This window comes from Citrobacter sp. NCU1, assembly GCF_010231475.1.
Taxonomy (GTDB): Bacteria; Pseudomonadota; Gammaproteobacteria; order Enterobacterales; family Enterobacteriaceae; genus Citrobacter_D.
The window spans coordinates 1-57671 of record NZ_NRDO01000016.1; the positions used below are offsets into that span (position 1 = coordinate 1).

Below are 57671 nucleotides of genomic sequence, written 5' to 3' on the forward strand. Positions count from 1 at the left end.
GCGCGTAATCTGGAAGCGGATGCGCTGGAACAACTGGGCTATCAGGCCGAGTCCGGCCCGTGGCGTAATTTCTATCTGACCGGCGCACAGGAGCTGCGTGATGGCGTGGTGAAAGGCCCGACCCCGAACACCGCCAGCCCGGATACCGTACGCGCCATGAGTCCGGAAATGTTCTTTGATTATCTTGGTGTACATCTCAACGGTGAAAAAGCGGCGAATGCAAAAGCGGTTTTCAATGTTGATCTGGGTAACGACGGCGGCACCTACAAACTCGAACTTGAGAATGGTGTGTTGAACCATACTGCCAATGAGCAGTCCAGCCATGCCGATGCAACCATTACCCTCAATCGCGCCACGCTGAATAAAATTATCCTGAAAGAGGAAACGCTGAAACAGGCGCAGGATAACGGTAGCGTGACGATTACCGGTAATGCAGTGAAGTTTGACGAAATGCTGAGTTTTATGGATACGTTCGACTTCTGGTTTAATATCGTGACTCCCTGACTGATGCGCCCAAAACTGCTTTTGGCTGTTTTGGGCATCATCGTTTTTTGAAATCAGGACTATTCTAAGAATGGGATAAATACGCTTTTCTTCGATCTCTTTTCCCATCGTGCTTTTTCTGGCGAATAAAAACAGATAATGATAATAATTTCAGCGGGTAATCAATGAAAAAAATAACTCTGGTGTGTACCGGTTTACTCTTTTCTTCACTTTCCCATGCCAGTGCGTTGTATTTTTACGAAATTGGGACTGAAGATACGGCGCTGGCAGGGGCAGGACAGGCGGCCAGGGCACAAGATGCCTCGACCATTGTCACCAATCCGGCGGGCATGACCCGTTTACCTGATCATATGTTTACCGGGGGATTGCAGGTCATGGATGGTGATATTCCTTATCACCTCGATGATACCCGCAAAGAAAGTCCGGGTAATGTGATGAATATTTTTCCGGGGGCCAGTTCATTTTATTCTCAAAAAATTAACGACAGGCTCTACGCCGGAATTGGATTATACGGAAACTATGGGCTGGGAATTGATTTTGGCGATTGGGCGGGCGATCGTTTGATCAAAAAGAGCACCATGGTGGCAATGACGTTGAGTCCTTCCCTGGCCTATAAATTAAATGACAGACTGTCGATTGGCGCGTCTGCCAATGTGAACTATGGCTATTTGTCATTAACCCGTAATGTTAATGGTGATGATGAAAAAGAGAATGATCATGACTGGGCGATGAGCTATCGCCTCGGGTTATTGATGGATCTGACAGACAGTACGCGGGCGGGCATCACCTGGACCAGTAAAACCGATTATGACTTTAATATTGACGGTAAAGCCCGCTTCCCGAATTTGCCCAACGTTGAATACGATCTGCCTATTTCGGCACAGGTTCGGGCGCCGCAACAGATTATGTTGAGTCTGGTGCATGACATCAATAAGCAGTGGTCAGTGATGGGGGATCTTGGCTGGCAGGACTGGAGCCAGTTCGGTAGCCCGCAAGTGACGATTGCCGGGCGGGAGAGCAACCAGCAGAATCGCCTGAAAGACTCTTGGCATACGGCGTTAGGCGTGCAGTACCGCCCCACCGAACAGTGGCGGTTGAATGCCGGCGTTGCCTTTGATAGCACGGTCTATCACTCACAAAGCGATGTGGCGCTGTCATTACCGACCGGTGATGAATGGCGATTTGCCACTGGCGCGCAGTATCAAATTACCCCTGCGAGCAATGTAGGATTTGCGGTGTCGTACCTGCATATGCAGTCGTCAAAAGTGAAGTCACCAGAGGCGTTTTCCGGGAGTTATGACGATCCCTACCTCTGGTTTGCGAGTCTCAACTATAGCTATCAGTTCTGAGTGGCGAGAGGCGTAAGGCATTAGCGATGCGTTACGCCTTCATAAATGAGCCTCAGGGCGAAAACGCCAATAATGGCGCCGATAACGCGACTGGCGACGCGATTGACCCGCGCATAACCGCGACGAACCGCTGGCAGGGAAAAGGCCTGACTGAGGAAAATTCGCCAGATAACGGAAGAGAGCACAATGCCTGCCCAGGCCATCAGTCTGGCCCATGTCGGTGTCTCTGCGCTCAGCGTTACGGAGAAAATACTGATAAAAAACAGTACAGTTTGTGGGTTTGAGAGATCGGTAATCAGCCCACGGCGAAAAAACACATACCACGGAGCGGAAATCGGTTGCGAGAGCGTGGACATTTGCGGCGTCGGCTGGTGGCGCATACTGTTCCAGGCAAACCACAGCAGATAGGCCCCGCCGACGATTTTGATAATCGAAAATATCTCCTCGCATTGGGTAATCAACGTTGCCATGCCGAACAGCCCGAGACCGGAGTAAAACGCATCTCCCAATGCCACGCCCAGACCGGTCAATACGCCGGCCCGCCGACCGGATGCCAGACTGGTTTGCACTACCACAAATAGGTTCGCGCCGGGGTTAAAAAACGTTAACACGAACAGACTAACGGTGAGCACAACGGCGTGGAGGGGTTCCATAGACAACGCTTCCATATTATGGGTGATTTGATTTCATCTTATTGATAGCAAAAGTGTATGAATGAGAGAGGGATCACAACAAGTGAGCTCAATGGTGAGACGGTGGAACTGCGGCACAGCTCACAAGGTGCAAAAAAGTCAACACATCTGTTCGGTTTCAATAATAATAAATAAGACGCAAAAAAATGGCGTTGTTCAATGCGTAGATAAATAGATAATGATGGCTAATTAATGCTTATATTGATTGTGTTTTAAATTCAATGTGATAGATGCGGGCCCTCTTTGGTATCGTTCAGAAGAACTTATTGATGACAGCGGTTAAACAGGGATGCGGTTATTCTTTTTTTCTCTTTAATAATAGCGTGAACGTCTATGATTAATACCGTGGGTGAGTTTTATTGACTTTGTATTGGTAATCATTAAAGCACAAATTTAAGATGGTTTATCTGAACTTTAAAAGAATTGAAAATAGCGTGCGGTGGTGAGTTTATTCTGAATAGAGATGTAGTTTGATGACCTTCTTCGATGAAGCACAAGACGACATTTGTTTCAACATGTTATGAACATTTCTGATTCTGGCATTTTATCAGGCGAGCGGGCATCGCGGTGCATCCAGACTGGTGTCGGGGCAGATGACGTTGCTATTGTTAGCACGCAAAATCATTTTATTCTGCCTTCCACTATGGATTTTTTCTGCAACATGAACTACTTATTAACCATCCTTAAAGGGTGTTGTAACATGTATTTGTGATGATAGCGTAATAACAAAAATGGGAGTTTTATATGAAGACTGGATATAAAGTATTGATTGGTGCGTTGGCTTTAGTGGTTTCAAATGCGTATGCAGCAGAGTTAATGATGAAAGTTGATTTTGATAAAGTGGAATCACAGTACACCAAAATTGGCACTATTTCGACAAGCAACGAAATGTCTACTTCTGATGCGAAGGCAGATCTGCTGAAGAAAGCAGATGAAAAAGGTGCCGATGTTGTCGTACTCACCTCTGGCCAGACGGATAATAAAATCCATGGCACCGCTAATATTTATAAAAAGAAATAACGCGTCTCTCTGAACGATAAAACCCGTCAGTCTAACTGGCGGGTTATTCTTTTAATCGCCGCCAGAATGTTGTTCTGCTAATACCCAAATACCGCGCGGCTGCGGTTTTATCCCCGTTAAATTGTGCAAGAACCTGCTGAGCTGTGAGTGATGCAGGAGGAGAAACCTCTTCGCCTGCGGCGGTCAGTTCCGGCAACAGTTGCTGTAGAAAATGTGCATTGAGTGCCGGTTGTGGCTCAACGCTTAAAAAAAGCGCCAGGCGTTCCATCATGTTGCGTAATTCGCGAATATTTCCTGGCCAGCCATAACGCAGCAGAATCGCCTGGCTTTGCTGTAAACCTTCGCGTACCGATTCGCTAAACGGCGCCTCTAATGCCGCCAGCGACTGTTTTAAAAATCCTTCCGCCAGCGGCACTATGTCGGGTTGCCGCTCGCGAAGCGCGGGCAGCGTCAGGCGTAAAATGCTGAGACGATAAAACAGATCGGTACGAAATTGTCCCTGTTTGATCTGCTGTTCCAGATTGCAGTGAGTGGCGCTAATCACCCGTACATCCACCGGAATAGGCTGGTGCCCGCCAACGCGCGTCACCTCTTTTTCTTCCAGCACGCGCAAGAGTCGGGTCTGTAGCGGCAGGGGCATCTCGCCAATCTCATCCAGAAACAGCGTCCCGCCGTGGGCTATCTCAAACAGTCCGGCACGTCCACCGCGCCGTGAACCGGTAAATGCCCCCTCTTCGTAACCAAACAACTCCGCTTCGAGTAAGGATTCGGCAATCGCTCCGCAGTTGACGGCGACAAAAGGCGGGGAGCGCTTGCCGCTGCGACCGCCCTGACGGGTAAAATATTCGCGATGAATGGCCTGGGCTGCCAGCTCTTTTCCGGTCCCCGTTTCTCCCTGAATCAGAATAGGCGCACGGGAACGGGCATAGAGCATAATCGTGTGTCGAACCTGCTCCATTTGCAGTGAATGACCGCGCATATCGCCCAGCTCATAACGGGTGCGTAGCCCGTTTTCAGAGGCGTACGGACGGTGTTGTCGACGTGTCAGGCGGGTCATATCCAGCGCATCACTAAAAGCCTGACGCACGGTGGCGGCCGAATAAATAAAGATACCCGTCATGCCTGCTTCTTCTGCCAGATCGGTGATCAGCCCCGCGCCGACCACGGCTTCAGTGCCGTTTGCCTTCAGTTCATTAATTTGCCCGCGCGCGTCTTCTTCGGTGATATAGCTGCGTTGCTCCAGACGCAGCTTAAAGGTTTTTTGGAACGCCATCAGGGCAGGCAGCGTCTCCTGATAGGTCACCACGCCGATGGAAGAGGTCAGCTTGCCTGCTTTCGCCAGCGCCTGTAAGACGTCAAAACCGCTGGGTTTAATCAGGATCACGGGAATGGACAGGCGACTTTTCAAATACGCGCCGTTCGATCCCGCCGCGATAATCGCATCGCATCGCTCGCTGGCCAGCTTTTTGCGGATATAGGTCACGGCTTTCTCAAAGCCGAGCTGGATGGGGGTGATGGTCGCCTGGTGATCGAACTCGAGACTGATATCGCGAAATAGCTCGAATAGCCGTGTCACCGAAACCGTCCAGATCACCGGCTTGTCGTCATTGACCCGCGGTGGAAGGTGCGTATCCGTCATAGTCGCCCGAAAAAAATAATGGAACAGAGTATTGGGTGTAGTCTTGTTTCATAAATGTTGCAATGAAACAGCGGCATGCGTTTCATGAAACGTTAACTGGCACGCACTTTTTCACTTTGTATATCGAATAAATAGCTAATTTATTGATTTTAAACGAATGAAAATAAAGTGATTGTCCTCGTGCCAGCGTTGGCATAGCCCTTGCTTTATGAAAATCAACTAAGGCAACAAGTTGATAACAAAAGGACGGGATATGTCTCTACATTCTCCGGGGCAGGCGTTTCGCGCCGCGCTCACCAAAGAAAATCCATTGCAGATTGTTGGCACCATCAACGCGAATCACGCTCTTCTGGCCCAGCGCGCCGGGTATCAGGCGATTTATCTCTCTGGCGGCGGTGTGGCGGCCGGTTCACTGGGATTACCGGATCTGGGGATCTCCACGCTGGATGATGTACTGACCGACATTCGCCGTATCACCGACGTTTGCCCGTTGCCGCTGCTGGTGGATGCCGATATTGGTTTTGGTTCTTCGGCTTTCAGCGTTGCGCGTACGGTGAAATCGATTTCCAAAGCCGGTGCGGCTGCGCTGCATATTGAAGATCAGGTAGGTGCCAAGCGCTGCGGCCATCGCCCCAATAAAGCCATTGTCTCTAAAGAGGAGATGGTGGACAGGATTCGGGCGGCGGTCGATGCCCGCACCGATCCCAATTTTGTGATCATGGCGCGTACCGATGCGCTGGCGGTAGAAGGTCTGGAAGCGGCTATCGATCGTGCCCGTGCGTACGTTGAAGCCGGGGCTGACATGTTGTTCCCGGAAGCAATCACTGAGCTTTCAATGTATCGCCAGTTTGCCGACGCGGTACAGGTACCCATCCTCGCGAACATCACCGAGTTTGGCGCAACCCCGCTGTTCACCACCGATGAACTGCGCAGCGCCAACGTCGCTATGGCGCTCTATCCATTGTCAGCCTTTCGCGCAATGAACCGCGCCGCTGAGCGTGTTTATAACGTGCTGCGCCAGGAAGGAACGCAAAAGAACGTTATCGACATCATGCAGACGCGTAACGAACTGTACGAGAGCATCAACTATTACCAGTACGAAGAGAAACTCGACGCGCTGTTCGCCAAAAATAATTCGCAGGCCTGATAAAGCGCAGCCGCCATCTGGCACTGCCGGATGGCACTGCGTTATCCGGCCTACAAGATGAATTTGTACCTTACACATTAATAAAATGACGAGGACACTATGAGCGACACGACGATCCTGCAAAATAATACCCATGTCATTAAACCGAAAAAATCTGTCGCCCTTTCCGGGGTCGCGGCGGGAAATACCGCACTGTGCACCGTTGGCAAAAGTGGTAACGATTTGCACTATCGCGGCTACGATATTCTCGATCTGGCCCAGCATTGCGAATTTGAAGAAGTGGCGCATTTGCTTATTCACGGCAAGTTGCCGAACCGCGATGAACTTCAGGCGTATAAAATTAAATTAAAAGCGCTGCGCGGATTGCCTGCCAATGTGCGTACCGTGCTGGAAGCGCTGCCAGCGGCGTCTCACCCGATGGACGTGATGCGCACGGGCGTTTCCGCGTTGGGGTGTACGCTGCCGGAAAAAGAGGGGCACACCGTCTCCGGCGCTCGCGACATCGCAGACAAGCTACTGGCCTCGCTCAGTTCCATTCTTCTCTACTGGTATCACTACAGTCACAACGGCGAGCGTATCCAGCCGGAAACGGATGATGACTCTGTCGGCGGACACTTTCTGCATCTGCTGCACGGTGAAAAACCGTCGAAAAGCTGGGAAAAGGCAATGCACATCTCGCTGGTGCTGTATGCCGAACATGAATTTAACGCTTCCACCTTTACCAGTCGTGTGATTGCAGGGACGGGCTCCGACGTCTATTCGGCGATTATCGGCGCGATTGGCGCGCTGCGCGGCCCGAAACACGGCGGCGCGAATGAAGTGTCGCTGGAAATTCAACAGCGCTATGAAACGCCGGACGAAGCCGAGGCCGACATCCGTCAACGCGTGGAAAACAAAGAGGTAGTAATTGGTTTCGGGCATCCGGTCTATACCATCGCCGATCCGCGTCATCAGGTGATCAAGAAAGTGGCGAAGCAGCTTTCTCAGGAGGGCGGGTCGCTGAAGATGTACAACATCGCCGACCGTCTGGAAGAGGTAATGTGGGAAACGAAAAAGATGTTCCCGAATCTCGACTGGTTCTCGGCGGTCTCCTACAACATGATGGGCGTCCCGACGGAAATGTTTACACCGTTGTTTGTGATTGCCCGCGTCACCGGCTGGGCGGCGCACATCATCGAACAACGCCAGGATAATAAAATTATCCGTCCTTCCGCCAATTACACCGGCCCGGAAGATCGCCTCTTTGTTCCACTGGATGAACGCCAGTAATACACAACCTAATACCTTAGATAACAAGAAGCAGGAAACGTACCCTATGTCCGCACAAATCATGAATGTTCGCCCGGAATTTGACCGTGAAATCGTTGATATCGTTGATTACGTGATGAATTACGAGATCACGTCGACAGTGGCGTATGACACCGCGCATTACTGTCTGCTCGACACATTAGGCTGTGGTCTGGAAGCGCTGGAATATCCGGCTTGTAAAAAACTGCTGGGGCCGGTTGTGCCAGGCACAGTGGTGCCAAACGGTGTACGCGTGCCGGGCACTCAGTTTCAGCTTGATCCAGTACAGGCCGCTTTTAACATCGGCGCGATGATCCGCTGGCTCGACTTTAACGATACCTGGCTGGCGGCGGAGTGGGGTCATCCTTCCGATAACCTCGGCGGTATTCTGGCAACGGCAGACTGGCTTTCGCGTAACGCGGTCGCTGCTGGAAAAGCGCCGTTGACCATGAAGCAAGTGCTGACCGGTATGATCAAAGCCCATGAAATTCAGGGGTGTATTGCGCTGGAGAACTCCTTCAACCGCGTCGGGCTGGATCACGTGCTGTTGGTGAAAGTGGCTTCTACCGCAGTGGTTGCTGAGATGCTGGGACTGACCCGCGACGAGATCCTCAATGCGGTGTCATTGGCGTGGGTTGACGGTCAATCGCTGCGCACCTATCGTCATGCGCCGAACACCGGCACGCGTAAATCGTGGGCGGCAGGGGATGCGACTTCTCGCGCGGTACGTCTGGCGCTGATGGCGAAAACCGGCGAGATGGGGTATCCGTCCGCACTGACGGCAAAAACCTGGGGTTTTTATGATGTCTCCTTCAATGGCGAGTCATTCCGCTTCCAGCGTCCGTACGGCTCTTATGTGATGGAGAACGTGCTGTTTAAGATCTCCTTCCCGGCGGAATTCCACTCGCAGACCGCAGTTGAGGCAGCAATGACCCTCTATGCGCAAATGCAGGCGGCAGGTAAAACCGCGGCGGATATCGAGAAGGTGACCATCCGCACACATGAAGCCTGTATTCGTATTATCGACAAAAAAGGGCCGTTGAATAACCCGGCTGACCGTGATCACTGTATACAGTACATGGTCGCTATCCCGCTGCTGTTCGGACGCTTAACGGCGGCAGATTATGAAGACAGCGTGGCGCAGGACAAACGCATCGACGCCCTGCGCGAGAAGATCAACTGCTTTGAAGATCCGGCCTTTACTACCGACTATCACGATCCGCAAAAACGCGCTATCGCCAACGCCATCACCCTTGAATTTACCGACGGCTCGCGCTTTGAAGAGGTGGTGGTGGAGTACCCAATCGGCCATGCGCGTCGTCGTAAAGACGGTATTCCGAAACTGGTCGATAAATTCAAAATCAACCTGGCGCGTCAGTTCCCGGCCCGTCAGCAGCAGCGCATTCTGGAGGTCTCCCTGGACAGAACTCGCCTGGAGCAGATGCCCGTTAATGAGTATGTCGATCTGTACGTGATCTAACACGCGCGGTAAGGCGTAAGTTCAACAGGAGAGCATTATGTCTTTTAGCGAGTTTTATCAACGTTCTATCGAGCAACCTGAAACATTCTGGGCCGAACAGGCCCAGCGTATTGACTGGCAGCAGCCTTTTACGCAGGTGCTGGATCACAGCAACCCACCGTTTGCCCGCTGGTTTTGCGGTGGTACGACGAACCTGTGCCACAACGCCATTGATCGTTGGGTGGGGAAGCAACCCAACGCGCTGGCGCTGATTGCGATTTCATCAGAAACCGAAGAAGAGCGTACATACACCTTCAGCCAGCTGTATGACGAAGTGAATGTGGTGGCGTCAATGCTACAGTCGCTTGGTGTACAGCGCGGCGATCGGGTGCTGGTCTATATGCCGATGATTGCCGAAGCGCACATTACGTTGCTGGCCTGCGCGCGTATTGGCGCGATTCACTCCGTAGTCTTCGGCGGCTTTGCTTCGCACAGCGTGGCGGCGCGAATCGATGATGCCAAACCGGCGCTGATTGTCTCGGCGGATGCCGGGGCGCGGGGCGGTAAAATCCTGCCGTATAAAAAGCTGCTGGATGAGGCTATCGCGCAGGCGCAGCATCAGCCGCGCCATGTGCTGTTGGTGGATCGCGGGCTGGCGAAAATGGCGCGTGTTGCGGGGCGCGATCTTGATTTTGCGACACTTCGTCAGCAGCATCTCGGCGCGAAGGTGCCTGTCGCCTGGCTGGAATCCAACGAAACCTCCTGCATTCTGTATACCTCGGGAACCACCGGAAAACCGAAAGGCGTGCAGCGTGACGTTGGGGGATATGCGGTGGCGCTGGCGACCACGATGGACACCATTTTTGGCGGTAAAGCGGGCGGCGTCTTCTTTTGCGCGTCGGATATCGGCTGGGTCGTCGGGCACTCCTACATTGTCTATGCGCCATTGCTGGCGGGGATGGCGACCATTGTTTACGAGGGGTTGCCAACGTATCCGGACTGCGGCGTGTGGTGGAAAATTGTCGAGAAATATCAGGTCAGCCGGATGTTCTCTGCACCGACCGCCATTCGTGTGCTGAAGAAATTCCCGACCGCGCAAATTCGTCATCACGATCTCTCCTCGCTGGAAGTGCTCTATCTGGCGGGCGAACCTCTGGACGAACCTACCGCCAGTTGGGTGACCGAAACGCTGGGTGTGCCGGTTGTCGACAATTACTGGCAGACCGAGTCGGGCTGGCCGATTATGGCGCTTGCCCGTGGACTGGATGACAGACCATCGCGGCTCGGCAGTCCTGGTGTACCGATGTATGGCTACAACGTACAACTGCTCAACGAGATGACCGGCGAACCCTGTCAGGCGAATGAAAAGGGAATGCTGGTCATTGAGGGACCGCTGCCGCCGGGATGTATTCAGACCATCTGGGGTGACGACAAACGTTTTGTGGACACCTACTGGTCGCTGTTCTCCCGCCCGGTATATGCCACCTTTGACTGGGGTATCCGCGATGCCGACGGTTATTACTTTATCCTCGGGCGAACAGATGATGTGATTAATGTCGCCGGACACCGTCTGGGAACCCGCGAAATCGAGGAGAGTATCTCCAGTTACCCGAACGTGGCGGAAGTGGCGGTGGTGGGGGTGAAAGATGCGCTGAAAGGGCAAGTGGCGGTGGCGTTTGTGATCCCGAAACTGAGCGACAGTCTGGAAGACCGCGATGTGGCGCACAGCGAAGAGAAAGCGATCATGGCGCTGGTGGACAGTCAGATCGGCAATTTTGGTCGCCCGGCGCACGTCTGGTTTGTGTCTCAGTTGCCGAAGACGCGATCCGGGAAGATGCTCAGACGTACGATCCAGGCCATTTGCGAAGGGCGCGATCCGGGCGATCTGACCACCATCGACGATCCTGCGTCGTTAGAACAGATCCGCCAGGCCATTGAGGAGTAGCTCTGGTGCCCGGTGGCGCTTCGCTTACCGGGCCTACAGACCCTCCGGCAATACGTTAACCCCAGCTCACCCGGTAATGATAACGCCCGGCGCTGAGCTGGAATTCCGGCGAGACGGAAGGACTCCAGGAGTCATCGCCGCCGACGCCCATATGAAAGCCGTCAATATTGAGCCAGGTGCCCGCCTCCGGTTGCAGTAGATGGCGGTGGCTGGTCTCCATCAGTTGCTGCTGGCTGTAGCGGCTGATATTGAAATGGAAGTCGCCACGCCAGATATGCGCACCGTACTTCAGTTCACGTGTAGCGCAACGCAGACCGTTCTCACTGGGGAACACATACGGCGTATACATCTCATCAAGCGACAGATCCCAGCGATCGAAACAGGCGGAGGAAAGGCGATCCGGGTAGTTCTCATGGGGGCCGAGACCTAACCAGTTCACCCGTTCTGCCACCTGCGCCAGCTGGCAGCTCAGGCCGATTCGCGCCGGATGCGGCGTACCGCTGGCGACCTCAACATCCACGGTTATCTGCATTTCACCATTGCCGTCTATGCGATACGTTTTACGGCTGATAAACAGCGTTTCGCCCTGGAACTGCCAGGCATGGGCAGTGGCGATCAGTACCGTGTCGGCAAGTTTGTCGGCATCGCATTGCAGCAGTACCGCCTGCATCTGATAATGTCCGGCGGCTTTCCAGCGCTCGACCCAGGCATTGGGATCAATACGGGTCGCCTCGCTGACGCCAATATCGTTATCCAGCGGCGCGCGAGTGAACTGGTCGATAAGCGGGGTCAGCAACTGGGCTTCATCGCCAATCCAGTACTGTGTCAGTACGCCCTGCTGGCGGCAGAATTCCCAGCGTTTATCGTTCACCGTAATGCTGAAGGCTGTTTCGCTGGCAGTGAGTTGCGAAGCGTTGTTGGCGCGCGGAGGCCGTTGCGTGCAGAGTTTCTCGTTAAGTTTCCACTGCTGCCAGGCGCTGATATGTCCGGCCGGCGACCAGGCAGTTGCCTGCGGTTGTTCGACATGTACTGTTAACCACAGTTGACCTGCCGTTTTGGGTGCCGGAATCTCTGGCAGAGCGATGACCTGGCGACCCTGTGGGGCGATATCCAGCACCACCTCTCCGGCAGCCAGCGGGTTGCCGTCCTGGGCAATCGACCAGTGCAGAATCTCGTTATCGCTGCGGCGGAACAGATATTCGCTGGTCACTTCTATCTTGCATTCTGCGCCTGGTAGTCGCGAAAACTGAAAAAACTGCTGTGCGTGTTTCGCTTCATACAGGGCAGGATGCGGCGTGCGATCGGCAAAGACCAGGCCATTCATACAGAACTGGCGATCGTTGGGCGTGTCGCCAAAGTCGCCGCCGTAGGCTGACCATGCCTTGCCGCTCTCATCATATTTAATCAGCGACTGATCCACCCAGTCCCAGACAAACCCACCCTGCAGGCGCGGATATTGACGGAACGCTTGCCAGTATTTGGCGAAGCCGCCAAAACTGTTGCCCATGGCGTGGGCGTATTCGCAGAGGATCAGCGGACGCTGCTCGCCGGGCATCGACAGCCACTTTTTAATCGACCATTTCGGCACTGCCGGAAACGGCTGATCCTGATCGACGCGGGCATACATCGGGCAGACGATGTCGGTTGCGGCGGTATCCGCGCCGCCGCCTTCGTACTGCACCGGGCGGGACGGATCCTCGGATTTCAGCCAACGGTACAGCGCGTCATGGTTAGCGCCGTGACCGGATTCATTGCCCAGCGACCAGATGATAATGCTCGGATGGTTGCGATCGCGTTGCACCATGCGCGTGACGCGCTGGCTCATGGCAGGCAGCCATATGGGATCGTCGGTGAGGCGATTCATCGGCACCATGCCGTGGGTTTCAATGTTGGCTTCGTCGACCACATACAAGCCGTAGCGATCGCACAGGGTGTACCACAACGGATGATTCGGGTAATGGGAGCAGCGTACAGCGTTAAAGTTGTTCTGCTTCATCAGCAGAATATCCTGCACCATCGTCGCTTCGTCCATCACCTGACCGTTGACCGGATGGTGCTCATGACGGTTGGTGCCGCGAATCAACAGCGGTTTGCCGTTCAGCAACAACAGACCATTCTCAATACAGACCTGACGGAAGCCGACGTCACAGGCTTCGGCTTCAATCAGCGTGCCGTCAGCGGTATGCAGTTGCACGACGGCGCGGTACAGATTTGGCGTTTCTGCGCTCCACAGCGCCGGGCGCTCGACGTGGATGCAAAGCGTCGTACGGTCTGCATATGCGCCGCGCTCATCAATGATATCGCTGCCAAGCGGGGCGGTTGTTTCTCCGACGCAGACGTCCTTATTCCACAACTGCACCGTCACGCGTAAAGGGTCATGCAGTTCACCGGCGACCCGGACTTCCGTCTCCAGCACAGCACGGCTGAAATCATCGTTAAAACGGGTGTTGATACGCAGGTCGCGGATTTGCGTGTCCGGTTTGTGCAGCAACGAGACATCGCGGAAGATACCGCTCATCCGCCACATATCCTGATCTTCCAGATAGCTGCCGTCGCTCCAGCGCAGCACCATCACTGCCAGGCGGTTCTCACCGGTGACCAGAAAATCGCTGAGGTCAAATTCGGACGGCAGACGGCTGTCCTGGCCGTAGCCCACCCAGCGACCGTTGCACCACAGATAGAAAGCGGAATTCACGCCATCAAAGAGGATTCGCGTCTGCCCATCGCGCAATTCAGCATCGCTAACAGTGAATGTGAGCGAATAACACCCTGTAGCATTTTCATGAGGAACATACGGCGGATTCACCGGGATCGGATACGTCACGTTGGTATAAATGGGCGCATCATAGCCGTCCATCTGCCAGTTTGAAGGCACGGCTATCGTATCGGCATTGTTGAGATCGCTCAGTCGCCAGCTTTCCGGCACCGCTTCCGGTGACGCGAACCAGTTAAATTTCCACGCGCCGTTCAGGCTGCGAATGCGCGATGAAGGGCGATTATCGCGTGCATCCGTGGCGTCGTGCCAACTGGCAAAAGGAGGATGCGCCTCCAGACGGTTACGCTGTGTAACGCCGGGGTTTTCCCAGTCGCGTCTGGCCAGTACGGCGGCGAGTGAATCTGTGTTCAGGTTCATAACGGTATCCTGCTTGAATTTGTTATTCGCTCACAATTTCAATCAAAATAAGAAGAATGAATTCCCACTGTAAAGGATAGTTCACTCAATGAGTGAACTGACTCACACAATTGTTATGCGTTCACATTTTGGGGGGGAGTTGAGAAATTTGCCGCGCCAGTTGGATCAGCGAGTCGGCCAGCGCCTGAGGGGAGGCGTGTTGTGTTGTGGGGGGCTGAACGGTTTTGCGTTCCACTAGCGTGACTGGCAGCAGTTGATTCCCGTAGGTTGATTCGTCGTGAGAAAGTTGCAGTAGGCGATCGACGCTGGTCTGTCCAAGCATTGCAAAATCTTGCCTGATGGTCGTGAGTGGCGGAATATAACAGGCGCTGTCCTCGGTATCGTCATAGCCAATCACCGAGATATCAACCGCCACACGCAGACCAAACTCGCTGATTGCCCGCATGGCGCCCAGCGCCATCTGATCGTTAGCGACCAGCATGGCGGTGGGGAGATGACCGGCATTAAGCATATGCAGCGTTTGCTGAAATCCAGACATCGCGCTCCAGTCGCCTTCCATCTCCGCAGCGGGTTGCAGCTGGTAGTGCGCCAGATATTTATGCCAGCCCGCATGCCGTAGCCTTGCCGAAACCGAAGTGCGCGGCCCGCTCAGCAGGGCGATACGCTGATGCCTGTGCTGCACCAGATGTTCAACACCGAGACGTGCGCCGTCGTCATGGGAGAAAATCACGCTGTTAATTGGCGTCTGGTCAGAAACGTCGAGGAATAAAACAGGCACCGTGCCGCAGGTGGCTGCGACGGCAATGGCATCTTCTTCATCAAGGGGGTAGTTGATGATAAGTCCGGTCACACGCTGTGACAGCAGGTTATGAACGGCGGCTTTACACGCTTCTACGCCGCTACGCTCAACCATAGCGATCACCACGCTGGCACCGGAGCGGTCGGCGCGGGATTTTATCGCGGCAACGATTTGTGAAGGCGCGTGCAGGGCAAGGTTCGCCGTTGCCACGCCAATCAGCGGTGTCTGCTTCCCTGCTAACTGCTGCGCGACACGGTTGGGAATGTAATTGAGCTCCGCCATGGCAGCTTCCACTTTCTGGCGAGTCTTCGCGGAAACGTGGCTGGCCTGATTCACGACGCGGGAGACGGTCTGATAAGAGACGCTTGCATGCTCTGCCACATCGTATAGCGTTACCGGTTTCACGTTAATCACCCCTGTCATGACGTTATCTGCGCGCTATGATGCCACAGTGAGAAGGTTATGGGGTATTTGCGCATGGGTTCTGCGAGGCGCATTCCAGGGTTGCGGAGCGTGTGCGGGAGGATTTATCGTCATTATGCTTAACAGAACAAAAATGTGAGGACATCGTGAGCGACTCTGCGGCGAAGAACATTCTGTCTATCTACCGACGTCACGCTGATGCCTATGCCCGCCAGCGCTCGCGCACCCTTTTTGAAAAACGCTGGCTGGATAAATTCATCACCGTAATCGGTAGGAAGGGAAGCATTCTCGATATCGGTTGTGGGAATGGTCAGCCGATTGCTGACTATTTTATCCGGCAAGGCTTTCAACTGACCGGTGTTGACGGCTCTGCGGCGATGCTGGCGCGCGCCCGGGAATCCTTTCCCTGCCAGCGCTGGCTGGAGCAGGATATGCGCGAATTAACGTTCAATGAAACCTTTGACGGTCTGATAGCGTGGGACAGCTTTTTCCATTTAACCCAGCAAGACCAGCAAACGATGTTCCCGATTTTTGCGCAGCTCAGCCATCCAGGTAGTGCATTAATGTTTACCAGCGGCCCCGGAAACGGGGTAGCCATGGGGCAGTTTGAGGGCGAGCCGTTGTTCCATGCCAGTCTTGCCCCCCAGGAGTACCGCGCCCTCCTGTCGGCAAACGGCTTTGAGGTTGTGGAGATGATGATGGAGGACCCTCAGTGCACCGGGCATACCATTTGGCTGGCGAAAAAACGAGGTTAGGTGTGCACTTACGCCACACCGTGGAAAGTTTTGTGCCATTAAAATGTGAGCATTTCACCATCGTGCGGCACATTCACGAAGCCGGCAATTTGGTTATCCCTGGCATACTGCCTGAGCGCGTCACGGGTGAGCAGGCAGTGGTTTATCGCCTCCATATGGCTGGCTACAATCTGGGCCTGCGGCAGCACGAAGTGGGTTTTTAGCACATCTTCCGCGCCCATAATGATCGGGCCAAAACCGAGGACGTGCGCAAATCCTGCATTTACGATCACCACGTCGGGCTGGAATGACGACATCGCGGCTTCCACTTCGTCTCGCCAGATCGTATCGCCGACCAGATACAGCGTCTTCTCCTCAGGATGTTGGAAAATGACCCCACAAGCCTCCCCTAAACGTTCCGCCATTTGTGGAATGGCGTAAGCGCGATCCGACCCGTGCTGACCGCCGGTTTTACGCAGGGTGATATCACCCAAAACTGTGTTTTCCGACAAAACAGTAACTTGGGTGAAACCTTGATCCCACAACGTTTGCGCATCTTGGGCATTTTGCACGTAGACAGGTTTGTCCTTTGGTATCAAACGAGCCGCAGCCTCATCCCAGTGATCTTCATGCAGATGGGTGACGATCAGGACATCGGCTTTCAACAGCGTGTCAATACTGCACGGTAATTCCACCGTCGGATTACGGATCTCCGCGCGCGCCGTTCCGGCAAATCCTGGGTATGCACCTTGCGGGGCAAGCATGGGGTCTACCAGAAACGTTTTGTGGCCAAAGGTGATGAGCTGTGTGGCATTACGAATTTGGGTGATGTTCATGATGTTTCTCCACGTGGTGAGTCAGTGGTGCCATCGTAGAGTGTTGTCCAGAAGATGGATGTGGGCAAATGGGCAAGTCACGATGGGATTGGGCCAATTGATCTGTCGGGTTCAGCACAATTGCTCATCACCCTCCTGAAACCCACAAACACGGCTGCTTACGCCACACGAAGAGCGGTGATCCGGGACGGTGACCCGATACAGCCTCAAAAAATGCAGGTATAATCCCAGTAAATATTCAACCGGTTTAGATACGAAAATGACGAAACTCACCTTACAAGAGCAGATGCTTAAAGCGGGCTTAGTAACCAGCAAAAAAATGGCCAAAGTCCAGAGAACGGCTAAAAAATCACGCGTTCAGGCTCGTGAGGCGAGAGAGGCCGTGGAAGAGAATAAAAAAGCACAAATTGAGCGTGATAAACAGCTTAGCGAACAACAAAAACAGGCTGTGTTATCGAAAGAGTATAAAGCACAGGTGAAGCAACTTATTGAAATGAACCGAATCACCATTCCAGGAGGCGATATTGGATTTAACTTCACCGACAGTAATTTAATCAAAAAAATCATGGTCGATAAGCTGACCCAGACTCAACTGATCAACGGTCGTCTTGCGATTGCGCGTCTGGCTGTTGATAACAGTAGCGAGAGTGAATACGCGATTATCCCGGCGAGCGTAGCCGATAAAATCGCCCAGCGAGATGCGAACAGCATTGTGTTACACAGCGCGCTGAGTGCAGAAGAGCAGGATGAAGACGATCCGTATGCTGACTTTAAAGTACCCGATGATTTGATGTGGTAAATCACGGTAGTCCAGACTTAGCCAAAGGCATAGTCTGTGCAGGCGTTGTGCTTTACACTGCGCGCTGCAAATCTGAGTAGATAAACGATTAATCAGGCGGTAATGGCGATGAACGGAACAATCACAACATGGTTTAAAGATAAAGGCTTTGGATTTATCAAAGATGAAAATGGTGATAACCGCTATTTTCATGTGATTAAGGTCGCCAATCCGGAGCTTATTAAGAAAGATGCGGCGGTGACCTTCGAACCGACTACCAACAACAAGGGCTTGTCAGCCTATGCGGTGAAAGTCGTCCCGGAAAGCAAATACATCTATATCGCGGGCGAGCGCCTTAAGCTTACCTCGATCAAGTCTTTCCTGGTGTACAGCGAAGAAGTCCCTGTCGATACCGGCATTGATAAAGAAAACGCAGTGCTGTCGGTGGGGATCCTGATGAGCAATATCAGACCCAAAACAGACGTGAAGCCTGGCGAAATGCGCTCGGTGAAAAAACTGGCGATCACCACGTTTCAGGGCACGACGTTAATCTTCTCGGAAGATGAGATAGACATCGAGGCCACGGTTAAAATGCTCAAGATCTGACGTCATTCAGACTGACTCCAGCCGAAATTCTGCTTATCTAAGCCGCAGAATTTCGGCAACGCTTACGCCTCCCACAAAATAAAACTGACCGGCACCGTTTTGGTCAGCCAGACGCCATTATCAGCCTGATAAAATGCGATCCCCTGTGAGTGCATTAGGCGCGCATCAATCTTCAAGACCACCGGTTTTCCGTGTCGCTTTCCAACCGCTGTTGCGGTTGTTTCATCGGCGGATAAATGGACATACTGTCTGGAACCAGCCCGTAATCCCTGTTGACGAATAGCATCGACAAATCGCGTGGCGGTGCCATGAAATAAAAATTCAGGCGGCATTTTTTCGACAAACCGGATGTCGACATGTTGGGATGAATGCCCCTGAACCGCGCGTATCCGTTTGCCATCCGCAGAGAGGGCAAACCGTTTTTTATCGCTGGTTCCGACAATGCTCAGAATCAGTTGCCGATCGAGAGGATGATTCCCCTGGGCCGCGCAGCGAATCAGGGCATCGATATCGGCCCATCCTTCGCTGTCGACTTCCAGACCCATCGCTTCAGGATGATGCCGTAAGACATAGCTTAAAAATTTGCTGACGTCGGTGAATGAATTTCTCATGTGCCTTAATTCCGCTGTCCGTACTCCAGCCAATGCGGGATGCGCTGAAAATACCTTACTCTACCACTGAGCATCTTCGCCCGACGATAACCGTGACGGGGTTTCGGGTGTGCGGCTCTTTTTGTTTCTAACCGTTACGCCTTTCCTTGTGATAAGCGCCAGCGCTGGGGAACTGCGGTGGTTACCGGTTTGAACGGGCGTTAAAAATGGGCGATGGTACAGTTTATCGTTTGCGTCGTTGTGATAGGGTGATTTTCTGTTTATTGACATCGTAAATTCCAACAGGAGCCACAACATGTCGCAGTATAATCCGTTGAACGCCATCCTCGAAACGCAAGATTTTCTGTTGCTGGATGGGGCGCTGGCAACGGAACTGGAAGCGCGTGGTTGTTCGTTAGCGGACAAACTCTGGTCCGCCAACGTGTTGGTGGAAAACCCGGAATTGATCCGCGAGGTTCACCTGGACTACTACCGTGCGGGCGCGCAGTGTGCCATAACCGCCAGCTATCAGGCTACACCAGCGGGTTTAGCGGCGCGCGGCTTCGACGAGGCGCAATCAAAAGCGCTCATCGGCAAGAGCGTTGAACTGGCGCGTAAAGCACGGGAAGCGCATCTGGCGGAAAACCCACAGGCGGGCACACTGCTGGTGGCGGGCTCTGTGGGACCTTACGGCGCGTTTCTTGCCGACGGTTCTGAATACCGTGGCGATTATCAGCGCTGCCGCGAAGAATTTCAGGCGTTCCACCGTCCGCGCGTGGAAGCGTTGCTGGATGCGGGCGCCGACCTGTTGGCCTGCGAAACCATGCCAAATTTTGCCGAGATCAAAGCCCTGGCGGAACTGCTGAATGACTGGCCGCGCGCCCGTGCGTGGTTCACTTTCACCCTGCGTGACAGCGAGCATCTGAGCGACGGTACGCCGCTGCGTGAGGTGGTCGCCTTCCTCAGTCACTTCCCTCAGATGGTGGCGATTGGCGTCAACTGTATTGCACTGGAAAATACCACCGCCGCGTTACAGCATTTGCAGGGACTGACGTCACTGCCGCTGGTGGTTTACCCGAACTCGGGTGAGCATTACGACGCGGTGAGTAAACGCTGGCATCAGCACGGCGAAAGCGCCGCGCGTCTGGCGGATTACCTGCCGCAGTGGCTGGCTGCAGGCGCGCGGGTGATTGGCGGGTGTTGTCGCACCACGCCTGCGGATATTGCCGCGTTAAAAGCGCGAAGCTGACGGTTGGCCTGATAAGGCGTTAGTTGCCATCGGGCATGGATTGCCTGATGGCGCTGCGCTTATCAGGCCTACACATTTATCAGGCCTACACATTTATCAGGTCTGCGAAAACGGGCCTGCGACAAGAAATATCGGCCGGGTAAGCGCAACGTCACCCGGCACAACATCACGCCGCATCCGCCAGCACAAACATCCCGTACGGGTGGATTTCGAGATAATAGTGCTCGCCGACGTCCGGTTGCAGGCGAGTCGCGTTAACCTGCAATAAGATCTCCTGCCCGTGCCACTCTACCGTTACCTCATACTGTGGTCCCATATAGGCCACGTGCTGAATCACGCAGCGCTGACTCTCTTCACCGCGATCGCTCAAGGTAATGGCTTCCGGACGGACGCCGACCGTGCCTTCTCCGTGGCTTGCAAAATGCAGCGGCCTGGGCAGGCGATAACCGTAAATATCAACAAACTCCTGACTGAAGGTCGCCGGGAACAGGTTGGCGTCGCCCATAAAGCTCGCCATAAAGCGCGACGCAGGCTGGCGATAGAGATCCTGTGGGGAACCTATCTGCATGATATGTCCCTTGTTCATCACCAGCACGGTGTCTGAAACCGCGAAAGCCTCGCTCTGATCGTGGGTCACATACAGCGAGGTGATATCAAACTGCTTTTGCAGCTCGCGGATCTTATCGCGCATGCTGCGCCTCAGGTTGGCGTCGAGGTTACTCAGCGGTTCATCAAACAACAGCACTTTAGGCTTGAGGATCAACGCGCGCGCCAGCGCCACACGTTGCTGCTGGCCACCGGAGATCTGATCGACATAGCGATCCTCGAAGCCGTCGAGATCCACCATCGCCAGCGCCTCTTTGACGCGTGCTTTCACTTCGCTGCGTGATACGCCGAGCATCTTCAGACCATAGCCGACGTTTTCCCCCAGCGACATATGCGGGAACAGGGCATAAGACTGAAACACCATGCAGATATCGCGCTGCTGAATAGAGCGATGGGTGACGTCTTCGCCATCAATAAAAATCTGTCCTTCGCTCGGTTTTTCCAGCCCGGCGACCAGACGCAGAATAGTGGTCTTCCCGCAGCCGGAAGGGCCGAGCAGCGTCACCATTTGCCCTTGTGGGATGGTGAGATTGATATTGTCGATAACCGTGTTACTGCCGAATCGCTTAGTGACGTTGCGCAGTTCAACAAATTTTTTCTGACTCATAGTGCGCTCCATTACGCCTGGTTTTTGGCTTTTGAACGGGAGATACGCGCTTCCCCAATCAGCCAGTCAAAGAGGAAAATGATCGCCAGCATGACCACGATCAGAATGGAACCGTAGGCGATCGCCACCCCGTATTCGCCGTCTTCCACGCGGTTCAGAATGTAGGCCGTTGCCACGCGGGTGTCCGGCGTAACAAGAAAGACAATGGCGCTGACGGTCGTGATGGCGCGCACGAAGCTGTAGATCAGCGCCGAGAGGATCGCCGGACGCAGCAGCGGCAACAGGATGTGTGTAATGGTGCGTAAGCTTCCGGCGCGCAGGCTGAGCGAGGCTTCATCGAGCGATTTATCGATCTGACCGAGGCCCGCGATCCCGGCACGGATGCCGACCGGCACGTTACGCATCACCATCGAGATAATCACAATCGCCGCCGTTCCGGTGAGGTACACCGGGGCGCTGTTAAAGGCGAGAATATACGAGACGCCCGCCACGGTGCCCGGTACGGCAAAGCACAGCATGGTGGTGAACTCGATGGTCTTTTTACCTTTGAACTGCTGGCGTACCACAATCCACGCAATCAGCAGGCCGAACGCGGCGGTGATCGGCGCGGCAATTCCGGCGTAGAGCAGGGTATCAAGCAATGAAGGCCATGCGCCGTCACTCATCCCCTGGCCGAACAGCTTGATAAAGTTATCCAGCGTCAGGGTGTAGTCCACGCCCCAGTTGACGGTGAAACTGCCGTAGAAAATGCTGCCGTAGAGCAAGGCGTTAAAGGCTATCCACACGGCCAGAATGGCTACCACACTCCACACCAGCGTGACCGGCAGCGGCTGCACGTCGCCACGGTAGGATTTACCGGAAACGGTGACGTAAGAACGTTTACCGATCCACATGTACTGGATGCAGAACACCAGCAGCGAGAACAGCAGCAGGAACGCGCCCAGCGTACTGGCGGCCTGATAATCCAGTTGCGAACCGGTGATGTAGAAGTAGATTTGCGTCGCCAGTACGTCGAAGTTACCGCCGAGCACCAGCGGGTTACTGAAGTCAGCCAGCGACTGCACAATAACAATTAAGAACGCGTTTGCCAGCGCGGGTTTCAGCAGGGGAACAAACACGCCGTTAAAGGTCTGCCAACGGCTGGCGCGCAGAGTATAGGAGGCCTCTTCCAGTGACGGATGAATGGTTTTGATGGCGCCGTCGAGGATCATAAACGCCATCGGGGTGAACGCCAGCACCTGCGCCAGCCAGATGCCGGTAAAACCGTACAGCCAGTTAGTGTTGGTTAACCCGAACCACTCCACCATCAATTCGGTGATGTAGCCGGAGCGCCCCATCATGAGCGTCACGCCTAAACCGACGACAAACGGCGGGGTGACGATCGGTAAAATCGAGAAAATACGGCCAATAATCGCGCTGCGTTTGGCAATGCGGGTGGTGTAGATCGCCAGCACCAGACCGAAGAAGGTGCACCCTGCGCCCACCGCAATCGACAGGGCGATGGAATTGAGGATCACCTGAATAATATGTGCCTGCGACAGCACATTCATAAACGCCAGCGGGGCGAATTCACCCGCGTCGTTGGTGAACATGGGGATAAAAATGGCGATACTTGGCCAGACAATAAAGACGCCAATCAATGCCACGATGGTGACCAGTGAGCCGATCACAAAACGGTCGCCGCCCAGCCATTCGAGGCGGGTTAGCGCCAGCGTCATGATCGCGCCCAATGCGACAAACAGCACGATGGTCGCATAACCTAAACCGCGACCTTCAACGGTTGCGCTAATGACAATAAACGCCATGCACAACAGCGCCCAGCTTGCGTCAAGGTAATGGCGGCTGCGCTGTTCGCGTTTCGCCTCATGGAACGGACGTACCAGCAACAGGCTAGGTAGCAGATACCATAACCAGCTGATATTGAACTGAGACCAGCCATAGGCCTCAAGAATTTCATCGCCCGTGGATTCCAGCAGACCGTAATCGAGGCTCCAGCTTGGCAGCAGGGCGAACGCCAGCCAGCCCAGCAAAACCCAAAGGAATATCGCATCCCGTTTTTTCACGGGATGGAGTGTAAGTGTGTGTGACATACGTTTTCCGGTGCTCAATCCTGACCCAGGCCGGATAAGCGTAAGCGCTATCCGGCATTCAGGGTGACGATAATTGCCGGATAGCGGCGTTGCCTAATCCGGCCTGGGTAACCTTACCTGGAGAAAGTCATCGTGATGCTTATTTACCCATCTTCACGTCGCTGACCCATTTGTTGATCAATGCTTTACGCACGTCCGTTGAGCCGTATTTATCCATGTCGTAGTTGATAAGCTTCAGGTCGTCGAGTTTCAGCGAGTTCGGCGAGGTTTCGGCAGTGGTATTGGTCAGGATCTGATAGGACTTGCCTTTCTTCCACGCCAGCTCCTGGGCCTCTTTCGACAGCACCCAGTCAACAAACAGTTGGGCGTTGTCGAGGTTACGTGCGCCTTTCAGGATACTGACGCCGCCAATTTCATAGCCGGTGCCTTCACAGGGAGCGATGAGCTCCAGTGGCGCACCCTGTTCTTTTTCCAGCGAGTAGTCGTGCAGGAAGCCGATGCCGATGGCCGTTTCACCGCGCGCTGCGTTGCGTGCCGGGGCAATCCCGGATTTGGTGTACTGGGAGACGTTAGCATTCAGTTGTTTGAGGTAATCAAAGGCCTGATCTTCACCCCACAACTGGGCGAAGGTGGCCAGCGCGGTGTAGGCGGTGCCAGAGCTTTGTGGGTCGGCAATCTGAATTTCGCCTTTGTATTCCGGTTTGGTCAGATCTTTCCAGCATTTCGGCACGGGCAGATTTTTCTCTTTCAGGCGCTGAGTGTTGACGCCAAAGCCCAAAATTCCGACGTAAACTGCCGAGGAGAGATTGCCTTTCACTTTCGCCGGATCACGGAATTGCGCCATCACCTGTTCCAGGTTCGGCGATTTATACGGCTGTAACAGCCCCATTTCACCGGCCTGAGACTGCGGATCCAGCGTGCCGCCATACCAGACGTCGGCCTGCGGGTTTTTCTTCTCGGCATCAACTTTCGCCAGCGTACTGCCGGAGCCATTACGGATGAACGACGTTTTCACATCGTACTTGTCGCCGAAGGCTTTGGTTTCGGCTTCACACATTTCGTTGGTGGCGCTGCAGTAGACCACCAGGCGACCTTTGGCCTGTGCCGCGCCGCTTAAGGTTGCCAGCGCAATGCCGGAAGCAATCAGGGTAGTGACCAGCGTTTTTCTCATTGTTTTATCCTTTGACCGGGAGAGGTTGTAATACCCGCCATCAATAGCGGCATCAGCAATAAACCCATAAATACGGCGGCGACCGAGAGCAAACTGAACATCCCCGACCAGCCATAGTGTTCAATCACCTGCGACAGAGGCCAGCCTGCCAATGCGGCGCCAAGATAGGCGAACAGACCGAGAAAACCGGTGATGGAGCCCGCTGCCGCTTTGTGTCCGCATTCGACAGCTGCGAGGCCAATCAACATTTGCGGGCCAAAGACAAAGAAGCCCACCGTAAAAAAGCAGACCGCCAGCAGCGCGTAGTGATGCACTGGCGCCAGCCACAGCGCGGCGACGGAAACCATTAGCCCCAACGTGAACAGCAAAATCATCGGCGCACGCTGGCCGCTGAACAGCAAATCTGAGCCCCATCCGGCGAACAGTGCGCCAAGCAACCCGCCGACTTCAAACAGCATCACCGTTGCATTGGCGCTGAGCAGATTGACGCCGTGGCTTTCCGTCAGCCAGATGTTGCCCCAGTCGTTGAGCGCAATACGAATCAGATAGACCAGCACGTAAGAGACGCCCAGCAGCCAGATCATCGGGTTCTTCAACATCGTCGTGCGTAACATTTGCCATAACCCCATCGGCGGGCTTTGCTGCTCCTGGCGTAGCTCTAGCGGGTCATGTCGCCATTCACCCACCGTCGGCAATCCCTCTTCCTGGGGCGTACCTTTCAGTTGCAGCGTCAACCAAATGCCTAATGCCATGCTGATGATCCCCGGTGTCAGCATCGCTGCCTGCCAGCCCCATGAATAGGCGGCGAAGGCGCTGATCAGCGGGATTACGGCCCCACCGATGTTGATCGACATATTCCAGCAACCCCACCAGAAGCCGCGTTCGTTGCGCGAATACCAGTGGGTCAGCAGACGGGCGCAGGGTGGCCATCCCCAGCCCTGAAAAAATCCGTTTAGCGTCCAGACCGCCAGCAGCAACGTCAGTGACTCACCAAAGGCGAACACCACATTCAGCAGTCCGGTGGCGAACAAACCTATGCCCATAAACCCGCGCTGGCCGTGGCTGTCGTGCCAAAGCCCGGCGGTGAATTTCGACAGGCCGTAGGTCAGGTAAAACAGCGACCCCAACAGGCCGATATCGCCTTTATCCAGTCCAAGATCCGTTTGCAGCGCCGGGAGTATGTAGTTCACGCTTTTGCGCGTCAGATAAAACGCGGCATAGCCGATGACCATGCACATCAGCAACTGGGGACGCAGCGTCCGGTATTGTTGGTCAGTTTCAGTAGCTGGGCGTGTGTGCATGACGTCTCCATTTGCGCTGACTATAGGAAAGTGAAAACCAAAGGGGATGAGAGAAAGTCCGCAGTGACTAAGACTTTTTCCTGGTTAATACGGGGTTTGTTGCAAAACTGTGGGCAAGTTAACAATTACCCGGGTGCCATGCTGCGATTCCAGCGTCAATTCTCCACCCAGCGCATTCACGCGTTCGCGCATTCCCTGAATCCCGAATCCTGGGATTTTTGTTGAGGGAATACCCACACCGTTATCGTTCACTTCCAGATGCAAGAGCGCGTTGTGCTCGCGCAACACGATGGAAATCTCGCTGGCACCGGCATGTTTACAGACGTTATTCAGTAGCTCCTGTAACAGGCGGTAGAGGGTGAATTGCACCGTTTCACTCTCCGGCGGGTGCGCTATCTGGTAATCAAAGCGACAGGTAATGCCGCGCTCGGCAAAGGCAAATTCGTTGACCAGATGATGCAATGCCTCTTTAAACGACAGTTCATCGAGGGCTGGCGGACGTAACTGGCGTAACAACTGGCGGGTCGAGTGATGAATACGTCGGGCAAGATCGTTAATTTGAGCGGCAGCGGCCAGCGTTTGCTCGGGATCGCGCGCCCGTTTGACCAGTTGTGACTGGATCTGAATGGCGGTGATGTTTTGGCCGATTTCGTCGTGCAGTTCGCGCGCCAGATTTTTTCGCGTGTCTTCTTCGGTATGGATAAGCTTTTCCGTCAACGCCCGTCGGGCGGCCAATTCGGCCTCAAGGCGTTGACGATAGTGGTGCAGGTTTTGCGCCAGATGCTGTTGGCGGCTAATGGCAATCCCCAGACCAATACCGAGTAGCGCCTGGGTCGCCAGAAAGATCTCCAGTTCAATGAGATTGCTGAATCCCACGCCGACCTGACGGGCGATGGTGATCATCATGCTTCCTAACAGGCCGGAGAGGACGCCGCCCTGCCAGCCAAACTTCCACGCCATGATCACGTTGGGCAAAAACACGGCAATCAGTAGCAGGCGTTCAATTTCTGGCGATAACACCATTTGAGTGCCGATACCGATAATAAAGAACAGGCTACACCAAATGATGAGCGACGCGCGCAGCGGAGGGTTACTGGTATCCAGCCCCAGCAGGTGATAGCGGTGCTGTTGGCGTAAAAATTCGAAGATCAGATAAACAAATGGCGTCAGCAGCACACCACCGGTAAACGAGGTGAGACCGTGTAGTATCGCCGGACTTTTCATAAACGGCGCAAGCAGGGCGGTGTTGAGTAATGACGCCGCGGTCACTGTCGCCAGCAGCAGTGTTAACCGTTGCCAGTAAAGGGGAAAACGGTGCCAGAAAGTTTGGGCGATACTGGCAGGGAGCAGACTCATGAGCGGCGCGGCCAGCAAAATATATCCATTCAGTAACTGCTCGTGGTGTAGCCAGAACAGCATCAGTATGGGCGGCAGCACCAGTGCGGGCCAGTAGCGGCGTGACAGCAGGATCAGCAATGCAAGATAGACGCCGTGCGGTAGAAACAGCGCCGCCTGCTGACCATTATGGGTCAGATAAAATCCAAGCGTCCACAGCATCAGCCAGCCCGTTCCCCAGGCCAACACAATGAACAGTGAGATCACCCAGTGACGAACGCTGCGCGACATCAATGCCCCGTCAGCAACTGGTGGTCGAGCGCGAAATGCACCAGTTCGATGGTACTGTGGCACTGTAGTTTGCCCAGCACATTCGCGCGATGCACGTGAACCGTTTTATGGCTCAGATCGAGTTGGAAAGCGATCTCCTTGACGCTGTTGCCTTTTACGAGGAGATCAAACACCTCGCGTTCTCGCGGGGTGAGGATGTCCAGCACCTGCGGCTGCTGGTTGCCGCCGCGCAACGCCCGTAACGCGTCGGCGCACAGATAGTGACCGCCCATACCGACGGAACGTACTGCCTGCACTAACTCCTCAGGGCCGCAGCGTTTGGTCAGATAGCCGCTGGCACCGGCATCCAGTGCGCTCTGCACAAAGGCTGGTGTGTCATAGATGCTGAGAATGATGGCGCGGAAGTCGGTTTTTTGCGCGCGCAGTCGCTTCAACAGGCTCAGGCCGTTTTCATCCGGCATGGCGATATCCAGCACGGCGACGCTGACGTCATGACGCATCAAGGAAGGCCAGGCTTCGGCAGCACTGCTGTATTGACCGATGACCTCGAGATCGTCTTCGAGACCTAATAATTGCGCAAAGCCGGAACGAACCACCACGTGGTCATCCACCAGCACAACACGAATCATATTTATCTTCTCTTGCCAAATGAGGACCCTATGATGCCTGTCAGGGTTGTGCTGGCAATCACCGGGATATAGTTATGTAATGAATGTAACAAAATCGCAATGTTTTGTCTGGGGCGCCTGTAACCATCCGGCTTACTGAGACATGCGCAAAATCGCTAACCTTTGCCGCTTTATTTCTAAAAACGCTTTGTTCTTAGCCAGAATTTTTAATTCCTTTATCAAATCCAGCCGCCACGAAATACTGCCCCCATAACAAGACAAGGGAGCAGACACTATGGCTTTATCATCGCGTAACATCGTTATTGCCGCACTGGCATTCATCGCGTTTCAGGCACAGGCGGTGAACGTCACCGTCGCGTATCAGACGTCTGCGGAACCGGCGAAAGTGGCGCAGGCAGACAACACGTTCGCCAAAGAGAGTGGCGCCACCGTGGACTGGCGCAAGTTCGATAGCGGCGCGAGCATCGTTCGCGCACTGGCTTCCGGCGATGTGCAGATTGGTAATCTCGGTTCCAGTCCATTGGCGGTCGCCGCCAGTCAGCAGGTGCCGATTGAGGTATTCCTGCTGGCGTCAAAACTCGGCAATTCTGAAGCGCTGGTGGTGAAGAAAAATATCAGCAAGCCCGAAGATTTGATCGGTAAACGGGTAGCGGTTCCTTTTATTTCGACCACCCATTACAGCCTGCTGGCGGCGTTAAAGCACTGGGGGATTAAGCCCGGTCAGGTGGAGATTGTGAACCTGCAACCGCCCGCGATTATTGCCGCCTGGCAGCGCGGGGATATTGACGGTGCCTACGTCTGGGCGCCTGCGGTGAACGCGCTGGAAAAAGACGGCAAGGTGCTGACCGACTCCGAAAAAGTGGGCGAGTGGGGCGCGCCGACGCTGGATGTTTGGGTGGTCCGTAAAGACTTTGCCGAAAAGCATCCGGAGGTGGTGAAAGCGTTCGCCAAAAGCGCCATCGATGCCCAGCAACCCTATCTCGCCAATCCTGATGAATGGCTGAAACAGCCGGAAAACATCCGCAAACTGTCGCGCCTGAGCGGCGTCCCCGAATCTGACGTGCCGGGACTGGTAAAAGGCAACACTTATCTGACGGCGCAACAGCAGACAGCTGAACTCTCCGGCGCGGTAAACAAAGCGATTATCGACACCGCGCAGTTCCTCAAAGAGCAAGGCAAAGTGCCTGCCGTGGCGACAGATTACAGCCAGTACGTCACTGACCGCTTTGTGCAATAAAGGAGGCGCTGATGCTGCACATTTCTCATCTCTTTGCGGATTACGGCGGTAAACCGGCGCTGGACGATATCAGTCTGACGCTCGACAGCGGTGAATTGCTGGTGGTTTTGGGGCCTTCCGGCTGCGGTAAAACGACACTGCTGAACCTGATTGCCGGATTCGTGCCGTACCAGCGCGGGAGTATTCTGCTGGGCGGAAAGCCGGTGGACGGCCCTGGCGCGGATCGCGGTGTGGTCTTTCAGCACGAAGGTCTGCTTCCGTGGCGTAACGTGCAGGATAACGTCGGATTTGGCCTGCAACTGGCAGGCGTAGAGAAAGCGCAGCGTCAGCAGGTCGCCCAGGAGATGCTGAAAAAGGTCGGGCTGGAAGGGGCGGGGACGCGTTTTATTTGGCAGCTTTCCGGCGGGCAGCGCCAGCGGGTGGGGATTGCCCGCGCGCTGGCGGCGAATCCGCAGCTTTTGCTGCTGGACGAGCCTTTCGGCGCGTTGGACGCCTTTACCCGCGAGCAGATGCAAACCCTGCTGCTGACGCTCTGGCATGAGACGGGCAAAAAAGTACTGCTGATTACGCACGATATTGAGGAGGCCGTATTTATGGCAACAGAACTGGTGCTGTTGTCTCCAGGACCGGGTCGGGTGCTGGAACGCCTGCCGCTGAGCTTTGCCCGCCGTTTTGTCGCGGGTGAGTCAGCTCGCAGCATTAAGTCCGACCCGCTGTTTATCGAGACCCGTGAATATGTGTTAAGTCGCGTCTTTGAGCAACGGGAGACCTTTTCATGAGTGTGGTGATCAGTGATAAACCGCGCCATAGGACGTTGAAATGGCGCAGGCCGTTCTCCCGACAGATAACGTTAAGTCTCGCAACGCTGGCGGTTATCCTCGCGGTGTGGTGGACGGTGACGGCGCTGGTATTGATAGACCCGTTGTTTTTGCCGCCGCCGGAGCAGGTGTTGCAAAAGCTGATCGCCATCGCCGGGCAACAGGGCTTTATGGACGCCACGCTGTGGCAACATCTGGTGGCCAGCCTGACCCGTGTGGTGCTGGCGCTGTCAGCGGCGGTGATTATCGGTATTCCGGTCGGTATCGCGATGGCGTTGAGTCCAACGGTACGCGGCATTCTTGATCCCATTATTGAGCTTTATCGCCCGGTTCCGCCGCTCGCCTGGTTGCCGCTGATGGTTATCTGGTTTGGTATTGGCGAAACCTCCAAGATCCTTTTGATCTATATGGCCATTTTCGCGCCTGTCGCGATGTCGGCGATGGCGGGAGTAAAAAGCGTGCAGCAGGTTCGCCTTCGTGCGGCAAGGTCGCTGGGCGCCAGCCGCATTCAGGTGTTGTGGTTTGTGATTCTGCTCGGTGCGTTACCGGAAATTCTCACCGGACTCCGTATCGGGCTGGGCGTTGGCTGGTCGACGCTGGTGGCGGCGGAGCTGATTGCGGCAACACGAGGTTTAGGCTTTATGGTGCAGTCAGCCGGTGAGTTTTTGGCGACCGATGTGGTGCTGGCGGGTATCGCAGTCATTGCGGTGATTGCCTTTCTTTTAGAACTGGGTTTGCGTGCGCTCCAGCGACGCCTGACGCCCTGGCATGGAGAAGTACAATGAGTGAACGTCTGAGCATTACCCCGCTGGGGCCGTATATTGGCGCACAGGTTTCCGGTGCGGATTTAACCCGTCCGCTGAGCGATAACCAGTTTGAACAGCTGTATCATGCGGTGCTGCGCCATCAGGTTGTGTTCCTGCGTGAGCAGGCCATCACGCCGCAGCAACAGCGCGTGCTGGCGCAACGTTTCGGCGAGCTGCATATTCATCCGGTCTACCCGCATGCCGAAGGGGTCGATGAAATTATCGTGCTGGATACCCATAACGATAATCCACCAGACAACGACAACTGGCACACCGATGTGACGTTTATTGAAACGCCGCCTGCCGGGGCGATTCTGGCAGCCAAAGAGCTGCCATCAACCGGTGGCGATACGTTATGGAGCAGCGGAATTGCGGCATTTGACGCGCTTTCAGCGCCTTTTCGTCAGTTGTTGAGCGGCCTTCACGCGGAGCATGATTTTCGCAAATCGTTCCCGGAGTATAAATACCGCAAAAGTGAAGAAGAGCATCAGCGGTGGCTGGCGGCGGTGGCAAAGCACCCGCCATTGCGGCATCCGGTCGTGCGTACCCATCCGGTGAGCGGTAAGCAGGCACTGTTTGTGAATGAAGGTTTTACCACGCGGATTGTCGATGTGACGGAAAAAGAGAGTGAAGCGTTACTCGGATTCCTGTTTACCCATATCACAAAACCTGAGTTCCAGGTGCGCTGGCGCTGGCAGCCCAATGACGTAGCGATTTGGGATAATCGGGTGACGCAACATTACGCCAACGCCGATTACCTGCCGCAACGGCGCATCATGCACCGGGCGACCATTCTGGGTGATAAACCTTACTTTCGTGCCAGCTGATGACTGACGAGTGGCGCTTCGCTTACCGGATCTGACGTGTTGTAGGCCGGATACAGCGAAGCCGCTATCCGGCAAAACACCTTAACGCATAACACCGTTCACTTTGGCCAATGAATGAGGGGAAACACAGGGATTTTGGTTCCCGGAGGGACGCCAAACCCGGTGTCGCCCCGGATATCCCGATCCTAAACTCACGGTGTTAACTTAACGCAGGATTTTTTTCTCTGCCAGATCCAGCGCAAAGTAGCTGAAGATCAGATCTGCGCCCGCACGTTTGATAGCTCCTAAGCTTTCCAGGACGACTTTCTCTTCATCAATCGCGCCCGCCATAGCGGCGAATTTGATCATCGCGTATTCGCCACTCACTTGATAAGCCCCGATCGGCAGTTCGGTACGTTCACGGATATCGCGCAAAATATCCAGATATGCGCCCGCCGGTTTAACCATCAGGCAGTCAGCGCCCTGTGCTTCGTCGAGCAGTGATTCGCGAATTGCTTCGCGACGGTTCATTGGGTTCATCTGGTAGGTTTTACGATCGCCTTTCAGTGCCGTTCCTGCTGCTTCGCGGAATGGGCCATAGAAAGAGGAGGCGAATTTCGTGGAATAGGACATGATGGCAGTGTCGGTGAAACCTGCCGCATCAAGCGCCTGGCGGATAACCTGCACCTGACCGTCCATTGCTGCGGAAGGGGCGATAAAGTCAGCGCCCGCCGCTGCCGCCACCACAGCCTGCTTACCAAGATTGGCAAGCGTTGCATCGTTATCGACGCCGTGTTCGCACAGTACGCCACAATGACCGTGTGAGGTGTATTCGCAGAAACAGGTGTCAGACATCACAATCATTTCCGGCACCGTTTGTTTGCAGATACGCGACATACGCGCCACCAGACCATCTTCCTGCCAGGCATCGCTGCCGGTGTCATCGGTATGGTGTGAAATGCCAAAAGTCATGACGGAACGAATGCCCGCGTTGGCAATGCGCTCAATTTCGCGCGCGAGATGCTTCTCTGGAATGCGCATGACGCCGGGCATTGCTTCAATAGCTTTATAGTCGTCGAGTTCTTCTTCAACAAAGATCGGCAACACCAGGTCATTTAAGCTGAGTGTTGTCTCTTCAAACATGGCGCGAAGCGCAGCAGATTTGCGCAGACGGCGAGGGCGTTGGATTAAGTCTGTCATGGTATGCCTGATGTTTGTGGAATCGAAGACCGTAGTATACCTGAATCTGCGCACGAGTGTTTTACGAAAGTTGGCCTTATGATTCTACTCTCATAATTAATTAAATAAATATTTGAGCAATATTTTGCTATGGGTGGCAAAATATTTACATTGATAATTATTATTTTTGTTTTTTGTATATTTTAAATATTAATTTATTTTTCTTTTATATTGTTATGGTGGTTTTAGGTTATTTGTTGGGTGATTTTATTCTATCTTATGTAATCATGGAAGTGATGTGTGTGTTTTCTTTTTTTTATATCTAATATTTTGATTTTTAATGGTTGTGCTGGTTTTTATTCGGTTTTTTTAAGTGCTTTTATTATTGTCCGAATCCGGACTGATGGGAAAGAAGAATTGAACCTTTTAGTGTGAGTGCCGCATAATCCTCTTTGCAAAATATAATGTTTTCTACGCTTTGGTAATTGATGGATCAACACTATTACGTCCCTGAGGAGGGATGACAAATGCACTCCTGGAAAAAGAAACTCGTAGTCTCAAAATTAGCATTAGCCTGCACTTTGGCAATCACTTCTCAGGCAAATGCTTCCACTGATATATCCGGTACTACTTACACAACGTTTACGCACTATAACGACACCACTTATGCTGACGGCGTTTATTATGATGGCTACGTCGGCTGGAACAACTACGCGACCGATAGCGTTTATAACGGTGATATCTACCCGGTAATCAATAACTCGACCGTTAACGGCGTAATCTCAACCTACTATCTGGATGATGGTCTTTCAACTAACACCAATAGTAATAGCCTGACAATTAAAAACAGCACCGTACACGGAATGATTACGTCAGAGTGTATGAGCGGCGATTGCACTGGTCGCGATGCGACGGGCTATGTCTATGACCGCCTGGCGCTGACCGTTGATAACTCAACGATCGACGATAACTACGAGCACTATACTTACAACGGTACAAATACTGACGGTACTGCGGATGCGCATGTTGTTGACGTTTATAACCTGGGAACAGCAATTACGCTGGATCAGGAAGTTGATTTGGCCATCAGCAACAACGCTCATGTTGCAGGTATTACGCTAACTCAGGGTTACGAGTGGAGTGATGTTGACGATAATACCGTTAGCACGGGTGTGAACAGCAGTGAAGTGTTTAATAACACCATTACAGTGACGGATTCTACCGTGACATCCGGTTCATTGTCTGACGAAGGAACCTCGGGTTGGTTCGGCAATAACGGTAATGCCAGCGATTATAGCGGCACCAGCACGGCTGATGATATCGCTTTAGCGGTTACTGCTAATCCAACGGCAGACAATGCGATGCAGACTACCGCATACTTCAGCAACTCTACTCTGATGGGCGACGTTGTTTTCTCCAGCAATTTCGATGAAAACTTCTACCCCAACGGTGCGGATAGCTACCGTGATACTGACGCGGCTGTCGATACTAACGGCTGGGATGGTACTGACCGTCTGGATTTGACGTTAGATAACGGCAGTAAATGGGTGGGTGCGGCGATGTCTGTACATCAGGTTGATACTGATGGCGATGGTACTTATGACGACGTTGCTGCCGGTACTGATGCAACGTCTACGCTTATCGATATTGCGGCTAACAGCCTGTTGCCATCCTCTACTTTCGGTATTGATAATGGCAACACCGCCTATGACGAAGATGGTCATGTTGTGGGCAATGAAGTTTATCAAAGTGGGCTGTTTAACGTAACGTTGAAAAACGGCTCTCAGTGGGATACCACCAAATCTTCTCTGGTTGACACCTTAAATATCAACAGTGGTTCTGTGGTCAACGTTGCGGATTCTTCTCTGGTGTCAGATACGATTAATCTGGCTAGCGGTGCTGCTCTTAACATCAACGAAGATGGTCATGTAGCGACCGACACGCTGACTGTAGACAACAGTACCGTCACCATTGCCGATGATGTCTCTGCGGGGTGGAACGTCGATGATGCTGCACTGTATGCCAATACCATCAATGTGACGAATAACGGCGTGCTGGATGTGGGCAACAGTGCTGATTACGCGTTGCAGACAGATACCCTGAATCTGACCAGCACGACAGAGACAAATGGCAACGTGAATGCCGGTGTGTTTGATATTCACAGCAACAATTACGTGCTGGATTCTGACCTGAGCAACGACCGTACTAATGACACTACGAAGTCTAACTACGGCTACGGTGTTATTGCGATGAACTCTGATGGCCATCTGACCGTTAATGGTAATGGCGATGCCGACAGTTCTTCTGACCAGTCCGAAGTGGATAACGCAGGTGACCACGTCGCAGCTGCAATCGGTAACTACAAAGTACGTATCGACAACGCCACAGGTGCTGGCTCCGTTGCTGACTACAACGGCAAAGAGCTGATCTATGTGAATGACAAGAACAGCACCGCGACTTTCTCTGCGGCGAACAAAGCCGATTTGGGCGCTTACACTTATCAGGCTGAGCAGAAAGGCAATACTGTTGTAATGCAACAGATGGAGTTGACCGACTACGCAAATATGGCGTTGAGTATTCCGTCTGCTAACAGCAATATCTGGAATCTGGAGCAGGATACCGTTGGTACGCGTCTGAGCAACTCTCGTCATGGTCTGGCAGATAACGGTGGTGCCTGGGTAAGTTACTTTGGTGGTAGCTTCAACGGCGACAACGACACGATTAGCTATGACCAGGATGTCAACGGCATCATGGTGGGTGTTGATTCCAAAGTTGACGGTAACAACGCGAAGTGGATTGTGGGGGCGGCAGCAGGCTTTGCGAAAGGTGACATGAGTGACCGTACAGGTCAGGTAGATCAAGACAGCCAGACTGCCTACATCTACTCTTCTGCCCACTTCGCGAATAACATTTTTGTAGATGGCAGCCTGAGCTATTCTCACTTCAACAACGATCTGTCTGCCTCCATGAGCGACGGTACTTACGTTGACGGCAGCACCAACTCTGATGCCTGGGGCTTCGGTCTGAAACTGGGTTACGACTGGAAATTGGGTGATGCAGGGTATGTCACTCCGTACGGCAGCGTATCTGGTCTGTTCCAGTCTGGTGATGACTACCAGCTGAGCAACGACATGAAAGTTGACGGTCAATCATATGACAGCATGCGCTATGAACTGGGTGTAGATACAGGTTATACCTTCACTTACAGCCAGGATCAGGCTCTGACGCCATACTTCAAACTGGCCTACGTTTACGACGATGCTAATAACGATGCTGACGTAAACGGCGACTCTATCGACAACGGCACCGAAGGTTCTGCGGTACGTGTTGGGTTGGGTACTCAGTTCAGCTTCACCAGGAACTTCAGCGCCTATACCGATGCTAACTACCTCGGTGGTGGTGACGTAGACCAAGATTGGGCTGCAAACGTGGGTGTTAAATACACCTGGTAATTATTTCCTCCTGAGGAAATGGCTCAAAGTTATTTAATCTAAGAAATGCCCGTCAAGGATTCGACGGGCATTATTGCATAGGATGAAAAATGCTCTCGCTGAGTAAACCAGTGAATGAATTTGGTAAACTCGATCAATGTTTGTCTGAATATGGCACTCGCTTCGAGTTATATGACAAAAAACAAATTTTATTTTCTAATGATCTACATAAGGACAATACATTTGTTATCTTAAGTGGTTCTATTTCTCTCTGGAGAGGTGAACACATACTTGTCGGTATCGCTCAGGCTCCCTTTCTCGCCGGGTTATCTGATGGTGTTATGAAAAATGATGTGCAGTATAAATTAATCACGGAAGGTCGCTGCGCTGGATATCATCTTCCTTCTGCTCAAACGATAAAAATAATAGAAAAAAACAATCTGTGGCGCGAAGCATTTTGCTGGTTGGCATGGAAAAACCGCATTATGGAATTGCGTGATTTACAACTGATTGGCCATAATTCTTACGAACAAATCCGGGCCACATTGATCTCAATGAATGAGTGGGATGAAGAATTGCGTTTTCGTATTGGTGTTATGAACTATATTCACCAGAGAACGCGGATTTCACGCTCCGTTGTTGCCGAAGTGCTTGCTGCTCTGCGTAAGGGCGGTTATATCGTAATGAGTAAAGGCAAACTGGTTAGCATCACCCGTTTGCCTTCAGAATACTAAATCAGGATGCAGGAACCACCCGGGGTTTATTTCCGCTTAATTCCGTGACCAGATCGTTGAGACCATCGCTCATACTGGTAAAGCGGGTCTGCGGAGAGCGCGTCACCACGACAAATGCGCCGACATTTTGTTGTGGGATCATTGCCATGTAGGTAATAAAACCGCCACCGCCACCTGTTTTCTGAATGATTCCCGGACGCCCATTCTTCGGCGCCATGTAAACCCAACCCAGTCCCAGGGCATCCGCTTTGCCTGGCACGTCCATGCCGATCACTTTCCTCAACTGCGCACGCTGGTAGATGAGTGTCTGCATGCGGTCAGCCTGGTTGCTACGGTGATAAAAATCAGAAGAGAGATACTGCTGCATCCAGCGCATCATATCTCCAGGCGTTGAGTACACGCCGCCGCTGCCAACAGCCGCTAACGTGTTATTGCAGGGGCTTGCGCCTTTTTCTGCAACCATCAGGCGCTTGCATTGATCGGGCGAAGGGGTAAACGTCGTGTCTTTCATTCCGAGCGGACGGGTGATCTGCTCTTCAAAAATCTGGGTGTAAGGCTTGCCTGAGGCCGTAGCCAGCGCGTCGGCCAGCAGGTCGAACGCCAGGTTAGAATAAGAGGCCTGCGAACCCGGTGACGCTTTTAATGTTGCGGTAGAGAGATAGCTCCAGCGCTGTTCACGGGTTGGCCAGACAAAGACCGGACGATGTGCCGCACCGCCTGGCTGTTCACGCGGCAATGCACTGGTATGGGTCGCCAGATTCACCAGCGTAATCGGTGTTCCCTGATATGTCGGAACGCGTGCGCCAGGGGGCGCATACTTACTCAACGGATCGTGCAGATTCACCGTACCCTGATCGAGTAATTTCACCAGCATTTCACTGGTCATTAATTTGGTGAGTGACGCAATACGAATCACGGAATCCAATTGAGGATGGACGTTATTACCAGGCCGTGTTTCACCAAAGCTACGGAACACACGTTGGTTTCCATCTATCACAACCAGCGCCATTCCCGTGGCGCCACTGCCGTAATAAATATGTTCGGCATATCGATCGACGATATCGGAAGCAAAAACCGGATCGAGGCCAGGCTGGGCCGCGTGGACAGATGTCAATGACGCCGCACAGAGCGCGGCAGAAAAAAGCAGACTACGTTTCAACGGTGGTGTCCATAAGTTAATTGAAGAGAACGGTGCGAGTTTACACACTTCTTCTTTCAGACCGACTCAACGCGACCTGAACGATTTGTTGTATATACTACTCAGCGGCGCCTGCAAAGCGCTAAATAGAGCAATGATAGTGTGAAAAACGTAACGGCGAGTAAATGGGGCTTTTTTTGTTGAGAGTGAATGTTCGCTTTTGTGATCCCAGGCTTGTGGTAACCTCAAGACGCCGGAGAATTTCGTTTTTGTGAAACCCGCCGAAACAATTCCTGAAACCTGGAAAGCGAACTAAGCACCACGATCCTGGTCACAATGGTCGGTTCCGTCTCGTTTATCACGAGAATGAAGCTGCATTACCGCCGTTTATGGCGCAAAAACAGGCAGTCGTCGTCATAACGATAAGAAGTTAGCAGGAGAGCATCATGTTTAAGTCTTTTTTCCCCAAGCCGGGGCCGTTTTTTATCTCGGCATTTATTTGGGCGTTGGTTGCCGTCATATTCTGGCAAGCGGGTGGGGGAGCCTGGGTTGCTCATATCACTGGCGCGTCCGGTAATATTCCTATCAGCGCCGCGCGATTCTGGTCGCTGGACTACCTGGTTTTCTACGCTTACTACATTATTTGCGTAGGGCTGTTTGCGCTGTTCTGGTTTATCTATAGCCCGCACCGCTGGCAGTACTGGTCAATTCTTGGCACCTCGTTGATTATCTTCGTCACATGGTTTCTGGTTGAAGTGGGTGTCGCTGTCAACGCCTGGTATGCCCCATTCTATGACTTGATCCAGACGGCATTAAGTTCGCCGCATAAAGTGACCATCGGGCAGTTCTATCATGAAGTGGGCGTATTTCTCGGTATTGCGCTGATCGCTGTGGTCATTGGCGTGATGAACAATTTCTTTGTGAGCCACTATGTGTTCCGTTGGCGTACCGCCATGAACGAACATTACATGGCGCACTGGCAGCACCTGCGCCACATAGAAGGCGCCGCGCAGCGTGTGCAGGAAGACACCATGCGTTTTGCGTCAACTCTGGAAGACATGGGCGTGAGTTTCATTAATGCCATCATGACGCTGATCGCCTTTTTGCCCGTATTGGTCACGCTTTCCGCGCATGTGCCGGAACTGCCAGTGGTGGGGCATATTCCATATGGTCTGGTGATTGCTGCGATCGTCTGGTCGCTGATGGGCACCGGGTTGCTTGCCGTCGTGGGGATCAAACTGCCGGGACTGGAATTTAAAAACCAGCGCGTTGAAGCAGCTTACCGTAAAGAGCTGGTTTACGGCGAAGATGACGGCAGTCGCGCTACGCCGCCGACTATACGGGAATTATTCAGCGCGGTGCGCCAGAACTATTTCCGTCTCTATTTCCACTATATGTACTTCAATATTGCCCGCATTCTCTATTTGCAAGTGGATAATGTTTTCGGTTTGTTCCTGCTGTTTCCGTCGATTGTTGCGGGTACCATTACGTTGGGTCTGATGACGCAAATCACCAACGTGTTTGGTCAGGTGCGTGGTTCTTTCCAATATCTTATTAATTCCTGGACCACGTTGGTTGAGCTGATGTCTATCTATAAACGTTTACGCAGCTTTGAACGTGAGCTGGATGGGCAAGAAATTCAGGAAGTGACCAACACATTTAGCTAACAAAAGGAAACGTTATGCCGGCGGTATCCCGTCTTTACCCCTTATCATTACTGGCTGTGCTGGTGTTGGCAGGTTGCAGTACCCAACCCTCGCAGCCCTTAAAAAAGGGTGAAAAACCCGTGGATGTGGCAAGCGTGGTGCGCCAAAAAATGCCGGCAAGTGTGAAAGACAGGGATGCCTGGGCGAAGGATCTGGCCAAGACGTTTGAGAGCCAGGGGCTGGCGCCGACGGTCGAAAATGTCTGCTCGGTGCTGGCGGTGGCGCAGCAAGAGTCAAATTATCAGGCGGATCCCGCTGTGCCAGGCCTGAGTAAAATAGCCTGGCAGGAGATCGACAAACGCGCAGAGCGTATGCACATTCCTGTTTTTCTGGTCCATACGGCGTTGAAAATCAACTCCCCGACAGGGAAGAGCTACAGCGAACGTCTGGATTCGGTGAAAACGGAGAAACAGCTCAGCGCCATTTTTGATGATTTTATTAATATGGTGCCGATGGGGCAGAAGCTGTTTGGTTCGCTCAATCCGGTGCACACGGGCGGCCCAATGCAAGTCAGCATCGCGTTTGCCGAGCAGCATACCAAAGGCTATCCGTGGAAAATGGAAGGCACGGTGCGCCAGGAAGTCTTCTCCCGCCGGGGCGGATTGTGGTTCGGTACGTACCATCTGCTGAATTATCCCGCGAATTACAGCGCGCCCATTTTCCGTTTCGCTGATTTTAACGCCGGCTGGTACGCCAGTCGTAATGCGGCTTTCCAGAATGCGGTGGCTAAAGCCAGCGGTGTGAAACTGGCGCTTGATGGCGATCTGATCCGTTACGACAGTAAAGAGCCGGGCAAAACGGAGTTGGCGATACGTAAACTGGCAAACACACTGGGAATGAGCGAGAGCGAGATCCGCCGTCAACTGGAGAAAGGTGACAGTCTGGCCTTTGAAGAGACGGCGCTGTACGGAAAGGTGTATAAGCTGGCGGAAGCCAAAGCAGGCAAAGCGCTACCGAGAGAGATGTTGCCGGGGATTCAACTGGAAAGTCCGAAGATCACGCGTAATCTGACCACCGCATGGTTTGCAAAACGGGTGGATGAACGTCGGGCTCGCTGTATGAATTCTCCGGCCGGATAAGTCCCGGAGTCTGTTGGCTCCGGGTTTATTGATGACGCTGGCGCCAGCGTAGAAACGCGGCAATCACACCGAAAATCAAACACCCCGCGAGGAATGGCACCAGACCAAAAAGGGTGCCGACACCTAAACCAATCTCGACACGTGGTCGTCCGGTTTCCTGCACCTGCATTAAATGTTCGTAGACGCCCGGTGCGTGAACCAGCAGATTTAAAATCTGCGCCCCAGCCCAAAAGCAAAACAGCACAAAGACGGCGTAAGCGATGTTACCTGGAGTGGAGGTAGTATCCCGCTTCTTCCCGCCAAACAAGGATTTTGAGAGAGTGAAATCAGCCATAAAGACCTCCGGGGGAATTCTGCAACTCTGGCGTCATACCAGTGGCTCGCAGTAATTCTGGCAGGTCATCAGATTTGTCAATATCAGAATGATGGTAATTTCGCCCAGGGATTACTCCTGGATTGCAGATTTCTGTTCGTTGTCACAAAACACGATCTTTGCGTTCAGTTGTGTAACATTTCAGAAATTCCGCTTCTGCCACAGACCGTCAGATGTCAATGTGCGAGAATGTTCTTTTATGCCCTGTCCCCGGAGCTGTAATGAACTTGCCTGTAAAAATTCGCCGTGACTGGCACTACTATGCCTTTGCCATTGGGCTTATCTTCATCCTGAATGGGGTGGTGGGGTTATTGGGTTTTGAAGCCAAAGGGTGGCAAACATATGCCGTCGGTCTGGTGACATGGGCCATCAGTTTCTGGCTTTCCGGGCTGATTATTCGCCGTCGTGTGGAAGATGAAGCGGAAGATGCCCGATAACGCGTAGCTATCGGGCTTTATCTGCGTCAAAACATCGCGGTCAGAAGATACCGTTCGACGTTTGACCATGCTTTGTTTACATACTGGTTTTCAGCGCATTGTTAGCCGCGTGGCGCTCCAGCGCCAGCTCGATCAAACGGCTGATCAAATCGGTATAACCCAAACCGCTTGCCTGCCACAGTTTCGGATACATGCTGATGTTGGTAAACCCTGGCAGGGTGTTGATCTCGTTGATCACCACCTCATTGTCTGGCGTTAAGAACACATCGACGCGCGCCATACCTGCACAACCCAGCGTTTGATACGCCTGAACGGCGATCTCACGGATCTTTTCGTTCACTTCAGGGGCGATCGCCGCAGGGATCACCACTTTCGCGCCGTTATCGTCAATGTACTTGGTGTCGTAGGCGTAAAAATCGCTGTTCAGGACAATCTCGCCACAGGTACTGGCTTGCGGATGATCGTTGCCGAGAACGGCGCATTCGATCTCACGACCCTTGATGCCTTTCTCAACCACCACTTTATGATCAAACTCAAATGCCAGTGCCACGGCCAGATGATACTGCGCTTCGTTGGTGACTTTGCTGACACCAACGGAAGAGCCCTGGTTCGCCGGTTTAACAAACAGCGGCAGACCGAGACCCGCTTCAACCTCTGCAAAACTGACCGTATTGCGGTTGGTGCGAGTGAGCGTTATAAAAGGGGCGATATTCAACCCGGCATCGCGCAGCAGGCGCTTAGTGATATCTTTGTCCATACAGGCCGCAGAGCCGAGCACATCGGAACCGACGAACGGTAAATTTGCCACACGCAGCATGCCCTGTAGGGAACCGTCTTCACCGAGCGTTCCATGAACGATAGGGAAAATGACATCAACCGTTTGCAGCGGCTGGCCGTTCTGCGCGTCAATGAGCTGGTGCTCTTGTTTGCCAGGCACCTGCGCCAGACTTGTGGCTGAAGGACGCAGCGCAATATGAGCGGGGTCGTCTGCGTTCAGCAGATAGTTACTGGCATCGTTAACGTGCCATTGCCCTTGTTTATCAATGCCTAACAGCACAACATCAAAGCGGGTCTTGTCGATGGCATCGACAATATTTTTTGCCGATTGCAAAGACACTTCATGTTCCGCCGACTTACCACCAAATACGATTCCTACCCGCAATTTCGCCATCTTAAAAACCCATTCCGTGAAACGCAAAGCGTATACATTACCACGACAAAACGAGGGTTTCGCGAGCTTCTGCCATATTGTTTCGAACAGACCGGAGACAACGACTCTGCTACACGCAGGTCAAAGCACAATTCCCTGCGAATTATATGGATTCATGTGATGTGTTTCACAAATCTGATGAACGGGGAGATAAAATGTCAGTGGCGGGTATCGCTGCCCTGGGTTCCACTTTTGCTCTCTTCAGGTCGACCCGAAGAGGACGTCGCAGATCATCTCTGGACGTGCAGATTGTTCTGTAATGTTCGTGCCTTAACCTGCTCAACAATTAAGCCTGTCAGCATCAACATGTATTATTGCGAGGTAACATAAGTGAAATTAGCTGGCTATTCATAACTTTATATTATGATATGGCGTGAACATTGATTTTTGTATTTTATTAATATGAAACTATTTGGATTTGAGAAACGTTTCGCTGATTAATTCAATGTGATTATTAACACAAAGTCTTTCCTTAATCATAAAAATACTACTTTCATCCCCTAGGCAGTGATGAATCATAATGATACCGTCAACCTACTTCGGATAAGGAAATGCGTCTATGAAAAACCTCATTTCAGAGTTGTTGTTTAAACTCGCCCAAAAAGAAGAAGAGTCGAAAGAACTGGTTGCTCAGGTAGAGGCGTTAGAGATTATTGTCACCGCAATGCTGCGTAATATGGCGCAGGTTGAGCAGCAAAGGCTGATTCACCAGATAGAGGGCGCACTTGAAGACGTAAAGCCGGATGCCAGCGTTCCGGATAACGATACGGAATTGCTGCGCCAGTACGTAAAGAAGTTATTGAGGCATCCTCGTAGCTGATCGTATTCAGGGACAATAACTGTCATATTGCTGTCATATCAGATACCTATAGTCGCTTTGTTTTTATGCTTGTCATACTTCACATTGCATTTACTGCAATTCGAATTATTCAGAGCATATTTTTATGTATTTATACATGGAGAAAATAAAGTGAAACAAAGCGCTATTGCTATTGCCCTGATCTCTCTGTTTTTTATCCCCGCAACGTATGCCGGGTCTTCATCTGTGGCTGTCCTGGAGAATCGTGCAGCACAGGGCGATATTACGACCCCAGGTGGTGCTCGTCGTTTAGCGGCCGATCAAACTTCTGCTCTGCGGGATTCACTCAGTAATAAACCCGCTAAAAATATCATTCTGCTGATTGGCGATGGTATGGGGGACTCGGAAATAACAGCCGCGCGAAATTATGCCGAAGGGGCGGGTGGCTTTTTTAAAGGCATTGATGCGTTACCTTTGACGGGACAGTACACCCATTACGCGCTGGATAAAAAAACCGGCAAACCCGATTATGTGACGGATTCCGCGGCCTCCGCGACGGCCTGGACGACGGGCGTAAAAACCTATAACGGCGCGTTGGGTGTCGATATCCACGAAAAAGGTAACACCACCATTCTGGAAATGGCAAAAGCGGCGGGCCTGGCAACGGGGAATGTCTCCACGGCGGAATTACAGGATGCGACACCGGCGGCGCTGGTGGCACATGTGACCTCCCGAAAATGCTACGGCCCAACTGTCACCAGCGAAAAATGCCCGACAAATGCGCTGGAAAAAGGCGGTAAAGGCTCTATTACTGAACAATTACTGAATGCGCGCGCGGACGTCACGCTTGGCGGCGGCGCAAAAACTTTTACTGAAACGGCGAAAGCAGGCGAATGGCAGGGAAAAACACTGCGTGAACAGGCGCAGGCTCGCGGCTATCAGTTAGTCAGCGATGCCGCAACGCTGGCTGATGTGCGCGAAGCTAACCAGGATAAACCGCTGCTGGGATTATTCTCTGACGGCAACATGCCCGTACGCTGGGAAGGTCCGAAAGCGTCTTACCACGGCAATATTGATAAACCGGCAGTGACCTGTACGCCAAATGTGAAGCGCAACGACACCGTGCCGACGCTGGCGCAGATGACCGACAAAGCGATCGAACTGCTGAGCAAAAATGAGAAGGGGTTCTTCCTGCAGGTGGAAGGGGCGTCTATCGATAAGCAAGATCATGCGGCTAACCCCTGCGGGCAGATTGGCGAAACGGTCGATCTGGACGAGGCTGTGCAGCGCGCGCTGGAATTTGCGAAGAAGGATGGCAACACGCTGGTGGTGGTGACCGCCGATCATGCGCACGCCAGCCAGATTGTTGCGCCGGACACCAAAGCGCCGGGACTGACACAGGCGCTCAACACCAAAGATGGCGCGGTGATGGTGTTAAGCTACGGAAACTCAGAAGAAGAATCGCAGGAACATACCGGCAGCCAGCTACGTATTGCCGCATATGGCCCACATGCCGCCAATGTGGTGGGGCTGACGGACCAAACCGATCTGTTTTACACCATGAAAGCGGCTCTGGGACTGAAGTAAACGGCACCTGGCGGTAATACTTTTACCGTCGGGTGGTAATTTCGTCGTAAGCAGCCAGACTTAATGACACGAAATCCTTCAGATTATAGAGATTAAATAATTCGAGTTTCCTGAAGGATTAGGGGCCTATCCCATTAGGCTATTTCACTTGTCATTTTGGCCCTGGGCAGTGCTCACAAAGGTTTACCTTTGAACGCCCCTGGGCGGCCCGTTAGGGTGAGCGTAGCGAATCAAATCCTCACGTACTACGTGTACGCTCCGGTTTTTCCGTGCTGTCCGTGTCCAAACTGACTACGCCAATTACGCCTACTGGGATAGGCTCTAAGTGTGTAAATACCCACAAAAGGATGGTGCGATGAAAATAACATCACTGGTTGCCTTGCTTTTTGGTTTGGTGTTTTTAACGACCGTCGGCGCTGCCGAGAAAACCTTAACACCGCAACAACAGCGTATGACAACCTGCAATCAGCAGGCGACAGCAGAAGCGCTGAAAGGGGATGCCCGTAAAACCTATATGAGTGATTGCCTGAAGAACAGCACGTCTGCACCGGGTGAGAAAAGTTTGACTCCCCAGCAGCAGAAAATGCGTGAGTGCAATGTGCAGGCGACAGAACAATCTCTGAAAGGCGACGATCGCAATAAGTTTATGAGTGCCTGCCTGAAAAAAGCTGCGTAGTACAATACGGTAAACTGTAGTGCTAACGGGTGAGATGAGAAAATCACTCACCCGAAATATCATACTTTCACCGCAAGCCCCGTCTCTATAATTTGGGAAAATTGTTTCAGAATGTTCCCAATAATTATGAATGATGAAAGCTTTTACAAAAAAACGGTAGCGCCGGGGGGAGAACCCGCCATACCGCCTCCCAATGACCACCAGCGTTCCGGGTTGCGCTTCGCCCGGCGAGTCAGGTTGCCGCGAGCAGTTGGACTGGGATGGATGTTCTTTCCGGTTTCTGCCGCACTGGTTGATCAGTCTGTTGCGGGAGGATGGTGGCTATTTTTGGTGGGATGGGCTTTTGTCTGGCCGCATCTGGCGTGGCAACTGGCGAGCAAAGCCATCGATCCTTTAAGCCGTGAAATATACAACTTAAAAGCTGACGCAATCCTTGCGGGAGTTTGGGTCGGCGTGATGGGCGTCAATATCCTCCCCTCGACGGCATTACTGATGATGATGTGCATGAATCTGATGGGGGCTGGCGGTGTACGGCTGTTCGTCGCCGGGATCGTATTGATGGTTGTTTCTAGCCTGGTGACATTGCAGCTAACCGGTATCACTGTGGCTTTTGGCAGCGCGCAGCTGGAATGGTGGCTCTGCCTGCCTGTGATTGTGATGTACCCATTGTTGTTTGCCTGGGTCAGTTATCAGACGGCGACGAAACTGGCAGAGCATAAGCGCCGGTTGCAGGTGATGAGTACTCGGGATGGAATGACGGGCGTCTATAACAGACGGCATTGGGAAATTTTATTACGTAATGAATTCGATAATTGTCGTCGCTATAACCGCGAATCCACACTGCTGATTATCGATATTGACCACTTTAAGAGCATCAATGACACCTGGGGCCATGACGTTGGCGACGAAGCGATAGTGGCGCTAACGCGACAATTGCAGATGACCTTACGCGGTAGCGATGTGATTGGCCGCTTTGGCGGTGATGAGTTTGCGGTCATCATGTGTGGCACACCTGCGGAAAACGCCATTGCCGCAATGTCGCGGGTACACGAAAAATTGAACACATTGCGTTTGTCATGTGCGCCGCAGGTCACGTTACGTATTAGCGTGGGGATTGCGCCATTGACCTCACAACTTGGACACTATCGTGAGTGGTTGAAATCCGCGGATATTGCGCTTTACAAAGCAAAGAACGCCGGACGTAACCGCACCGAAGTGGCGGCCTGACGTCCAGCGATATTCTCAGGATTTACTGAGATTCTCAGACTTTTCCATACACTTCGCCATCGCTTCGATAACGGCAGCACGGAAGCCACGTTCTTCGAGGATTCGAACCGCTTCAATGGTGGTACCGCCCGGTGAACACACCATGTCTTTCAATTCGCCAGGATGTTTACCGGTTTCCAGAACCATTTTCGCCGATCCCATGACGGCCTGCGCCGCGAATTTATACGCCTGAGCGCGCGGCATTCCTCCCAGAACAGCGGCATCCGCCATCGCCTCAATAAACATAAAGACATAGGCTGGCGAAGAGCCGCTGACGCCGACAACCGGGTGGATCATGGATTCTGCGATGATCTCGGCTTCGCCAAAGCAACGGAAAATATTCAATACATCGGCGGTGTCTTCCGGGGTGACCAGGGCATTTGGCGTCACGGAGGTCATCCCGGCATTGACCAGCGAAGGCGTGTTTGGCATTGCGCGAATAATTTTACGATCGTGCCCCAGCGCACGGGCGAGTTGGTCGAGAGTAACCCCCGCTGCAATCGAGACCACCAGCGAATCTTTGCTCAGGCTGGAGGTGATTTCACTCAACACTTTAATCATAATGCCGGGTTTTACAGCGCCAAAGACGATATCTGCAACCTGTGCCACTTCTTGCGCGGTTTGCGCCGGGTTAATGCCGTACTGCTCATGCAGGGCGGCAACGTTGTCGGGGGATGGGGTATAGACCCAGATTTGCCCCGGGAGAACCTGGCCGCTCGCAATCAGGCCGCCAAGAATCGCTTTTCCCATGTTGCCACAACCGATGAAACCGATTTTCTTCTCCATCACGTCACTCCCCCTGGGTGATATTCATTGTTTTGATGAGTAAAGCGTAGCTTAACGCGGAATGAGAATGTTCAGAAGGAGAAACAGCACTTTGACGGAAGGCAAAAGCACGAGACAATGTAAAAATGCACATCAGTAAGGAGCGGTTATGACAATATGGGTGGATGCTGACGCGTGTCCGAATGTAATCAAAGAAATTTTATACCGCGCCTCTGAGCGGATGCAGATGCCGTTGATCCTGGTCGCGAACCAAAATTTACGTGTCCCGCCATCACGATTTATCCGCACGTTGCGCGTGCCCGCCGGTTTTGATGTGGCGGATAATGAGATCGTACGTCAGTGTGAAGCCGGCGATTTGGTTATCACAGCAGACATTCCGTTGGCTTCTGAAGTCCTGGGGAAAGGGGCGGCGGCATTAAATCCGCGCGGAGAGCGGTATAGCGAATCCACCATCCGTGAACGTCTGACAATGCGTGATTTTATGGACACGTTGCGCGCCAGTGGGATCCAGACCGGCGGTCCGGACAGTCTTTCGCCGCGCGATCGCCAACACTTCGCCGCTGAACTGGATAAGTGGTGGCTGGAAGTTCAGCGCAGGGCTCGGTAACTGCAATTTTATCTTTACACTTCATTGCCTGCGATTTCTTGTTATAGTAAGGATGCACGGTATATCACATTCTTTTTGGAATGATTTATTTACACTTAACGATGTACTAGTTTGGTGGTATGATTATTACTTTAACGACATCCGATTCCGCATGTTTGCGGCTCTCCTGGGAACTCCCGTTATGACGCAACCCCTTTTTCTTGTTGGCCCACGAGGCTGTGGTAAGACAACAACCGGTATGACGCTTGCCCGGGCGACCGATTTCCAGTTTGTTGATACCGACCAGTGGTTGCAGTCACATGTACAAATGACCGTAGCGGAAATGGTCGAGAGAGAAGGGTGGGACGGTTTTCGCGCCAGGGAAACGACAGCGCTTCAGGCGGTTACAGCACCATCAACGGTAGTGGCTACCGGTGGCGGGATTATTCTTACGGAATACAACCGACATTACATGCGTAATAACGGTACGGTTTTCTATTTATGCGCTCCGGTGTCGGTATTGGTTGAGCGCCTGGAAGCGGCGCCGGAAGAGGGACTGCGCCCCACCTTAACGGGGAAACCGTTGAGTGAAGAGGTGCGGGACGTGCTTGAACAACGCGACGCGCTGTACCGTGAAGCGGCGCATTACATTGTTGATGCGACTAAAAATCCGGAGCAGGTGGTGGGTGAAATTCTCGCGGCTCTGTCGCAAGCGCAACTACGTCAGCAGGGCGGCGTCTATACTTAATGTTCATCCCGTTGTATTAAAGGAGGAACCATGCCGAACAATCCCCTCTATCCGCGAAAAGCCTGGATTGTCACCCTTGAAAAAGGGGTACCAGGCCAGACGGTGCTCCGCTACCAGCTTCGGGCCGATTATCCCAAACCAGACTCTTTGATCAGCGAGCACGCCAGCGAAGAAGACGCGCTGGACGCTAAAAAACGCTATGAAGACCCTGATAAAACCTGATGCAGCCATAACTCAGAAAGGACTCTGAGTGTGCCAGGATCACATTTATCGCGCTCTGCTAAAACTGAAAATTAAACAATAACAATCTGGTACTGGAGTTAATTGGAATCTTTACACAACGTGTTGCGTAACTGCTGCTACGCTTTTTGGCATTTATAGCGCAGGTAAGTGTTCAAATATTTACCGGGAATTAACGACGAAGTATAAGAAGGCGGAGCATAAAAATGAGTGCGTCGTTGGCTATTCTCACTATTGGTGTCGTACCAATGAGTGAAGTCTTACCTCTCTTAACAGAGTATATCGACGAGCAACATATCTCTCACCATAGCCTGTTGGGCAAAATGTCGCGTGAGGATGTGATGGCGGATTATGCGGTGGCGCCAGGTGATGCTCCCCTGCTGACGTTGCTCAGCGATAATCAACTTGCCCATGTATCCCGCCAGAAGGTCGAGCGGGATCTACAAAGTGTGGTGGAAGTGCTGGATAACCAGGGCTACGACGTGATCCTGTTAATGAGCACCTCGCCGCTCAACAACATGACGGCCCATAATACGATTCTGCTTGAGCCATCACGTATTATTCCGCCGCTGGTGGCGTCGATTGTCGACGGGCATCAGGTGGGGGTGATTGTTCCGGTTGAGGCGTTACTGGACGCCCAAACCCAAAAATGGCAGGTATTACAGACACCGCCGGTCTTTTCGTTGGCGAATCCCATCCATGGTACTGAACAGCAATTGATTGATGCGGGGAAGGCGTTGCTGGAACAAGGCGCTGATGTTGTCATGCTGGATTGCCTCGGTTTTAACCAGCGTCATCGTGATTTGCTGCAAAAGGCGCTGGATGTTCCGGTTTTACTTTCTAATGTGTTGATTGCGCGACTGGCATCAGAATTACTTGTTTAATTTTGCGTGACAGGCAGAAGGTCAGGCCCCTATATTGAGAATTAACTTAATCATAAAACAGGGCCAGTTGTATGCTACAAAGCAATGAGTACTTTTCCGGCAAAGTGAAATCAATCGGTTTTACCAGCAGCAGTACTGGCCGCGCCAGTGTTGGCGTGATGGCTGAAGGTGAATATACCTTCGGTACTGCAGCACCGGAAGAAATGACGGTGGTTAGCGGCGCGTTGAATGTTCTGCTACCGGGGGAGACCCAGTGGCAAGTGTTTGCCGCAGGCGAGGTGTTTAACGTTCCCGGCAATAGCGAATTCCATTTGCAGGTGGCAGAGCCGACCTCCTATCTTTGCCGCTATCTGTAATGTGGTTCCCTCTCCATCGGAGGTAATGCTGCTTAGTTAAGGAATTATCGAGAACCTGTCACTCTGGTGAAAGGTGACGTTCACTTTAGGTCCACAGCCCCTCTGAAATCACTCTACCTGTGAACGGGTTAAGGGTGCGGCGATAGCACCCTTAACCCGTTCACGGGACATGGAATACCAGAGAAGCGAAGAACATGAGGTGAACGGAACCGTTCGCAAAACCAGCATGTTGGCCGTTCCGGGTAAATGCCACATGGCTTTTCGGTTTGCCAGCGCTTAACTGATTGACATTATTCCATCGGGAGAGGGAATGCTGTGCAACTAGCGTTGCGCTTCGCCACCCAGCCCTTCGACCAGGCTTTTAATCAGAGCCGCCAGCTCGCCGGTCATCAGGATAAAATCGGCATCAAAACGTTGGGCAAAATCTTCCCGATCAATATCTTCGTTTTGATCGCGCAGCTCATCACAGAACTTCAGGCGTTTGATCGAGCCGTCGTCGCACATCAAAAATTGGATCCGTTGCTGCCAGTCAAGCGCCAGTTTGGTGACGACTTTACCTGCTTCAATGTGATTGGCGATTTCGGTGCTGACCAGATCCTGCTTCTTCGCGCGGATCACGCCGCCATCTTCGAGCATGGCTTTCAGTTCGGCTTCATCCAGCAACTGGAATCCCTGGGCAACCGTACCAGAACGCACCCACTCGGTGAGGGTTAATTCGATAGGATTTTCCAGCGTCAATGGAACCACTGGCAAGGAACCGAGGCACTTACGCAGCAGCGCCAGCGTATCTTCCGCTTTTTTGGCGCTCGCGCAGTCGACCATGATCAGGTCATTCACCGTGTCTATCCACATCATTGTCTGATTAAAACGGCTAAAGGCGCGTGGCAACAGGGAGTGCAGCACTTCATCTTTCAGCGAATCTTTTTCAGTCTTCTTCAGCTTGCGGCCCTGATCGGCTTCCAGTTTGGCGATTTTCGCTTCCAGCGCCTGTTTGATCACCGGCGCAGGCAGGATCTTCTCTTCTTTGCGCGCGCAAATAATAATTTGGCCATTGGCGGTATGCGTTAATGCATCGCTGTGCGATCCCATCGGCGGTACCCAGCCCATTTTTGCCATATCCTGGCTACCGCAAGGGGTAAACGTCATCGAGGACAGCTGTTTTTCCATCTCCTCAGCACGCAGAGAAACGTCGCGGCTAAGACGGTAAACCATTAAATTTTTGAACCACAGCATGATAATTTCCACGGCCTTGTCGTTAAATGCAGCGGGTATTGATACCCAAAGAGTTCGAGTTGCAGGAAGGCGGCAACGCAGAGAGCCCCGGGAGCTTACTGAAGTAAGTGACTGGGGGGAGCGAGGAGAGCCGACGCATCTGCAACTTGAAGGATGCCGGGTATAATAACGAATTGTCGACGGGCTTGCATTGCCAATCAGGAAGCTCGCTTCTACTCTGTTGATATTTCATAAAATGAGGAGCGTCGTGTGCGTATAGGTATTGATTTGGGTGGGACCAAAACAGAGGTCATTGCGCTCGGTGATGCGGGGGAACAGTTGTTTCGCCATCGTCTGCCCACGCCGCGCGACGATTATCGACAAACGATTGAGACCATTGCCACACTGGTGGAAATGGCTGAAAAGGCGACCGGGGAGACGGGAACCGTGGGAATGGGAATTCCGGGTTCCATTTCGCCCTACACCGGGGTGGTGAAAAACGCCAATTCCACCTGGCTTAACGGTCAGCCGTTTGACAAAGATCTGAGTACGCGTCTTAACCGTGAAGTCCGGCTCGCCAATGATGCCAACTGCCTGGCGGTGTCTGAAGCCGTGGACGGCGCGGCGGCGGGCGCGCATACGGTTTTTGCCGTGATTATCGGCACCGGATGTGGCTCAGGCGTGGCGCTGAACGGCCGTGCGCACATCGGAGGCAATGGGACCGCGGGTGAGTGGGGGCATAATCCGCTGCCGTGGATGGACGACGATGAGCTTCGCTATCGCGCAGAAGTCCCCTGTTATTGCGGTAAACAAGGCTGCATTGAAACGTTTATCTCTGGCACCGGTTTTGCCACAGATTATCATCGCTTGAGCGGTAACCCGCTGAAAGGCAGTGAAATTATTCGACTGGCGGAAGAACAGAACGCCACAGCGGAACTGGCGCTGAGTCGCTATGAATTGCGACTGGCGAAATCGTTAGCGCATGTGGTGAACATTCTTGATCCGGACGTCATTGTGCTAGGCGGCGGGATGAGTAATGTCGACAGGTTGTACCAAACGGTGCCGTCGTTAATTAAACCGTTTGTTTTTGGCGGTGAATGCGAGACGCCGATTCGCAAAGCGCTGCATGGTGACTCCAGCGGCGTGCGCGGTGCGGCCTGGCTGTGGCCGCAAACGTGATGGTGTAACGCGTTGCCGGAGGGGGCAGCTGCACCTCCGGCAACTCGGGCTATTCCACAGCAAATATCCTGTCCAATTTGCTATAGCCCAGTCCATTGATCTTCTTCACTTTGATCTGTACGGGGATCCGTTCTTTCATCGCTTCGACATGGCTTATCACCCCGATGGTTTTGCCCGTTGCGTTCAGTGCATCCAGTGCATCCAGCGCGGTGTCCAGCGTTTCACTGTCCAGGGTGCCAAACCCTTCATCAAGGAACAGGGAGTCAATTCGCGTTTTATGGCTGACCAGATCCGACAACGCCAGCGCCAGTGCCAGGCTCACGAGGAAACTCTCGCCGCCGGAAAGCGTACGGGTGTCGCGCACGGCATCGGCTTGCCAGGTATCGACCACTTCCAGCTCCAGCGCTTCACTGGCTTTGCGTTGCAGTAAATAGCGTCCGTGCAGGCGTGTCAGCTGATTGTTCGCCAGCCAGACCAGATTATCCAGCGTGAGTCCCTGTGCAAACTTGCGGAATTTATCGCCCTCTTTAGAGCCGATGAGCGCATTGAGATACCCCCAGTCTTCCACTTGCTGCGCGGCTTTTTCTATTTCCAGCATCAGAGACTGTTGCTGCTGACGATTTTCGGCGTCTTGCTTAAGTTGCTGGCGGATTTCGCCCTGGTGGGTGGTGTTTTCACGAAGCTGGGCGTTGATCTGCGTCAGCTCCTGTTGGATCTGTTCCGCCGTCAGGGTGATGTCCAGCGCTGCGGGAGGCTGCTGCTGGTGTTCTGCTAACGCCTGGGCTGCCTGTGTCGCTAATGTCTGCGCCTGCTGTAACTGGTTTTCCAGCGACTGGCGGAGTTGCTCAAGACGGCTAACGGTTTCATCGTCCAGCAAGGCGGCGAGGAACGCGGTCTGGTCGTCGAAGACACTGGCCTGCAACGCGGTGTTGAAATGGGTCTGAGCGTCTGCGGCTCGCTGTGTTTCCTGTGCTTCCTGCTGCTGCAACGTTTGCCATTGACTCTGTAACGAAACGCACTCGTCATGCACCTGTCGCCAGTTATCCAGAGACAGAGGGGCGTCATCGTCAATGGCGATATCGGTAGCCGGTAGCGTCTCCAGCAGCGGGGTTAATTGGGCAATTCGCGGTTGCAGTTCGGTCAATTCCGTCTGGCGGTGCTGCCATGTTTGCGCTTCCTGCGTTCTTGCGCTGAGCCAGGCATCTTCCTCGCCTTCACCCGGCAGTGACAGCGCGTAGCGGGTCACATCGGCTAACAGAGATGCGTGGCGTTGCGCGATCTGCTGTTGAAACTGCGTCACCTGCTGAGTGTGCGCCGCGATTTGCGCCATCAGGACGTGTCGTTGGCTCAGTTGATGCAACTGGTGCTCGTATTCATCCTGCGCGGCCAGCCAGGGCGAAATATCGTCCTGCGGTTGTAGCGAAATATGCAGGCTGGCGCACTGCGTTTGCCATTCCTGAGTAAGTGCTTGCTCTTCTTTTAACAGCGTCTGCGCTTCGCTTTCGTCACGCTGTAATTGCTGCGTGAGGGTGTCGAGTTGCCCGCGCAATGCGGCACCTTCTTCTGCCAGCGTTTTGACCTCTTTTTCCAGCGAATCGCGCCGTGCCTGATTCACACCAGGTTCGAGGGCCTGATAGACCTCTACAGCAGGGTGTTCGGTGGAACCACACAGCGGGCATGGCTGGCCGGATTGCAGCAATGCCCGCTGGCTTTCCAGGTCTTTAATCCGCGCTTCCTGTTCGCAAATCGTTTTGACATCAAGGAATTGCTGGTTTTTCTCTTTATAACGCAGCCGTTTTTCTTCAAGCGCGGTATTACGCTGAGCCTGTTCTTGCTGGCTGTGTTTAATAGCCGCCTGTAACTGTGCTAACCGTTTCTGTTTTGGCGCGATCTGTCCGTGGAGCGAGGCGAGGCGCTGGCGCTGCGGGCGAAGCCCTGCGTGTTGTGCGAGCGCTTGCGTCACCTCTTCGGCAGACAAATCCAGCGTTTGAGCCGGGAGCGCGTCAAGCTTACGGGTGTCGTTTTCTTGTTGCTGTTGCCATTTGAGCAACTGCGCTTTGTCGCTGGACTGCTGTGCAAACAGCGCGCGCCAGCCAGCCAGTTCACTGCCCCAGACGCGAAAACGATCGTGTTCGGTTAGCCATGCCGTTAGCGTCTGCTGTGTGGCGTGCAGTGCAGCAGACTGGCGTTGGGCATGGGCGCGAAGGCGATAGCGCAACGATAATGAACTCTGTAAGCGAGTGTTCACTTCCTGAATCTGCTGGCGCGTGCGGGCAACAGTAGCGGCTTGTTCCTCAATCCGCTCCCACAAGGGTCGGAGTTGTCGCGCCGGTTGCGCCAGCTTCAGCGCCGCTAACTGCGGCTGCGCGTTTGCCTGCGCCTCTTGCGCCAACTGTAATGCCTGCTGGCGACGAGTGACTTCTGTATGCAGTTCATTCTGGCGAGTCAGCCATTGCACGTGGTGCTGCTGCGTTTGTTGGCGCGTGAGGGACTGTTTTTCTTCGTCAGTAAGTACCTGCAAACGTTCCGTGAGCGCCTGCAGTTGCTCGGGGGCGAGCAGAGCAACACCACTGGCCTGCGCCTGCAGTTTTTCCAGTTCGGTACGGGCCGTTTTGTGTTTCTCAAAGACCATTGCCGAAATCTGGCCATAAATTTCGGTGCCGGTCAGCTCTTCCAGCAGTTCGGCGCGCTCTTTGGGTTTGGCGTTCAGGAAGGCGGCAAACTGTCCCTGCGACAACAGCATAGAACGGGTAAAACGTCCGTAATCCAGCCCGGTCAGCGCGGCGGTCATCTCCAGCTTGTCTTTGACTTTATCGGCGAGAATTTTTCCGTCGGCGCAGCGCGCCAGCTCCACGCGAGGCGTCTGCAAATTACCGTCTGGCTGATTGCGGGCGCGGTTTTGGCTCCAGAACGCGCGGTACGCTTCGCCTTTGACCTCAAATTCGACCTCCGCCAGACACTCTGCGGTGTCGCGGGTCATCAGATCGTTTTGTGACTGTGAAAGCGTGCTCAGGCGCGGCGTTTCGTGATACAGCGCGAGGCAAATGGCATCCAGCAGGGTGGTTTTTCCCGCACCGGTCGGGCCGGTGATGGCAAACAGTCCGTTGCTGGCGAACGGTTCCGCCGTAAAATCGATTTTCCATTCCCCTTTCAGGGAGTTCAGGTTTTTCAGGCGCAGGCTGATGATTTTCATGCGTCATGTTCCCCGGCGAGCGTGTGTAAGGTGGTACTGAACAACTGATTGAGACGTTCACGCTGAGGAACCTCCAGTTCTTCCAGCGCCAGACGACGCTCAAACACCTCTTCCACGCTCAGTTCGCTCAGGGTTTCGCGCCGCTCATTCGCCATGCTTCGCTCACGTTGTTCCCGACTACGCCGCACCAGCAGGACTTCTACCGGGAGATCGTCGGTTAACGCCTGAATTTTTCGCTGCATATCGTGCAGGTATTCGTCAGTGGTAATTTCAATATCCAGCCACACAGGCGGATGCTGCGCCGCGTTCTTAAACGACGCCAGTTGTTCGGTAATGGCCGCTAAATCGCCTTTCAGCACCGCCAGCGGCTGGGTGACCGGAACGGTGAGGTTTTCTGTTGAATGCAGTTTTCCATTTTCGAAACTCACCAGATGCACGCATTTGCTTTTTCCGCACTCATCAAAGCTGAGCGCGATAGGCGAACCGCAGTAGCGAATATGCTCCGTCCCGCCAATCACCTGCGCCCGGTGAATATGTCCCAGCGCAATGTAATCGGCAGGGGGGAAATTTTGCGCCGGAAAAGCATCCAGGGTGCCAATGTAGATGTCACGTACCGCGTCACTTTTACTGGCACCGACGGTCGTCAGGTGCCCCGTGGCGATAATCGGTAGCGGTTGATCGCCGCGCAACTCGCAGGCCTGTTGATATTGTTGCTGATAATAGTCGGTAATGGTGGTGAGCAGGTGCTGCTGTTTTTCGCGACCGCTGAAGCCCGCCTGACTGGTGATGATGTCACGCGGACGTAAAAACGGAATCGGGCACAGTACGGCACCTGGCGTACCGTCGCGGCGGTGAAGATAGTGCGGCGCATGTCCCGCGCTGGCGACCACGGTCGTGTTCAGAAACGCCAGAATCTCGCGTGACTCGTTGAGCGTGGCGACAGAATCATGGTTTCCGGCTAATACCACCAGATGACAGCCTGTTT

General features: G+C 53.2%; 50 protein-coding genes (1 of these 50 running past the window's edge). 30 read left to right on the forward strand and 20 right to left on the reverse strand.

Going from position 1 to position 57671, the window contains the following annotated elements:
• Both CJP72_RS06610 and CJP72_RS06615 read left to right on the forward strand, forming a co-directional pair.
• Nucleotides 1-504 (forward strand): alkyl sulfatase C-terminal domain-containing protein (locus CJP72_RS06610; protein WP_193568620.1); only part of this gene is annotated, 504 nt, incomplete at its 5' end.
• Nucleotides 505-668: 164 nt separating this feature from the next.
• Nucleotides 669-1853: an OmpP1/FadL family transporter gene (locus CJP72_RS06615; protein ID WP_162380087.1), complete on the forward strand. Its 1185-nt coding sequence runs from the start codon at nt 669-671 to the stop codon at nt 1851-1853.
• 20 nt (nt 1854-1873) lie between these two features.
• On the opposite strand, the gene CJP72_RS06620 is transcribed toward CJP72_RS06615, so the two are convergent.
• Entirely contained in the window at nt 1874-2506 is a 633-nt protein-coding gene (locus tag CJP72_RS06620) for a LysE family transporter (RefSeq protein WP_162380088.1), read from the reverse strand.
• Between the two features lie 783 nt (nt 2507-3289).
• Here CJP72_RS06620 and yahO point away from each other — a divergent pair.
• Nucleotides 3290-3565 carry a DUF1471 family periplasmic protein YahO gene (gene yahO / locus CJP72_RS06625; RefSeq protein WP_162380089.1) on the forward strand — a complete coding sequence of 92 codons (276 nt, stop codon included), beginning with the start codon at nt 3290-3292 and terminating at the stop codon, nt 3563-3565.
• A gap of 43 nt (nt 3566-3608) precedes the next feature.
• Here yahO and prpR read toward each other — a convergent pair whose 3' ends face one another.
• Nucleotides 3609-5204 (reverse strand): propionate catabolism operon regulatory protein PrpR, encoded by a 1596-nt coding sequence (gene prpR, locus CJP72_RS06630; protein WP_162380090.1) that lies wholly within the window; start codon nt 5202-5204, stop codon nt 3609-3611.
• Between the two features lie 253 nt (nt 5205-5457).
• Between prpR and prpB the strand changes: the two genes are divergently transcribed.
• From prpB to prpE, 4 genes are all read left to right on the forward strand, one after another.
• Nucleotides 5458-6351, forward strand: a complete 894-nt coding sequence (gene prpB, locus CJP72_RS06635) for a methylisocitrate lyase (RefSeq protein WP_162380091.1) — start codon at nt 5458-5460, stop codon at nt 6349-6351.
• A gap of 99 nt (nt 6352-6450) precedes the next feature.
• Complete coding sequence (gene prpC / locus CJP72_RS06640) at nt 6451-7620, forward strand: bifunctional 2-methylcitrate synthase/citrate synthase (protein ID WP_162380092.1); 1170 nt, start codon at nt 6451-6453, stop codon at nt 7618-7620.
• A gap of 46 nt (nt 7621-7666) precedes the next feature.
• A complete protein-coding gene (locus tag CJP72_RS06645; protein ID WP_162380093.1) occupies nt 7667-9118 on the forward strand; it encodes a bifunctional 2-methylcitrate dehydratase/aconitate hydratase in 1452 nt (483 codons plus the stop codon).
• A 37-nt stretch (nt 9119-9155) separates the two neighbouring features.
• A complete protein-coding gene (gene prpE / locus CJP72_RS06650; RefSeq protein ID WP_162380094.1) occupies nt 9156-11042 on the forward strand; it encodes a propionate--CoA ligase in 1887 nt (628 codons plus the stop codon).
• 55 nt (nt 11043-11097) lie between these two features.
• Here prpE and CJP72_RS06655 read toward each other — a convergent pair whose 3' ends face one another.
• Nucleotides 11098-14175: a beta-galactosidase gene (locus CJP72_RS06655; protein ID WP_162380095.1), complete on the reverse strand. Its 3078-nt coding sequence runs from the start codon at nt 14173-14175 to the stop codon at nt 11098-11100.
• Between the two features lie 121 nt (nt 14176-14296).
• Nucleotides 14297-15379, reverse strand: coding sequence for a LacI family DNA-binding transcriptional regulator (locus CJP72_RS06660; RefSeq protein WP_162380146.1), 1083 nt, complete (start codon nt 15377-15379; stop codon nt 14297-14299).
• 164 nt (nt 15380-15543) lie between these two features.
• On the opposite strand from CJP72_RS06660, the gene CJP72_RS06665 reads away from it, so the two are divergent.
• On the forward strand, nt 15544-16152 hold the full coding sequence (locus CJP72_RS06665; protein WP_342212284.1) for a class I SAM-dependent DNA methyltransferase: 609 nt from the start codon (nt 15544-15546) through the stop codon (nt 16150-16152).
• A 38-nt stretch (nt 16153-16190) separates the two neighbouring features.
• Here the strand turns inward: CJP72_RS06665 and CJP72_RS06670 are convergent, their stop codons facing one another.
• Nucleotides 16191-16967 (reverse strand): MBL fold metallo-hydrolase, encoded by a 777-nt coding sequence (locus CJP72_RS06670; RefSeq protein WP_162380097.1) that lies wholly within the window; start codon nt 16965-16967, stop codon nt 16191-16193.
• 259 nt (nt 16968-17226) lie between these two features.
• On the opposite strand from CJP72_RS06670, the gene CJP72_RS06675 reads away from it, so the two are divergent.
• Both CJP72_RS06675 and CJP72_RS06680 read left to right on the forward strand, forming a co-directional pair.
• A complete protein-coding gene (locus CJP72_RS06675; protein ID WP_162380098.1) occupies nt 17227-17766 on the forward strand; it encodes a DUF2058 domain-containing protein in 540 nt (179 codons plus the stop codon).
• 102 nt (nt 17767-17868) lie between these two features.
• Nucleotides 17869-18351: a cold-shock protein gene (locus CJP72_RS06680; protein WP_162380099.1), complete on the forward strand. Its 483-nt coding sequence runs from the start codon at nt 17869-17871 to the stop codon at nt 18349-18351.
• A gap of 62 nt (nt 18352-18413) precedes the next feature.
• On the opposite strand, the gene CJP72_RS06685 is transcribed toward CJP72_RS06680, so the two are convergent.
• Complete coding sequence (locus tag CJP72_RS06685) at nt 18414-18962, reverse strand: RNA 2'-phosphotransferase (RefSeq protein WP_162380100.1); 549 nt, start codon at nt 18960-18962, stop codon at nt 18414-18416.
• Between the two features lie 295 nt (nt 18963-19257).
• Here CJP72_RS06685 and mmuM point away from each other — a divergent pair, with 295 nt between their 5' ends.
• Entirely contained in the window at nt 19258-20190 is a 933-nt protein-coding gene (gene mmuM, locus CJP72_RS06690) for a homocysteine S-methyltransferase (RefSeq protein ID WP_162380101.1), read from the forward strand.
• A gap of 166 nt (nt 20191-20356) precedes the next feature.
• Here mmuM and fbpC read toward each other — a convergent pair whose 3' ends face one another.
• The 6 genes from fbpC to CJP72_RS06720 form a co-directional block, all read right to left on the reverse strand.
• Nucleotides 20357-21403 carry a ferric ABC transporter ATP-binding protein gene (fbpC, locus tag CJP72_RS06695; RefSeq protein ID WP_162380102.1) on the reverse strand — a complete coding sequence of 349 codons (1047 nt, stop codon included), beginning with the start codon at nt 21401-21403 and terminating at the stop codon, nt 20357-20359.
• 11 nt (nt 21404-21414) lie between these two features.
• Nucleotides 21415-23493, reverse strand: coding sequence for an ABC transporter permease (locus CJP72_RS06700; RefSeq protein ID WP_162380103.1), 2079 nt, complete (start codon nt 23491-23493; stop codon nt 21415-21417).
• 139 nt (nt 23494-23632) lie between these two features.
• Nucleotides 23633-24664: an ABC transporter substrate-binding protein gene (locus CJP72_RS06705; protein WP_162380104.1), complete on the reverse strand. Its 1032-nt coding sequence runs from the start codon at nt 24662-24664 to the stop codon at nt 23633-23635.
• A complete protein-coding gene (uhpC, locus tag CJP72_RS06710; RefSeq protein ID WP_342212286.1) occupies nt 24661-25989 on the reverse strand; it encodes an MFS transporter family glucose-6-phosphate receptor UhpC in 1329 nt (442 codons plus the stop codon). Before uhpC ends, CJP72_RS06705 begins: the two co-directional genes overlap by 4 nt.
• A gap of 60 nt (nt 25990-26049) precedes the next feature.
• On the reverse strand, nt 26050-27591 hold the full coding sequence (locus tag CJP72_RS06715; protein WP_162380106.1) for an MASE1 domain-containing sensor histidine kinase: 1542 nt from the start codon (nt 27589-27591) through the stop codon (nt 26050-26052).
• Entirely contained in the window at nt 27591-28220 is a 630-nt protein-coding gene (locus CJP72_RS06720) for a response regulator transcription factor (RefSeq protein WP_162380107.1), read from the reverse strand. The genes CJP72_RS06715 and CJP72_RS06720 overlap by 1 nt, the downstream gene beginning before the upstream one ends.
• Nucleotides 28221-28494: 274 nt before the next feature.
• On the opposite strand from CJP72_RS06720, the gene tauA reads away from it, so the two are divergent.
• Genes tauA through tauD form a run of 4 tightly spaced genes read left to right on the forward strand, consistent with a single transcriptional unit; the run spans nt 28495 to nt 31908 of the window.
• The gene (tauA, locus tag CJP72_RS06725) at nt 28495-29457 is read left to right on the forward strand and encodes a taurine ABC transporter substrate-binding protein (protein ID WP_162380108.1); all 963 of its coding nucleotides are present in this window, start codon (nt 28495-28497) and stop codon (nt 29455-29457) included.
• An 11-nt stretch (nt 29458-29468) separates the two neighbouring features.
• Nucleotides 29469-30236 carry a taurine ABC transporter ATP-binding subunit gene (gene tauB / locus CJP72_RS06730; RefSeq protein ID WP_162380109.1) on the forward strand — a complete coding sequence of 256 codons (768 nt, stop codon included), beginning with the start codon at nt 29469-29471 and terminating at the stop codon, nt 30234-30236.
• A complete protein-coding gene (gene tauC, locus CJP72_RS06735; RefSeq protein WP_162380110.1) occupies nt 30233-31060 on the forward strand; it encodes a taurine ABC transporter permease TauC in 828 nt (275 codons plus the stop codon). The genes tauB and tauC overlap by 4 nt, the downstream gene beginning before the upstream one ends.
• Nucleotides 31057-31908, forward strand: coding sequence for a taurine dioxygenase (gene tauD / locus CJP72_RS06740; protein WP_162380111.1), 852 nt, complete (start codon nt 31057-31059; stop codon nt 31906-31908). Before tauC ends, tauD begins: the two co-directional genes overlap by 4 nt.
• A gap of 204 nt (nt 31909-32112) precedes the next feature.
• Here tauD and hemB read toward each other — a convergent pair whose 3' ends face one another.
• Nucleotides 32113-33087: a porphobilinogen synthase gene (hemB, locus tag CJP72_RS06745; protein ID WP_162380112.1), complete on the reverse strand. Its 975-nt coding sequence runs from the start codon at nt 33085-33087 to the stop codon at nt 32113-32115.
• Nucleotides 33088-33593: 506 nt separating this feature from the next.
• Here hemB and ehaB point away from each other — a divergent pair.
• Nucleotides 33594-36518, forward strand: coding sequence for an autotransporter adhesin EhaB (ehaB, locus tag CJP72_RS06750; protein ID WP_162380113.1), 2925 nt, complete (start codon nt 33594-33596; stop codon nt 36516-36518).
• Between the two features lie 89 nt (nt 36519-36607).
• Nucleotides 36608-37231 carry a hydrogen peroxide resistance inhibitor IprA gene (gene iprA, locus CJP72_RS06755; protein WP_162380114.1) on the forward strand — a complete coding sequence of 208 codons (624 nt, stop codon included), beginning with the start codon at nt 36608-36610 and terminating at the stop codon, nt 37229-37231.
• 1 nt (nt 37232) lies between these two features.
• Here iprA and ampH read toward each other — a convergent pair whose 3' ends face one another.
• Nucleotides 37233-38390 carry a D-alanyl-D-alanine-carboxypeptidase/endopeptidase AmpH gene (gene ampH / locus CJP72_RS06760; protein WP_162380115.1) on the reverse strand — a complete coding sequence of 386 codons (1158 nt, stop codon included), beginning with the start codon at nt 38388-38390 and terminating at the stop codon, nt 37233-37235.
• Nucleotides 38391-38815: 425 nt separating this feature from the next.
• On the opposite strand from ampH, the gene sbmA reads away from it, so the two are divergent.
• Entirely contained in the window at nt 38816-40036 is a 1221-nt protein-coding gene (gene sbmA / locus CJP72_RS06765; protein WP_162380116.1) for a peptide antibiotic transporter SbmA, read from the forward strand.
• A gap of 14 nt (nt 40037-40050) precedes the next feature.
• The gene (locus CJP72_RS06770) at nt 40051-41154 is read left to right on the forward strand and encodes a DUF1615 domain-containing protein (RefSeq protein ID WP_162380117.1); all 1104 of its coding nucleotides are present in this window, start codon (nt 40051-40053) and stop codon (nt 41152-41154) included.
• 25 nt (nt 41155-41179) lie between these two features.
• Here CJP72_RS06770 and CJP72_RS06775 read toward each other — a convergent pair whose 3' ends face one another.
• Nucleotides 41180-41488 (reverse strand): YaiY family protein, encoded by a 309-nt coding sequence (locus CJP72_RS06775; protein ID WP_162380118.1) that lies wholly within the window; start codon nt 41486-41488, stop codon nt 41180-41182.
• A 260-nt stretch (nt 41489-41748) separates the two neighbouring features.
• Here CJP72_RS06775 and CJP72_RS06780 point away from each other — a divergent pair, with 260 nt between their 5' ends.
• Nucleotides 41749-41964 carry a DUF2754 family protein gene (locus CJP72_RS06780; protein WP_162380119.1) on the forward strand — a complete coding sequence of 72 codons (216 nt, stop codon included), beginning with the start codon at nt 41749-41751 and terminating at the stop codon, nt 41962-41964.
• A 76-nt stretch (nt 41965-42040) separates the two neighbouring features.
• Here the strand turns inward: CJP72_RS06780 and ddlA are convergent, their stop codons facing one another.
• Nucleotides 42041-43135 carry a D-alanine--D-alanine ligase gene (gene ddlA / locus CJP72_RS06785; protein WP_162380120.1) on the reverse strand — a complete coding sequence of 365 codons (1095 nt, stop codon included), beginning with the start codon at nt 43133-43135 and terminating at the stop codon, nt 42041-42043.
• A gap of 598 nt (nt 43136-43733) precedes the next feature.
• On the opposite strand from ddlA, the gene iraP reads away from it, so the two are divergent.
• The 4 genes from iraP to adrA all read left to right on the forward strand — a co-directional run bounded on the left by iraP (nt 43734) and on the right by adrA (nt 47463).
• Nucleotides 43734-43994, forward strand: a complete 261-nt coding sequence (iraP, locus tag CJP72_RS06790; protein ID WP_162380121.1) for an anti-adapter protein IraP — start codon at nt 43734-43736, stop codon at nt 43992-43994.
• A 150-nt stretch (nt 43995-44144) separates the two neighbouring features.
• Nucleotides 44145-45560: an alkaline phosphatase gene (phoA, locus tag CJP72_RS06795; protein ID WP_162380122.1), complete on the forward strand. Its 1416-nt coding sequence runs from the start codon at nt 44145-44147 to the stop codon at nt 45558-45560.
• A gap of 355 nt (nt 45561-45915) precedes the next feature.
• Entirely contained in the window at nt 45916-46236 is a 321-nt protein-coding gene (gene psiF / locus CJP72_RS06800) for a phosphate starvation-inducible protein PsiF (protein WP_162380123.1), read from the forward strand.
• 111 nt (nt 46237-46347) lie between these two features.
• Nucleotides 46348-47463, forward strand: a complete 1116-nt coding sequence (adrA, locus tag CJP72_RS06805) for a diguanylate cyclase AdrA (RefSeq protein ID WP_162380124.1) — start codon at nt 46348-46350, stop codon at nt 47461-47463.
• A gap of 15 nt (nt 47464-47478) precedes the next feature.
• On the opposite strand, the gene proC is transcribed toward adrA, so the two are convergent.
• Nucleotides 47479-48288: a pyrroline-5-carboxylate reductase gene (gene proC, locus CJP72_RS06810; protein WP_162380125.1), complete on the reverse strand. Its 810-nt coding sequence runs from the start codon at nt 48286-48288 to the stop codon at nt 47479-47481.
• A 148-nt stretch (nt 48289-48436) separates the two neighbouring features.
• Between proC and CJP72_RS06815 the strand changes: the two genes are divergently transcribed.
• The 5 genes from CJP72_RS06815 to ppnP all read left to right on the forward strand — a co-directional run bounded on the left by CJP72_RS06815 (nt 48437) and on the right by ppnP (nt 51102).
• Entirely contained in the window at nt 48437-48895 is a 459-nt protein-coding gene (locus CJP72_RS06815; protein WP_162380126.1) for a YaiI/YqxD family protein, read from the forward strand.
• A 181-nt stretch (nt 48896-49076) separates the two neighbouring features.
• Nucleotides 49077-49622 (forward strand): shikimate kinase AroL, encoded by a 546-nt coding sequence (gene aroL / locus CJP72_RS06820; protein ID WP_162380127.1) that lies wholly within the window; start codon nt 49077-49079, stop codon nt 49620-49622.
• A 30-nt stretch (nt 49623-49652) separates the two neighbouring features.
• Complete coding sequence (locus CJP72_RS06825; protein ID WP_162380128.1) at nt 49653-49844, forward strand: YaiA family protein; 192 nt, start codon at nt 49653-49655, stop codon at nt 49842-49844.
• Between the two features lie 224 nt (nt 49845-50068).
• Nucleotides 50069-50746: an AroM family protein gene (locus CJP72_RS06830; RefSeq protein WP_162380129.1), complete on the forward strand. Its 678-nt coding sequence runs from the start codon at nt 50069-50071 to the stop codon at nt 50744-50746.
• Between the two features lie 71 nt (nt 50747-50817).
• Nucleotides 50818-51102, forward strand: a complete 285-nt coding sequence (gene ppnP / locus CJP72_RS06835) for a pyrimidine/purine nucleoside phosphorylase (RefSeq protein ID WP_162380130.1) — start codon at nt 50818-50820, stop codon at nt 51100-51102.
• 321 nt (nt 51103-51423) lie between these two features.
• Here ppnP and rdgC read toward each other — a convergent pair whose 3' ends face one another.
• The gene (gene rdgC / locus CJP72_RS06840) at nt 51424-52335 is read right to left on the reverse strand and encodes a recombination-associated protein RdgC (protein ID WP_162380131.1); all 912 of its coding nucleotides are present in this window, start codon (nt 52333-52335) and stop codon (nt 51424-51426) included.
• 249 nt (nt 52336-52584) lie between these two features.
• Here rdgC and mak point away from each other — a divergent pair, with 249 nt between their 5' ends.
• A complete protein-coding gene (gene mak / locus CJP72_RS06845) occupies nt 52585-53493 on the forward strand; it encodes a fructokinase (protein ID WP_162380132.1) in 909 nt (302 codons plus the stop codon).
• A gap of 49 nt (nt 53494-53542) precedes the next feature.
• Here the strand turns inward: mak and sbcC are convergent, their stop codons facing one another.
• Nucleotides 53543-56686, reverse strand: coding sequence for an exonuclease subunit SbcC (gene sbcC, locus CJP72_RS06850; RefSeq protein ID WP_162380133.1), 3144 nt, complete (start codon nt 56684-56686; stop codon nt 53543-53545).
• Nucleotides 56683-57671 carry the 3' portion of an exonuclease subunit SbcD gene (gene sbcD, locus CJP72_RS06855; protein ID WP_162380134.1) on the reverse strand. It continues 214 nt past the right edge of the window, so the window shows 989 of its 1203 coding nt (coding positions 215-1203); the start codon falls outside the window, past its right edge; it ends in the stop codon at nt 56683-56685. The genes sbcC and sbcD overlap by 4 nt, the downstream gene beginning before the upstream one ends.

What these genes read in the sequence shown, in the direction of transcription:
- CJP72_RS06615 (WP_162380087.1), top strand. Translation starts at nt 669, where the DNA reads ATGAAAAAAATAACTCTGGTGTGTACCGGTTTACTCTTTTCTTCACTT.
- CJP72_RS06620 (WP_162380088.1), bottom strand. Translation starts at nt 2,506, where the DNA reads ATGGAACCCCTCCACGCCGTTGTGCTCACCGTTAGTCTGTTCGTGTTA.
- yahO (WP_162380089.1), top strand. Translation starts at nt 3,290, where the DNA reads ATGAAGACTGGATATAAAGTATTGATTGGTGCGTTGGCTTTAGTGGTT.
- prpR (WP_162380090.1), bottom strand. Translation starts at nt 5,204, where the DNA reads ATGACGGATACGCACCTTCCACCGCGGGTCAATGACGACAAGCCGGTG.
- prpB (WP_162380091.1), top strand. Translation starts at nt 5,458, where the DNA reads ATGTCTCTACATTCTCCGGGGCAGGCGTTTCGCGCCGCGCTCACCAAA.
- prpC (WP_162380092.1), top strand. Translation starts at nt 6,451, where the DNA reads ATGAGCGACACGACGATCCTGCAAAATAATACCCATGTCATTAAACCG.
- CJP72_RS06645 (WP_162380093.1), top strand. Translation starts at nt 7,667, where the DNA reads ATGTCCGCACAAATCATGAATGTTCGCCCGGAATTTGACCGTGAAATC.
- prpE (WP_162380094.1), top strand. Translation starts at nt 9,156, where the DNA reads ATGTCTTTTAGCGAGTTTTATCAACGTTCTATCGAGCAACCTGAAACA.
- CJP72_RS06655 (WP_162380095.1), bottom strand. Translation starts at nt 14,175, where the DNA reads ATGAACCTGAACACAGATTCACTCGCCGCCGTACTGGCCAGACGCGAC.
- CJP72_RS06670 (WP_162380097.1), bottom strand. Translation starts at nt 16,967, where the DNA reads ATGAACATCACCCAAATTCGTAATGCCACACAGCTCATCACCTTTGGC.
- CJP72_RS06675 (WP_162380098.1), top strand. Translation starts at nt 17,227, where the DNA reads ATGACGAAACTCACCTTACAAGAGCAGATGCTTAAAGCGGGCTTAGTA.
- CJP72_RS06680 (WP_162380099.1), top strand. Translation starts at nt 17,869, where the DNA reads ATGGCGATGAACGGAACAATCACAACATGGTTTAAAGATAAAGGCTTT.
- CJP72_RS06685 (WP_162380100.1), bottom strand. Translation starts at nt 18,962, where the DNA reads ATGAGAAATTCATTCACCGACGTCAGCAAATTTTTAAGCTATGTCTTA.
- mmuM (WP_162380101.1), top strand. Translation starts at nt 19,258, where the DNA reads ATGTCGCAGTATAATCCGTTGAACGCCATCCTCGAAACGCAAGATTTT.
- fbpC (WP_162380102.1), bottom strand. Translation starts at nt 21,403, where the DNA reads ATGAGTCAGAAAAAATTTGTTGAACTGCGCAACGTCACTAAGCGATTC.
- CJP72_RS06700 (WP_162380103.1), bottom strand. Translation starts at nt 23,493, where the DNA reads ATGTCACACACACTTACACTCCATCCCGTGAAAAAACGGGATGCGATA.
- CJP72_RS06705 (WP_162380104.1), bottom strand. Translation starts at nt 24,664, where the DNA reads ATGAGAAAAACGCTGGTCACTACCCTGATTGCTTCCGGCATTGCGCTG.
- CJP72_RS06715 (WP_162380106.1), bottom strand. Translation starts at nt 27,591, where the DNA reads ATGTCGCGCAGCGTTCGTCACTGGGTGATCTCACTGTTCATTGTGTTG.
- CJP72_RS06720 (WP_162380107.1), bottom strand. Translation starts at nt 28,220, where the DNA reads ATGATTCGTGTTGTGCTGGTGGATGACCACGTGGTGGTTCGTTCCGGC.
- tauA (WP_162380108.1), top strand. Translation starts at nt 28,495, where the DNA reads ATGGCTTTATCATCGCGTAACATCGTTATTGCCGCACTGGCATTCATC.
- tauB (WP_162380109.1), top strand. Translation starts at nt 29,469, where the DNA reads ATGCTGCACATTTCTCATCTCTTTGCGGATTACGGCGGTAAACCGGCG.
- tauC (WP_162380110.1), top strand. Translation starts at nt 30,233, where the DNA reads ATGAGTGTGGTGATCAGTGATAAACCGCGCCATAGGACGTTGAAATGG.
- tauD (WP_162380111.1), top strand. Translation starts at nt 31,057, where the DNA reads ATGAGTGAACGTCTGAGCATTACCCCGCTGGGGCCGTATATTGGCGCA.
- hemB (WP_162380112.1), bottom strand. Translation starts at nt 33,087, where the DNA reads ATGACAGACTTAATCCAACGCCCTCGCCGTCTGCGCAAATCTGCTGCG.
- ehaB (WP_162380113.1), top strand. Translation starts at nt 33,594, where the DNA reads ATGCACTCCTGGAAAAAGAAACTCGTAGTCTCAAAATTAGCATTAGCC.
- iprA (WP_162380114.1), top strand. Translation starts at nt 36,608, where the DNA reads ATGCTCTCGCTGAGTAAACCAGTGAATGAATTTGGTAAACTCGATCAA.
- sbmA (WP_162380116.1), top strand. Translation starts at nt 38,816, where the DNA reads ATGTTTAAGTCTTTTTTCCCCAAGCCGGGGCCGTTTTTTATCTCGGCA.
- CJP72_RS06770 (WP_162380117.1), top strand. Translation starts at nt 40,051, where the DNA reads ATGCCGGCGGTATCCCGTCTTTACCCCTTATCATTACTGGCTGTGCTG.
- CJP72_RS06775 (WP_162380118.1), bottom strand. Translation starts at nt 41,488, where the DNA reads ATGGCTGATTTCACTCTCTCAAAATCCTTGTTTGGCGGGAAGAAGCGG.
- CJP72_RS06780 (WP_162380119.1), top strand. Translation starts at nt 41,749, where the DNA reads ATGAACTTGCCTGTAAAAATTCGCCGTGACTGGCACTACTATGCCTTT.
- ddlA (WP_162380120.1), bottom strand. Translation starts at nt 43,135, where the DNA reads ATGGCGAAATTGCGGGTAGGAATCGTATTTGGTGGTAAGTCGGCGGAA.
- iraP (WP_162380121.1), top strand. Translation starts at nt 43,734, where the DNA reads ATGAAAAACCTCATTTCAGAGTTGTTGTTTAAACTCGCCCAAAAAGAA.
- psiF (WP_162380123.1), top strand. Translation starts at nt 45,916, where the DNA reads ATGAAAATAACATCACTGGTTGCCTTGCTTTTTGGTTTGGTGTTTTTA.
- adrA (WP_162380124.1), top strand. Translation starts at nt 46,348, where the DNA reads ATGTTCCCAATAATTATGAATGATGAAAGCTTTTACAAAAAAACGGTA.
- proC (WP_162380125.1), bottom strand. Translation starts at nt 48,288, where the DNA reads ATGGAGAAGAAAATCGGTTTCATCGGTTGTGGCAACATGGGAAAAGCG.
- CJP72_RS06815 (WP_162380126.1), top strand. Translation starts at nt 48,437, where the DNA reads ATGACAATATGGGTGGATGCTGACGCGTGTCCGAATGTAATCAAAGAA.
- aroL (WP_162380127.1), top strand. Translation starts at nt 49,077, where the DNA reads ATGACGCAACCCCTTTTTCTTGTTGGCCCACGAGGCTGTGGTAAGACA.
- CJP72_RS06825 (WP_162380128.1), top strand. Translation starts at nt 49,653, where the DNA reads ATGCCGAACAATCCCCTCTATCCGCGAAAAGCCTGGATTGTCACCCTT.
- CJP72_RS06830 (WP_162380129.1), top strand. Translation starts at nt 50,069, where the DNA reads ATGAGTGCGTCGTTGGCTATTCTCACTATTGGTGTCGTACCAATGAGT.
- ppnP (WP_162380130.1), top strand. Translation starts at nt 50,818, where the DNA reads ATGCTACAAAGCAATGAGTACTTTTCCGGCAAAGTGAAATCAATCGGT.
- rdgC (WP_162380131.1), bottom strand. Translation starts at nt 52,335, where the DNA reads ATGCTGTGGTTCAAAAATTTAATGGTTTACCGTCTTAGCCGCGACGTT.
- sbcC (WP_162380133.1), bottom strand. Translation starts at nt 56,686, where the DNA reads ATGAAAATCATCAGCCTGCGCCTGAAAAACCTGAACTCCCTGAAAGGG.